This window comes from Streptomyces sp. NPDC002698, from assembly GCF_042888945.1.
In the GTDB taxonomy this organism is placed as follows: domain Bacteria; phylum Actinomycetota; class Actinomycetes; order Streptomycetales; family Streptomycetaceae; genus Streptomyces.
Map to the genome: position 1 here is coordinate 1 of NZ_JBIAQM010000052.1, position 42,874 is coordinate 42,874.

At 67.7% G+C, this 42,874-nt stretch carries 45 protein-coding genes and 2 pseudogenes; 19 read left to right on the forward strand and 28 right to left on the reverse strand.

The window, feature by feature from the left end; all coding sequences use genetic code 11:
• Positions 1–281: 281 nt before the first annotated feature.
• Together ACFYW9_RS37845 and ACFYW9_RS37850 are read right to left on the reverse strand one after the other, a co-directional pair.
• The gene (locus ACFYW9_RS37845) at positions 282–1,574 is read right to left on the reverse strand and encodes an IS256 family transposase (protein ID WP_389159612.1); all 1,293 of its coding nucleotides are present in this window, start codon (positions 1,572–1,574) and stop codon (positions 282–284) included.
• A 1,304-nt stretch (positions 1,575–2,878) separates the two neighbouring features.
• Entirely contained in the window at positions 2,879–3,271 is a 393-nt protein-coding gene (locus tag ACFYW9_RS37850; RefSeq protein ID WP_389159613.1) for a DUF6192 family protein, read from the reverse strand.
• A 223-nt stretch (positions 3,272–3,494) separates the two neighbouring features.
• On the opposite strand from ACFYW9_RS37850, the gene ACFYW9_RS37855 reads away from it, so the two are divergent.
• Positions 3,495–3,929: a hypothetical protein gene (locus ACFYW9_RS37855; RefSeq protein WP_389159614.1), complete on the forward strand. Its 435-nt coding sequence runs from the start codon at positions 3,495–3,497 to the stop codon at positions 3,927–3,929.
• A 585-nt stretch (positions 3,930–4,514) separates the two neighbouring features.
• Complete coding sequence (locus ACFYW9_RS37860) at positions 4,515–4,835, forward strand: MerR family transcriptional regulator (protein WP_389159615.1); 321 nt, start codon at positions 4,515–4,517, stop codon at positions 4,833–4,835.
• 745 nt (positions 4,836–5,580) lie between these two features.
• On the opposite strand, the gene ACFYW9_RS37865 is transcribed toward ACFYW9_RS37860, so the two are convergent.
• Complete coding sequence (locus ACFYW9_RS37865) at positions 5,581–5,751, reverse strand: hydrophobic protein (protein ID WP_067385923.1); 171 nt, start codon at positions 5,749–5,751, stop codon at positions 5,581–5,583.
• A 183-nt stretch (positions 5,752–5,934) separates the two neighbouring features.
• Here ACFYW9_RS37865 and ACFYW9_RS37870 point away from each other — a divergent pair, with 183 nt between their 5' ends.
• The gene (locus tag ACFYW9_RS37870) at positions 5,935–6,111 is read left to right on the forward strand and encodes a CsbD family protein (protein WP_389159616.1); all 177 of its coding nucleotides are present in this window, start codon (positions 5,935–5,937) and stop codon (positions 6,109–6,111) included.
• Between the two features lie 251 nt (positions 6,112–6,362).
• On the opposite strand, the gene ACFYW9_RS37875 is transcribed toward ACFYW9_RS37870, so the two are convergent.
• Entirely contained in the window at positions 6,363–6,803 is a 441-nt protein-coding gene (locus ACFYW9_RS37875) for a DUF2267 domain-containing protein (RefSeq protein WP_389159617.1), read from the reverse strand.
• A gap of 183 nt (positions 6,804–6,986) precedes the next feature.
• Entirely contained in the window at positions 6,987–7,418 is a 432-nt protein-coding gene (locus ACFYW9_RS37880; RefSeq protein ID WP_389159618.1) for an Hsp20/alpha crystallin family protein, read from the reverse strand.
• 143 nt (positions 7,419–7,561) lie between these two features.
• On the opposite strand from ACFYW9_RS37880, the gene ACFYW9_RS37885 reads away from it, so the two are divergent.
• Entirely contained in the window at positions 7,562–8,209 is a 648-nt protein-coding gene (locus ACFYW9_RS37885) for a type III effector protein (protein WP_389159619.1), read from the forward strand.
• Positions 8,210–9,152: 943 nt separating this feature from the next.
• On the opposite strand, the gene ACFYW9_RS37890 is transcribed toward ACFYW9_RS37885, so the two are convergent.
• Complete coding sequence (locus ACFYW9_RS37890; RefSeq protein WP_389159620.1) at positions 9,153–9,455, reverse strand: hypothetical protein; 303 nt, start codon at positions 9,453–9,455, stop codon at positions 9,153–9,155.
• Positions 9,456–9,892: 437 nt separating this feature from the next.
• On the opposite strand from ACFYW9_RS37890, the gene ACFYW9_RS37895 reads away from it, so the two are divergent.
• Complete coding sequence (locus ACFYW9_RS37895) at positions 9,893–10,153, forward strand: DUF6479 family protein (RefSeq protein WP_389159621.1); 261 nt, start codon at positions 9,893–9,895, stop codon at positions 10,151–10,153.
• 310 nt (positions 10,154–10,463) lie between these two features.
• On the opposite strand, the pseudogene ACFYW9_RS37900 reads toward ACFYW9_RS37895, so the two are convergent.
• The 5 genes and pseudogenes from ACFYW9_RS37900 to ppk2 form a co-directional block, all read right to left on the reverse strand.
• Positions 10,464–10,718: pseudogene (locus ACFYW9_RS37900) on the reverse strand (IS630 family transposase); the annotation flags it as partial.
• Complete coding sequence (locus ACFYW9_RS37905) at positions 10,715–11,194, reverse strand: helix-turn-helix domain-containing protein (protein ID WP_389159622.1); 480 nt, start codon at positions 11,192–11,194, stop codon at positions 10,715–10,717. The pseudogene ACFYW9_RS37900 and the gene ACFYW9_RS37905, both read right to left, overlap by 4 nt.
• Positions 11,195–11,467: 273 nt before the next feature.
• Entirely contained in the window at positions 11,468–11,602 is a 135-nt protein-coding gene (locus ACFYW9_RS37910) for a hypothetical protein (protein WP_389159623.1), read from the reverse strand.
• 767 nt (positions 11,603–12,369) lie between these two features.
• On the reverse strand, positions 12,370–13,215 hold the full coding sequence (locus ACFYW9_RS37915) for an RNA polymerase sigma factor SigF (RefSeq protein WP_389159624.1): 846 nt from the start codon (positions 13,213–13,215) through the stop codon (positions 12,370–12,372).
• 301 nt (positions 13,216–13,516) lie between these two features.
• A complete protein-coding gene (gene ppk2, locus ACFYW9_RS37920; protein WP_389159625.1) occupies positions 13,517–14,470 on the reverse strand; it encodes a polyphosphate kinase 2 in 954 nt (317 codons plus the stop codon).
• A gap of 573 nt (positions 14,471–15,043) precedes the next feature.
• On the opposite strand from ppk2, the gene ACFYW9_RS37925 reads away from it, so the two are divergent.
• Complete coding sequence (locus ACFYW9_RS37925) at positions 15,044–15,370, forward strand: hypothetical protein (protein ID WP_389159626.1); 327 nt, start codon at positions 15,044–15,046, stop codon at positions 15,368–15,370.
• 24 nt (positions 15,371–15,394) lie between these two features.
• On the forward strand, positions 15,395–16,222 hold the full coding sequence (locus tag ACFYW9_RS37930) for a restriction endonuclease (protein ID WP_389159627.1): 828 nt from the start codon (positions 15,395–15,397) through the stop codon (positions 16,220–16,222).
• 375 nt (positions 16,223–16,597) lie between these two features.
• On the opposite strand, the gene ACFYW9_RS37935 is transcribed toward ACFYW9_RS37930, so the two are convergent.
• Positions 16,598–16,957 carry a winged helix-turn-helix transcriptional regulator gene (locus tag ACFYW9_RS37935; protein ID WP_389159628.1) on the reverse strand — a complete coding sequence of 120 codons (360 nt, stop codon included), beginning with the start codon at positions 16,955–16,957 and terminating at the stop codon, positions 16,598–16,600.
• Between the two features lie 80 nt (positions 16,958–17,037).
• On the opposite strand from ACFYW9_RS37935, the gene ACFYW9_RS37940 reads away from it, so the two are divergent.
• Complete coding sequence (locus ACFYW9_RS37940) at positions 17,038–17,742, forward strand: SDR family NAD(P)-dependent oxidoreductase (protein WP_389159629.1); 705 nt, start codon at positions 17,038–17,040, stop codon at positions 17,740–17,742.
• 423 nt (positions 17,743–18,165) lie between these two features.
• On the opposite strand, the pseudogene ACFYW9_RS37945 reads toward ACFYW9_RS37940, so the two are convergent.
• The 3 genes and pseudogenes from ACFYW9_RS37945 to ACFYW9_RS37955 form a co-directional block, all read right to left on the reverse strand.
• A pseudogene (locus ACFYW9_RS37945) lies at positions 18,166–18,700 on the reverse strand (transposase).
• Positions 18,697–19,236, reverse strand: a complete 540-nt coding sequence (locus ACFYW9_RS37950) for a winged helix-turn-helix domain-containing protein (RefSeq protein ID WP_389159630.1) — start codon at positions 19,234–19,236, stop codon at positions 18,697–18,699. The pseudogene ACFYW9_RS37945 and the gene ACFYW9_RS37950 overlap by 4 nt, the downstream one beginning before the upstream one ends.
• Before the next feature lie 641 nt (positions 19,237–19,877).
• Positions 19,878–21,431 (reverse strand): polysaccharide lyase family 1 protein, encoded by a 1,554-nt coding sequence (locus ACFYW9_RS37955; RefSeq protein WP_389159631.1) that lies wholly within the window; start codon positions 21,429–21,431, stop codon positions 19,878–19,880.
• A gap of 1,142 nt (positions 21,432–22,573) precedes the next feature.
• Here ACFYW9_RS37955 and ACFYW9_RS37960 point away from each other — a divergent pair.
• Positions 22,574–22,975 (forward strand): hypothetical protein, encoded by a 402-nt coding sequence (locus ACFYW9_RS37960; protein ID WP_389159632.1) that lies wholly within the window; start codon positions 22,574–22,576, stop codon positions 22,973–22,975.
• 546 nt (positions 22,976–23,521) lie between these two features.
• On the opposite strand, the gene ACFYW9_RS37965 is transcribed toward ACFYW9_RS37960, so the two are convergent.
• Complete coding sequence (locus ACFYW9_RS37965) at positions 23,522–24,310, reverse strand: GNAT family N-acetyltransferase (protein WP_389159633.1); 789 nt, start codon at positions 24,308–24,310, stop codon at positions 23,522–23,524.
• Positions 24,311–24,566: 256 nt separating this feature from the next.
• On the opposite strand from ACFYW9_RS37965, the gene ACFYW9_RS37970 reads away from it, so the two are divergent.
• Positions 24,567–24,860 carry a helix-turn-helix domain-containing protein gene (locus ACFYW9_RS37970; RefSeq protein WP_389159634.1) on the forward strand — a complete coding sequence of 98 codons (294 nt, stop codon included), beginning with the start codon at positions 24,567–24,569 and terminating at the stop codon, positions 24,858–24,860.
• A 178-nt stretch (positions 24,861–25,038) separates the two neighbouring features.
• A complete protein-coding gene (locus ACFYW9_RS37975; protein WP_389159635.1) occupies positions 25,039–25,311 on the forward strand; it encodes a hypothetical protein in 273 nt (90 codons plus the stop codon).
• A gap of 98 nt (positions 25,312–25,409) precedes the next feature.
• Here the strand turns inward: ACFYW9_RS37975 and ACFYW9_RS37980 are convergent, their stop codons facing one another.
• Together ACFYW9_RS37980 and ACFYW9_RS37985 are read right to left on the reverse strand one after the other, a co-directional pair.
• Positions 25,410–25,817 carry an Imm49 family immunity protein gene (locus ACFYW9_RS37980; protein ID WP_389159636.1) on the reverse strand — a complete coding sequence of 136 codons (408 nt, stop codon included), beginning with the start codon at positions 25,815–25,817 and terminating at the stop codon, positions 25,410–25,412.
• Between the two features lie 243 nt (positions 25,818–26,060).
• On the reverse strand, positions 26,061–26,507 hold the full coding sequence (locus ACFYW9_RS37985; protein WP_389159654.1) for a DUF6328 family protein: 447 nt from the start codon (positions 26,505–26,507) through the stop codon (positions 26,061–26,063).
• A 287-nt stretch (positions 26,508–26,794) separates the two neighbouring features.
• Here ACFYW9_RS37985 and ACFYW9_RS37990 point away from each other — a divergent pair, with 287 nt between their 5' ends.
• The 3 genes from ACFYW9_RS37990 to ACFYW9_RS38000 all read left to right on the forward strand — a co-directional run bounded on the left by ACFYW9_RS37990 (position 26,795) and on the right by ACFYW9_RS38000 (position 31,683).
• Positions 26,795–28,147, forward strand: coding sequence for an acetyl-CoA carboxylase biotin carboxylase subunit family protein (locus ACFYW9_RS37990; protein WP_389159637.1), 1,353 nt, complete (start codon positions 26,795–26,797; stop codon positions 28,145–28,147).
• A 72-nt stretch (positions 28,148–28,219) separates the two neighbouring features.
• Positions 28,220–30,286, forward strand: coding sequence for a CocE/NonD family hydrolase (locus tag ACFYW9_RS37995; RefSeq protein ID WP_389159638.1), 2,067 nt, complete (start codon positions 28,220–28,222; stop codon positions 30,284–30,286).
• Positions 30,287–31,314: 1,028 nt separating this feature from the next.
• Positions 31,315–31,683, forward strand: a complete 369-nt coding sequence (locus ACFYW9_RS38000; RefSeq protein ID WP_389159639.1) for a VOC family protein — start codon at positions 31,315–31,317, stop codon at positions 31,681–31,683.
• A 47-nt stretch (positions 31,684–31,730) separates the two neighbouring features.
• Here ACFYW9_RS38000 and ACFYW9_RS38005 read toward each other — a convergent pair whose 3' ends face one another.
• The 7 genes from ACFYW9_RS38005 to ACFYW9_RS38035 all read right to left on the reverse strand — a co-directional run bounded on the left by ACFYW9_RS38005 (position 31,731) and on the right by ACFYW9_RS38035 (position 36,760).
• The gene (locus ACFYW9_RS38005) at positions 31,731–32,570 is read right to left on the reverse strand and encodes a transposase family protein (RefSeq protein ID WP_389159640.1); all 840 of its coding nucleotides are present in this window, start codon (positions 32,568–32,570) and stop codon (positions 31,731–31,733) included.
• A 58-nt stretch (positions 32,571–32,628) separates the two neighbouring features.
• The gene (locus tag ACFYW9_RS38010; protein ID WP_389159641.1) at positions 32,629–33,015 is read right to left on the reverse strand and encodes a hypothetical protein; all 387 of its coding nucleotides are present in this window, start codon (positions 33,013–33,015) and stop codon (positions 32,629–32,631) included.
• A gap of 235 nt (positions 33,016–33,250) precedes the next feature.
• Positions 33,251–34,093, reverse strand: coding sequence for an RNA polymerase sigma factor SigF (locus tag ACFYW9_RS38015; protein WP_389159642.1), 843 nt, complete (start codon positions 34,091–34,093; stop codon positions 33,251–33,253).
• 1,315 nt (positions 34,094–35,408) lie between these two features.
• The gene (locus tag ACFYW9_RS38020) at positions 35,409–35,702 is read right to left on the reverse strand and encodes a peptidoglycan-binding protein (RefSeq protein ID WP_389159655.1); all 294 of its coding nucleotides are present in this window, start codon (positions 35,700–35,702) and stop codon (positions 35,409–35,411) included.
• Between the two features lie 24 nt (positions 35,703–35,726).
• On the reverse strand, positions 35,727–36,050 hold the full coding sequence (locus ACFYW9_RS38025) for a DUF6192 family protein (protein WP_389159643.1): 324 nt from the start codon (positions 36,048–36,050) through the stop codon (positions 35,727–35,729).
• On the reverse strand, positions 36,035–36,232 hold the full coding sequence (locus ACFYW9_RS38030) for a hypothetical protein (protein ID WP_389159644.1): 198 nt from the start codon (positions 36,230–36,232) through the stop codon (positions 36,035–36,037). Before ACFYW9_RS38030 ends, ACFYW9_RS38025 begins: the two co-directional genes overlap by 16 nt.
• Positions 36,233–36,454: 222 nt before the next feature.
• Positions 36,455–36,760, reverse strand: coding sequence for an ANTAR domain-containing protein (locus tag ACFYW9_RS38035; RefSeq protein ID WP_389159645.1), 306 nt, complete (start codon positions 36,758–36,760; stop codon positions 36,455–36,457).
• 642 nt (positions 36,761–37,402) lie between these two features.
• Between ACFYW9_RS38035 and ACFYW9_RS38040 the strand changes: the two genes are divergently transcribed.
• From ACFYW9_RS38040 to ACFYW9_RS38060, 5 genes are all read left to right on the forward strand, one after another.
• Positions 37,403–38,113 carry a hypothetical protein gene (locus tag ACFYW9_RS38040; RefSeq protein ID WP_389159646.1) on the forward strand — a complete coding sequence of 237 codons (711 nt, stop codon included), beginning with the start codon at positions 37,403–37,405 and terminating at the stop codon, positions 38,111–38,113.
• A gap of 430 nt (positions 38,114–38,543) precedes the next feature.
• A complete protein-coding gene (locus ACFYW9_RS38045; RefSeq protein ID WP_389159647.1) occupies positions 38,544–39,062 on the forward strand; it encodes a hypothetical protein in 519 nt (172 codons plus the stop codon).
• Between the two features lie 206 nt (positions 39,063–39,268).
• Positions 39,269–39,619, forward strand: a complete 351-nt coding sequence (locus tag ACFYW9_RS38050; protein ID WP_389159648.1) for an STAS domain-containing protein — start codon at positions 39,269–39,271, stop codon at positions 39,617–39,619.
• Positions 39,619–40,551, forward strand: a complete 933-nt coding sequence (locus tag ACFYW9_RS38055) for an anti-sigma factor RsbA family regulatory protein (RefSeq protein WP_389159649.1) — start codon at positions 39,619–39,621, stop codon at positions 40,549–40,551. Before ACFYW9_RS38050 ends, ACFYW9_RS38055 begins: the two co-directional genes overlap by 1 nt.
• Positions 40,552–40,653: 102 nt before the next feature.
• Positions 40,654–40,833 carry a hypothetical protein gene (locus ACFYW9_RS38060; RefSeq protein ID WP_389159650.1) on the forward strand — a complete coding sequence of 60 codons (180 nt, stop codon included), beginning with the start codon at positions 40,654–40,656 and terminating at the stop codon, positions 40,831–40,833.
• Between the two features lie 222 nt (positions 40,834–41,055).
• Here ACFYW9_RS38060 and ACFYW9_RS38065 read toward each other — a convergent pair whose 3' ends face one another.
• From ACFYW9_RS38065 to ACFYW9_RS38075, 3 genes are all read right to left on the reverse strand, one after another.
• Positions 41,056–41,817 (reverse strand): transposase, encoded by a 762-nt coding sequence (locus ACFYW9_RS38065; protein ID WP_389159651.1) that lies wholly within the window; start codon positions 41,815–41,817, stop codon positions 41,056–41,058.
• 159 nt (positions 41,818–41,976) lie between these two features.
• Positions 41,977–42,504, reverse strand: coding sequence for a phosphatase PAP2 family protein (locus tag ACFYW9_RS38070; protein ID WP_389159652.1), 528 nt, complete (start codon positions 42,502–42,504; stop codon positions 41,977–41,979).
• Positions 42,505–42,574: 70 nt separating this feature from the next.
• A partial coding sequence (locus ACFYW9_RS38075) for a YihY/virulence factor BrkB family protein (protein ID WP_389159653.1) occupies positions 42,575–42,874 on the reverse strand: 300 nt, incomplete at its 5' end.

Genomic DNA, 42,874 nt, shown 5'->3' on the forward strand with positions numbered 1-42,874 from the left:
CATCCCGACCGCGAGGCCGGCCGCCCCCAGCTCCCAGTCCACCCGATGCCCCCGTCGTGCCTCAGTCCGTCCCGGTCGCCGTCCGGCGACAGACTGGGTCGCCCCGCACATCGAGGACCGAGGCGAGGACCGTGCCCCATCCGTGCCCGCAGACCGGGATTCGCATCGGCTGAGGCAAGCTCTCCTGAATCGCGCTGACACTGCCGACCCTGTCCGCGTCGCCGGTCTTCTCGATCCCTTCGGGACTGTCAAACGAGTGGTGTAACTGGGGGTAGTTGGGGTTACTGACGGGCTGCGGAGAGGCGGCCGTCGAAGGTGATGTCGAAGGCGTTCAGTGCGGTCTTCCAGCGCATGGTCCAGCGGGCCTGGCCCTTGCCGGTGGGATCGAGCGACATGATCGCCATGTAGACGCACTTCAGGGCGGCCTGCTCGTTCGGGAAGTGTCCGCGGGCCTTGACCGCCCGACGGATGCGGGCGTTGACCGACTCGATCGCGTTCGTCGTGCAGACGATGCGCCGGATCTCGGTGTCGAAGCGCAGGAACGGGGTGAACTCTTCCCAGGCGTTCTCCCACAGTTTCACGATCGCCGGATACTTCCTGCCCCAGACCTCGGCGAACTCCGCGAACCTCTCCAGCGCGGCCTCCTCGGTCGCAGCGGTGTAGACGGGTTTGAGTAGACGCGCGATCTTGTCCCAGTCCTGACGGGCGGCATAGCGGAAGGAATTCCGCAGCAGGTGGACCACGCAGGTCTGCACGATCGTCTGCGGCCAGACCGTCTCCACCGCCTCGGGCAGGCCTTTCAGTCCGTCGCAGACGAGCATGAGGACGTCGCTGACGCCGCGGTTCTTGATCTCGGTGAGGATGTGCATCCAGTGCTTGGCGCCCTCGCCGCCGTCGCCGGCCCACAGCCCCAGGATCTCCCGCCGACCCTCGGCGGTGACCGCCAGAGCCACGTAGACGGGCCGGTTGGCGACCGCACCGTCGCGGATCTTCACGTGGATCGCGTCGATGAAGATCACCGGATAGATCATGTCGAGCGGGCGGTTCTGCCATTCGGCCATGCCCTCGAGGACCTGGTCGGTGATGGTGGAGATGGTCTGGCGGGAGACCTCGGCGCCGTAGACCTCGGCCAGGTGGGCCTGGACCTCGCCGGTGGTCAGGCCCTTCGCGGCCAGTGAGATGACCATCTCGTCGACACCGGTCAGGCGCTTCTGCCGCTTCTTGACGATCCTCGGCTCGAAGGAGCCGTCCCGGTCGCGGGGCACGGTTATCTCCACCGGTCCGACGTCGGTCAGCACCGTCTTGGAGCGTTTGCCGTTGCGGGAGTTGCCGCCGTCCTTGCCTGCCGGATCGTGCTTGCCGTAGCCGAGATGGTCGGTGATCTCGCCCTCCAGGGCGGACTCCAGCAGCCGCTTGGTCAGCTGCTGCAGCAGCCCACCCTCACCGGTCAGCCGCAGCCCCTCGGCCTGGGCCCGGTGCACCAGCTCGTCGATCAACTGGTCATCCACGGCCTTCACCGACACAGCCTTCGAGGGCTCGACGGCTCCGGACTCGGACACGTTCTCACTGGTCATCGACGCATCCTCCATGATCGGGAGTTACACCGAACGTCTTACAGTCCCTCACCAGCCCTTCGTTGCTGTCGGTAGGTGATGTTGCGCCCCGGTCAATGGAGGGGGAGAAGAACGGGCTGAGATAGCCAGGTAGGTGGGCGTCGCCAAAGGTTTCGCGGATTGTCGGCGATCACGGCAGGAAGAAGGGACCGGCCATCGTGCTTCACCGTCCCCAGAGGCATCGGAGCCTGCGGGCCACCATCCTGGCCTGACAGCCGGAGGCCGAAAGTGAGACTCGCTGACCTGGAAACCAGGGAACAGTACGATCTGCGCTCGATGCCGACTCAGAGACATGATCAATTCCGAGCATGGTCACGCATGAGGCCTGAGAGATCATCTGGCGGCCGTAATGGCGCGGAGACCGGCAGGTGCGACTGGCCCGGGGATGATGGGGTAGGCGCTTGTGGCTGGCCGGGGAAGGACCGTGACCTGGGGAGGTCGAACGCGCCCTTCCCCGGTCCTTGTGACCCGGCTGCTGTCGGTCTGGGAAACCTCCACCAAGATCTCCCACGACTGGTCCATCGGGCGGATTCGGGGCCGTTGCCAGTCGCCGATTCAGCCGTTGATCAGGTATGACCGCCCCTTCACCGAGCCATTTCGCCATGTACGAGGCAGCCTTTATCAGGCGTCTGCTGACTGATCCGGAGTGGCATGAGGTGCTGGAGAGCCGACCGGATCTGGCAGATGCCCTCGCGGCCTACAGGTCGTCCATATCGCTTCCATGCGTGGACGAGGAGGCCCAGAATCCCGTGTGAACTCTGGACGCTGCCACCCGCCGGGTTGTCAGGCCGGGAGGTTCTGAGGCGGCCCGGGGGTGCATCGGAGGGGCGTTCGGGGCCGCCAACAGCATCAATGGGGCCTCGAACCCCCGGCGCCGCCAATTCAGCAGGGTCACCCGTGGAGCGGCCGGGAAAGGGCGGTGCGGCCCGGGTCTCCAGAGCCGCAATGACGGGCCCGGGCCAGAGGTGAGGGCTTGGCCCCCATGGCACAAGCTGGGCCCTCGTCCACTGTGCGTCGGCCACGGCGGGCGGGCACGGTCGGCGCGCATGGTGTGAACGACTGGGCCGCAGGTCCGCTACGGCCCGCAGTGATCAAGATGCGTAGAGGCGAGGGTCCTGTTCCTGGTGTCGCCAGCAGGAGCAGGACCTGCGGGGTAGGCGCCAGTTCGTTGGCGCCATCGCACCAACGGAGCGCACGCTGGAGATCAGCGGTGCCCTCGGTGTCGCTCACGTACAGCGTTCCGGCGTGGGCCGGCCGATCCTTCTTCAGGCTGGCCGTGCTCTGCGGGCGCGGGCGTCATCTCGGTAAGCACCGATTTCGGGCTGGCGGGTGGGGCGCGGTGAGTTTCTCATGCGGGGGATGGGCATCTTCGTCTGAATTTCGACGCGGCGCCTGGCATCGTCCAGTATCCAGTGGGTCTTGCCGCCGGGGAGATTGTCGATCGCGGCGAACCGTTCCGCGTCGTCGTCGATGCGGGCCAGCACCTGGTGGACCGGGAACGGCTCCGTTTCCCGGCGCCGGTCGGCCGACCAGCGTGATGCCGTCCATCGGGCCTGTTCGACCGTTGTCACCGGCAGGCCGATGTCCCTGACCAGCCGGGTCAGGGATTGCTCCACCGACCACGCGGAGTACTGGACCGGTCCGCTGCCCGAACCCATCGACTCGATCTCCAGGGCCCTGTCCCCGATAGTGAACTGGTCCTGCGCCAGTCGGCCGGCCGCACTGCGCAGTTCAGCAACGATCTGCTCGTAGCGGAGCTGGCCGCTGGCACCTGCTGCAGAACCTCGCCGTTGCGGTGGAGAAGGCCTGCCACCAGCAACGCGCCTGCCTGCGCAACGCGCCGCTGAGGAGACCGCCCGCATACCCGAGGCACCCCCGCTGATGCAGCTCCCGCTGTACGAGCTGCCGCGAACGCAGATTGTCGAACGGACCCGCCACCGCCACGCCGACGTGCACAAGCTCGTCGCGGCAGGCTGGACCATCAGCGCCATCGCCCGCCGGCTCCACCTCTACCGCAAGACCGTCCGGCGCTTACGCGACACCGACCTCGACCAGCTTCTGGCCTCCGCTTGCGAACGCCGTCCAGCGGGGGTGCTCGAGCCGTTCAAGCCGTACTTGAACGGCCGCTTCACCGAGAGCCTCGGCCAGGTCAGCGGCAGCCAGCTGTTCCTGGAGATCCGCGAACGCGGCTACCGCGGTAGCCGCCAGGTCGTCCGCAAACACCTCGCCGCACTCGGCGCCGGCAACGCCGAACCCGTCCGAGTCGACATCAGCCTGTCTCCGCCCTGTGGTCACCGCACACCAGTCACGAGGTAACGGTCAAGTCGCAGGGCCTCCAGCATGGCGGTATGAGTGGTGGACTTGGGATGCATGGGCGGCCCGGTCCTTGAGGGTGGAGTCGGTACCGGGCCGCCACACCCAACATGCCCCGAGCAGCGTGGCGCTGCCAGGCTGATATGGCACACGGGTGATCAAGAGGCCGCGTGCTCGTACGCCCGATGGCAACGTCTGCCGCGTCGGCAATTTTGACGTAGACGGTAGGTAGCAGAGGCGAGGGTCCTGCTCCTGGTATCGCCGGCGGGAGCAGGACCCTTGAGTTTTTCTGTGTCGATGGCGACGGCTACGGCCCCGATGCAGCGGCCCCAAGGGAAGCGAGTAGCCCGGCCCCGCAGATGGTACGAGGCCGGGCTCAAGCTGAGGGCCCGAGACCGGGCGCGGTTCAGGTCCTCAGTTCACGCGCATCTGAGATGTCTGCGCGCGATGTCTCTTGTAACGATCTTCGCTGCGGACGGACACGGAAGGCGGGCGAAGTATCAGGACCGGCAGATGGTGTAGCAGTTCCTTCGGGGCCCTGGCGCGAACAGTGCCAGGGCCCCTCCACGTGTTCAGCAGAGAGGTGCGATGACAGCAGACGACTCGTTCGACCGGCTCGACGATGATGACTGCCCCGCCTACACAATGGGGCGGGCCGCCGAACTCCTCGGCACCACGCAGAGCTTCCTCCGCGCGATCGGCGAAGCCCGCCTGATCACCCCGCCGCGCTCCGCGGGCGGACACCGCTGCTACTCCCGCTACCAACTGGTCATTGCCTCCCGTGCCCGGGGCACGCCGATCGAGGCCGCCTGCCGCTTCGTCATCCTCGAGGAACAGCTCGAAGAAGCACGTATCAACGCCGAATACTGCTGCGCCTGCCAGCCCGCGGATCCAACGGCCGTGGCCTGAGCCGGCCAGGCCCCTGGAACTTCCCGCGCCGCCGCCCCGACGCGTGCGAAGGGGACCGGCCGGAGACACTCCGGTAGGCATCCAGCGCATAGGCGCGGGCCCTGGCGTCAGATGTTGCGCTGGGGCTGGTGCCGGCTGCCGGACTGCTCGTGGTGGCCGGAGTCTCCGGTGCCCCTTGTTGTCGTCGAACTCGGGTATTCCTTGATCGCGTCCCTGTGAGCCCGACATAGATCTTCCGCTCGAACTGGTCGCCCATGAGCACGGTGTTGGCCGGAGCAGGACGTGCTTGCCGAAGATTCCCACGCCGATGTCAACGACGAGGCAGGAGTGTCGGCGTCGTCCGAGTGCTCCTCGCCACCTTGTATGCGGTCAGGTCGGTGCCTCGGCGGTCGGCTGTGGCCCCAGATATGTCAATTCAGAAAGTACGCCTCCCTCAACGGAAGTCGTCACCTGTCCGTAGCCCGAACCGGAGGCTCTTTAGGCGTCATCAAATTCGGTGACGTTCCTTCAGGAGTGCCAGTGAGCATCTTGAGCTCGCGCGCTGTGGAAAGCACGGATGGCCGGAGGCGCCGTGCTGGAGGGCCATGGTTCTTGGCATCACGGCCGCCTCCGGCCATGACCCCCCGGCTACCCCGAACCAGAGGAATCACCACTCTCATCCTGCTGTCACCGGGACGGGACATGGGTGGGGCCCAACGCCGTGACGTCGGGCCCCACCCATGACTTCTGCCGTTGCTATGGCTGTCTACCAGCGGTACCAGCGGCCGCGCTTGCCGCCGCTTGCTGTCGGGCGGATCACGAAGCCGAGGACCCACACGATCAGCACGATGACGGCGATCCACCACAGTGCCTTCAGTGCGAAACCGGCACCGAAGAGGATCAGGGCGAGCAGAAGAACAAGAAGAATAGGAACCATAGTTATCAACCTCCGGACGATCGTGTGCCCTGCAGTCCGATCTTCATTCCTGCGGGACTTATGTATTTCTTAGGTGGTCCGCGGCCGCGAAAGCGTGGCGGTCATCGCGCTGGTTTGAGAATGCGTTCTGGGGTGACACGGAGGGCGTACGTGAGTTCCGATGTGAGGCAGGGGTGAGTGGTTGTGGCTGCGGACGAGAAGGCTCAGGCCAAGGGTGAGCAGGTCGAGGGCAAGGCCAAGAAGGTCGTCGGCGGTGTGGTCGGCAACGAGTCCCTGAAGGCCCAGGGTCAGGCCAAGGAGTCCCAGGGTGACCTGCGTGCGGCGAAGGAGAAGGCCAAGGACGCCGTCCGGCCCAAGTAGGCGCGTAGCACTCCTGATCCCGGCAGCCTGTTGGCTGCCGGGATTTGTGCTGTCTGTGTGAGCCCGCTCAGGCGACGGATGGCCGGAGGGCTACATCATCGGCCCGCGACGGCAATAGTCCAGGAGGGCATACGGCTGCTGTGGCCAACTGGCCGCGGTCGAACGGCAGAAGCTCTGGCCATCCGGTTGTACCGCGCGGCGTACTGCAGGTAGGTGCGATGCGTTCTGGGTGATGGCGCCGGGCCGGGCGGTCAGGCGGCCCGGACGAGCTGGGCCCGTCCGAACAGCAGGGCATAGCCGTCGGGCAGTTGTCCGATGATCCGGGTGGTCAGGTCGTCTCCGGCCAGGCGTGCGACGACGCCGAGCACCGACCCGGTGTCCCAGCGGGTCGTGGCCAGACTGCCTCCGCTTCGCTCCGCGAGGTCCTTCACAAAGCCCCAGCCCGTCAAATGCCTGTCGGTGGGGATCTGGGAGGTAAGGATGTCGGCTGCCTCCTGAGGGAGGCGAGCGGCCAGTTCCATCCGCTCGGCGCCCGTCAGCTGGCGGCCGAGGCCTGCGATTACCCGGCGTACGACGCCTTCGGCCTGGGTGCGGGTGGGGTAGGCGCCTTCGTAGCGCACCTTCTCCAGCATCTGCTCGAAGGTGGCGGCGGCCGTCTGGGCAGGGGGCACGGGGGGAGAGAGAAGAGTCATGAGGCGCGTCGGCTTTCCTTGCGTGACCGTCGTCTTCCTGCGGTAGACCGACTGTTTCCGCGTGAACCGCGTTCTTCGCGGGGGTCGGTCGTCCGGCCTGGAGTGAGGAGTCGGTGCCGCCGGGCCCAGGCGGGATGGCAGGCAAACCGCCCGGGCCCCGGCCGGTGGGGCACCTTCACCGGATCAGCTGTCGAGTTCCCTGCGGTCACCGGTGCTGTTGACGCTGATCTTGCGGGGCTTGGCCCGCTCGGCGATCGGGATACGGAGCGTCAGGACGCCGGCCTCATAGTCCGCGGAGATGTGCTCGGTGTCGAGGATGTCGGCCAGGACGATCTGGCGGGAGAAGACACCGAGCGGCCGCTCGGACAGTTCCGTCTGGGCGCTCTCCGACCGAGGCAGGGGCCGACGTTCTGCCTTCACAGTGAGCATGTTCCGCTCGACGTCGATGTCCAGGGCGTCGGGATCGATGCCCGGCAGGTCGAAGGCGATGACGTACTGCTCGCCGTCCCGGTAGGCGTCCATCGGCATCGCGGAGGGGCGGGACCACGTTCCCGGGCCCATCAGGTGCTGGGCGAGGCGGTCGAGTTCACGGAACGGGTCGGTGCGCATCAACACGGGATACACCTCCAGATGAGTTCAGCAGTTGCTGTGCGCTTCACCTGACACCGTTGTAGCATGTCATCCGAACGACGACAACTCATCTGTCATCCGAACAACGACGGCTTGGGGTGGCGGGCGTAATCAGCGGAGGAGAGACGATGACTGACGACCCCATCCCGGCACCGGCATCCTTCACGGCAACGGTCACCGCACTTGAGGCCATTGCCCAGGCCATGCGGACGGCGCGAACCGCGGAGGAAACTTCCGCGGACGATCCTGAGCAGGCCATAGCGGCCCTGCTCCTCCTGCGCGAGGTACGCGAGCAACTGGCGGGCTGGGAGCCCGGACTGATCGAGACAGCCCGTGACGCCGGAGCCAGCTGGACTGAATTGGCCCACCCGCTCGGCGTCTCCAGCCGTCAGGCCGCCGAACGTCGTTACCTGCGCGTGCGCCCCGGCGAAGCCGGCGCCACCAAGGAACAGCGTGTGCGGTCCACCCGCGACCAGCGCGCCGCGGACCGCTCCGTAACGGCCTGGGCACAGGACCATGCCGCCGTGCTGCGCCAGCTCGCCGGGGCCATCACCGCCCTGCCGGACCTGCCGGCCACAGCGACGGACGCGATCAGGTCACTCCACACCGCACTCGGTGACAGTGACCCGGCCCAACTCCTGGGTCCTCTCTCCGATACAGGACCTCACCTGCGGTCTGCTCATCCAGATCTCGCAGAGCGCGTCGTCGAGGTGGGCCGTCGCACCCACGAGAGACGCGAGAGCGAACAGCGTCAGCGCTCTTCTGGCGGGCAGTGACGGCCTCGCCATCCACGAAGGCACGCCGTGCCCCGGATGCCCCGGAGCCATTGGACGACCGCCTCCCTTTTCGGCAGGTGATCGATCCCTGGATGTGGCATTGAACCGGCTCACCCCGCCACGTTCCCGCCCCACGAGCGCGTGACCCGTGAGCTGCGTCCTGCGGCGCTCGGCCGCCACTCGCCGCCTTGGACCGCGCAGTCCGGCCACCGCCATCCCGACCCACCCCGTCATATCCCGCGATCAGCCGAGCCCAGTTCACGCAAGCGGGCAGGACCACGCAGCGGTGGCAGACAGCGCGCGCCTGCTCCTTCGCGATGCGGTCGAGCAACGGCCTGTCGGCGGTGCGAAGCGCGCCTGGGACGCCGGATGTGATGGTCGGCTTGGCATCGACCTCATCAGTGACACCCTCCAGCCCTCCTGCGTTCTGGCGGCATCCTGCTCGTGTGCAGCCGCGATGTGTAGCGCCGAGGACACACTGAGACGGCTGCCGGAGGCAGGCCTTGCTGCACAGACCACTCTGAGGGCCCGCGTTCCCCGGGGCCGATTGTGCGCTCGCGGCGCGCCCGGCTGCAGAAGCAGGGCCTTGCTGCTGCGGGTGAGGAGCAGGGAAAGTTGGACCGCGACGTTCACCGCGATGCAGACCGGGACGTTGGCGGTGATGGCCGCCGACAGTGCCGCCCTGGTGGTGGGGATCTTCCTCGGCTTGGCCATCGCCGGGTATCGACCTTGCCCGGCTGCTGGTCGGGCAGGGGCAGCTTGCCGTGAGGCGGCCGCGGTCCCGGCAGCTGTCGCAGCTTTCCGCTCTCCTGGTGAAGGTTTCCCCAGGAGAGCGGGGAGGACCGCGACGGTCCGTAGATCACCCGTTTGCGGACCGCGACCTGAGTGGGAAGCAGGTTGTCAAACTCGTCGGCCACTGCTTCTCGTTCGGTGCTGTGCGGTGTCAGGAGCCGTCGTAGTGATCCCGGCTGCCGGACTTGGCCAGCCCTCGGCTGATCATGTAACCGACGGTGAGGATCACGATGTACAGCCAGGCCCTGTCGGCCCGGAAGTAGTCGGCGTGGCCGTCTTCGGTGCCCACCATCGTAGAGGCGATCAGGACCGCGATCACGGAAGCGATATAGACGAAGAACTCCGTCGTCTTCAGGGCTGACTTGGTCTCGGTCGAAAGGCGGCGGGCCCGCTGGTCGGCGTCGGCGTGGCTACGGTGTCCCGTAGAAGTACCAGCCGGGTTCACAGTGGTCATGACAGGTGTTCCATTCTATTGTGCGAAGCACGTGATGCACTTCACGACCGGGATCGCGTCAAGATCGACGACGTCCCACCGCGGCGAGTACCCCAAATGGGAAGAATGAACGTCACGTAAAGAGGCCTGACTGCCGCGCCATAGCGTCGCCTCGCTCTGGCCGGCCGCGTCGGCGGGGACTCGCACCCGGTGGAAAGACGTACAAATCACCGGCTGATCCCACTGTGGAAGGTGGAGAACTCCTGTGCGGTCGTCGGCGGTGAGCCCTGGTCAGAGGAGGAGCGTCCACCAGGGCGCGCGTCGCCCGACGCCGAGTAAAGAGTCGAGACAAGGTGAGAAGGCCGGCGGCCGGAGGTGGGCGCGCCGAGCGCACGGCGAGTACCTCGACTGGGGAAACCCCGCCGTGTAGAACGCCGCAATGTGGACACTCGCCGGTCATGGCCACTGAACCGCACACTCTCTTGGCGTCCTCCTCTGCCGGGGTCTTGTTGCTGATGGTGGGCGTCCTTCTCGTCGCGATGCTGCTGGCGGCGTTCGTTGTAGGGCACCGGCGCTCCGCCCGGCGCCGAGAATCCGCCTCCGCGCCCTCACAGCACCAGGAGAAGCAGGCGCGCCAGGTGCTCGAAGACCCTCCGCGCCGTGGAGAAGGCTGGAGCACTCCCGAGGAGGACCCTGAGCACGGGCACCCCCATCGCTAGTGCTGGATTCCTCAAACGAGGTACGTATATCGGCGCCGCAAGGAGCGGGTTGGCGGTGCTGTTCTGCCCCAGATCCAGGGACTGGCACGGGAGTTGAGCTGGTGAGTTGCGAGGGTCGTGGCCTGGGCGATGTCGTTGGGGTTGGCGAAGGAGCGGCCGGCGAGGGCGGCTTTGCGGAAGATGCGCCACCAACCTTCCTGGAGGTTGAGCCAGCAGGCGCCGACGGGGATGAAGGCGTGGTGGATGCGGGGTGGTCCTCGAGCCAGGTCTGGGTGGACAGGCTGTTGTGGCTGGACAGGTTGTCGGTGACGATCCAGATCTCCCCGTCCGGGTTGGCGTCCTCGACCTGTTGCAGGAACTGCTGGTAGAAGACGCTGTTGCGGGAGGACGCGGTCATGGTCAGGACTTGGCCGTCGGCGGGTCGCAGGCCGCCGTAGACCCAGGTTTTCTCCGGTCCGCGGCTGTAGTCGAGCTCCGCTTTGATCCGGTGCCCGTCGGGTGACCAGGCGGGTGCGGGCGGGAATGTCCGGGGGATCACCGGTCCCAGCTCGTCGGCGCAGATCACCGTCGCGTCGTCGGGCGGGTGGGTGTAGAGGCCGATGATCCTTGTCTTTTTGGGACGCAGTCCGGGTCCTTCGAGCGCATCCAGGACCGGGTGCGGCGCCAGCGCACGCCCTCGGCGAGGATGCGTCTGACCTGCGAGCGGCCCACCTCGATCTCCTCAGCCCGTGCTGCCACGGCCAGGGAATCCAGCGTCCACTCGGGCGGTCCCGACTCGTCGAAGGCCCACAGTTCCCCGACGGGCTCCCACCGCAGTCGCCCCGGCGGCACGGTCTTGACCAGGGAGATGATCCGGGACCGTTCCTCCCCGGTGATCCGTCGCTTGCGGCCCTGCCCACCCAGATCATCCAAGCCCTGCAAGCCTGAGCGGTTGAAGCGGTGCAGCCGGCAGCGGACCGTCTTCTGGCTGCAGCCCAGCTCCACCGCGATCGCAGGCACCCGCAGCCCCGACCAGCTCAACTCGATCATCCGGGCCCGCATCACCACATCCCGAGGCGCCTTCCGTGCCCGCGACAGCCGGCCAACGACGGCCAGCTCATCCTCGTCACGCTCCGGTCGCGCCCCTAAAACCATCGCCCAGCACCCGCCCCCGAGCACCCACAACTACCCCGCCACCAGGACATATACCCAGCCAAAGAGGAATCCAGCACTAGGGCCAGCTGCGTGGAGCGCGACGGTGAGTCACAGGCCAACTGTGGTCGGCCACCCGTCCTAAAGTGCAGGCGCTGACGGAAGGAAGACGGCGGGCTTCGGTCACTGGTGGGTGAGGCTGGTTTGGATGGTGCCGATGGCCGAGCGGACGAACCCGTACGTGAAGCCGATGACGAGGCCCCCGGCGACGATGGCCACGACGGTCCACCAAATGTCGACGCTGAGAAGTTGAACCATGTGATTCCTACCTGATCATCGATGATGCGGTGGCTGTGTTTTGCGCCCGAGTACCCAGGAAGGGGGCAAGCCAACGGCAGAGAGCGCAGAGGGGGTGACGCCGAGACCTGACAACCCTCACTGGCGGCAAAGGATGACGGCGAAGTCAAAGACGACTGAGCCGTGAGCAAGGACAGCCGTCACGCCGACCCCTCTGACGGGTTCGTACGTCGCGGCGAGGACGGCTGACTGGCAGGGGTGAAACCCCGCGCGTCCATGGTCTACCCCGCCCGTGCCCCTCAGGCTGGCAACACCCCCGTGCATCCCATCGAGGGCGCACAACATCCAGATCGCGATGCTCAGTTCCCACTACATCAACGACCAGGCAAAAGGACCATAAGGGTGCCAGAAACCCGGTGATCAGCGCGGACGCAGGGAGAAGGAGCTGGTCGGCCGCTGCACGAACGCCAGGCATGAGTGGCAGCCCTCGGACGAACCGGAGCTGGTCAAAACGCGTACGTCCCCGCCTGGTCCCGCTCCCGGGATATTGATCACCTGGGGATCGCTCGGCAAGATCATGGATCCAGAGCTTAAACATCGCGGACCTGCGGCAAAACGGGCTTCCGCGCGCTGTCGCTGGAACCAGATCCCAACTGCCCTGACTACGGGCCAGAACCTTGCGTATCGAGCTCAAAGAGGGCGCGCACCGCCCCTCCGACTCCTCGGGAGGTCGAAGGTCGGCGTGGCCTTGGTGAGGAGAGCACCCCGGCCTTGTTATGGGTCGAGGCTCAGTTGGCGGTGAGCATGCCTTCGCGGAGCTTGGCGAGAGTGCGGTTGAGGAGTCGGGAGACGTGCATCTGGGAGACGCCGAGGTGTTCGCCGATCTGGGCCTGGGTGAGTTCGTCGACGAACCGCATGTGGATGATGCGGCGTTCCCGGTCGTCGAGGCCGGCGATCAAGGGGGCCAGTGCGTGGAAGTCCTCGACGAGTTCGAGGGCGCCGTCCTCGTTGCCGATGAAGTCGGCCAGCGCTGCTTCACCGTCCTCGCTGGAGCTGATGGCGGCGTCCAGGGAGGCTGAGTTGTAGCCGTTGGAGGCCAGTCGTGCCTCGTCGACTTCCTGCTCGCTCAGGCACATCAGCTCGGAGAGTTCCTTGACGGTGGGCATGCGGCCGAGCCGGCTGCGGAGCTCCTCGGTTGCTTTGGCGAGCTGGACGCGGGCTTCCTGGAGGCGGCGGGGTACGTGAACGGCCCAGGAGGTATCCCGGAAGAAGCGCTTGATCTCGCCGGTGATGTAGGGGACGGCGAAGGAGGTGAACTCGACTTCGCGGGACAGCTCGAAGCGGTCGATCGCCTTGATGAGTCCGATGGTGCCGACCTGGACGATGTCCTCCATCTCGTCCGCGCCGCGGCTGCGGAAGCGTGCGGCGGCGTAGCGGACGAGGGTGATGTTCATTTCGATAAGGGTGTTGCGCGCGTACTGGTACGCAGGCGTGCCCTCTTCCAGGACGGCGAGCTGGTCGAAGAACAGCCTGGACAGCTGGCGGGCGTCCTTGGGAGCTACCTGCGAAGGGTCGGTGACTTCGGGTAGCACGGTTGTCCGCTGCTGCGTCGTTTCACTCACCGTCACCGTCATGTCAGAACCCCTCCCACCGTGAATCCATCCTCATTGTGCCGACGTGCTGGCCGTCAACGAGACAGCGGCTACCCACGTCCCAGGAATGCATTCCTCAAGATTCGGACGGCTACTGAGCCTTCCGGGGGTGCCCGCGACCGGCTGAGACCGACGACTTCGAGCTGCCGGTGACGCGCCCGCCCCTGCGCGGGGCTGTCGGACAGGCCGACCAGCTGGTCACGGACCGCCCAACTCATTTGCTGCCAGGCAGGGCGCCGCCCCGCGACTCTGCGCTGGGCGTCCCAGGGAATGCGATCTCGGCTCAGCCGGCCTCTGGGTGTTGTCCGGGCCCTTCGGTGTGACGCGCGAGAGGGGTGGGGGAGAGGACCGACTCTTCCTCCCCGGGCTCGAGGAGGGTGTCGGCCGGGCCGACGATGAGCGGGTCCGGCGTTCCGACGGCTTCGGTGTTCTTGCTGGTGTAGTCGATGCGGGCGAGGAGGCTGCGCATGGCCTCGAGGCGGGCCCGGCGCTTGTCGTTGCTTTTCACGACGGTCCAGGGCGCGTGTTCGGTATCGGTGGCGCGGAACATCTCGATCTTCGCGACGGTGTAGTCGTCCCAGTGATCCAGTGAGTCGAGGTCGGTGGGCGAGAGTTTCCATTGCCGCACGGGGTCGACCTGGCGGATCGCGAAGCGGGTGCGCTGCTCGCTTCGCGAGACGGAGAACCAGAACTTCACCAGCACGATGCCCGCTTCGATGAGCATCTTCTCGAAGCGGGGGCACTGCTGGAGAAACAGTTCGTACTCTGCCTTTGTGCAGTAGTTCATCACGCGCTCCACACCCGCCCGGTTGTACCAGGAGCGGTCGAAGAACACGATCTCGCCCGGTGAGGGCAGGTGCACGGTGTAGCGCTGGAAGTACCACTGACCCGCTTCTCGTTCGGTGGGCTTGTCCAGGGCGACGATGCGGGCACTGCGGGGGTTGAGCCGTTCGGTGAACCGGTGGATCGTGCCGCCCTTGCCCGCGGCGTCACGGCCTTCGCAGACGACGATCAGGCGGGCACCCGTGTCCTTCGCCCAGCGCTGCAGCTTGAGCATCTCGATCTGCAGGACCCGCTTTTGCCGCTCGTACTCCTTGCGCCGGATCTTGCGGTCGTAGGGATAGTTCTCCCGCCACGTCGCGATCGACTGGCCGGCCCCGTCCAGCAGCACCGGCTGCTCCGGTCTGCTCTCGTCCACGGTGAGTCCGTCCAGCAACGCCCTTTGATCCTCGTTCACCGCTCCACCTCTTTCACGGCACGTGTGATGCCTGCGCGCCGGAGCGCGGCATATGTCCTCTGCGGGTTCCCGGGAACCCGCAGGTCAGTCCTAGGCCCGTCGTGATTGTGCACATGGAGAGGGTGTAAAAGTTCGACCTGATCAGAGGGGCATGGTCCGGTTTCTGGCTGGTGCCCGTATGACGGCTACTGCTGATCTCCGAGCCCCAGGCATCGTCGAGGAGAGGATCCAGCTCACTACGACAGGTTGGCGCGAGCCATCGAGAGAACGTCAGTTCGAGAGCACGTCAGTTCGGGAGCGTCAGTCCGTCAGGGGCTCTTTGTGACGAACCGATTCAGCCGACCGTTGCCCCTGCGACCGTGCGGTGAAGGCGACCAGAGCGATGATGGGTTTGCCGATTGGTGTCGTTTGCCGTGAGTTGGTTCACGGCCCGCTCGGTGATAGGCGCCCAGCCTGCTCCCTCGGCACTGAACCCGCGGAACAGGACCCGACCGGGCCGCTGTCCCCTCAGAGCCCTATGTACTTCTCGCCGGTCTCTGCCTGGTGCTGCCGGGCCTTCCGCACTGCGGCAAGATGCTGGAGGTCAAGGAGTACGACGACGCGGCCGACCTGAAGCAGGCTGTCGCCGTGGCCAACAAGGTCGTCAACGACGGGGTGAAGTTCGCGATCGGGCATGTCGCCTCGTCCGCGACCTGGCCGGCCGGTCGACTCCCGGGGTCCGCCTGGGACGCGGTGGCTCCGCTCGGCGCCAGCGGGCGCGGAATGCCGGCGCGCGGGTCCACCCCGACGTGCCTGCCGACGGCGGCGAGCCCGCACCTGTCCTCGGGCCGCAAGAGGTGTGCACGACGGAACCCGGTAGAACAGCCGCTGCCTGGGAAGACGCGAATTGATCTTCGTTGACGTCCCAGGGGAGGAAACATCACCATGGCCGTTCCCGCACGCGCCCGGCGTACCGCGCGCCGCTCCCGCCGGTTCGAACTCCGGGCGACGGCCCTCTACTTCGCCCTCCTCGCCGTCATCCTCGCTCTGGTGGGCGCGGCCGCCCGCACCGCGGCCGCGGCCGCAGTGCACCGTCCCGCCTGGGCTGTGGCGCTCGCCCTTGTGGGCGTCGGCGCCGTCATGGCCGGCTTCCGCGGGAAGCGCCGCATATCGGCGGCCAGGATCGCGCGCCGCGCGGCCGTAGCCCTGGATAAAGCCACGCAGACGGCGGTCGAAGCGCTCGACGCGGCGTCACCGGCTCCCGCCGTCGGCTTGGTCCCCGCCGGGGCCGGCGCCTGCGGCGGCCGCCTCGGCACGGATCCCACTGGCCTGCTTCCCGAGACCGTGCCCGAGGCGCCCGCGGACACGGTGGAGATCGCCTACGAGACCCTGGACCCGGATGAGTTCGAACAGGCGGTGGCCGAACTGTGCCGACGCGACGGCTGTCTCGACGTGGACGTCGTGGGCGGGGCCGGGGACCTGGGCGCCGACGTCGTGGCGAGGACGCCCGACGGGCGCTCGGTCGTCATCCAGTGCAAGCGGTACTGCGACGGCAACCGGGTCGGCTCACAGGACCTGCAGCGCTTCGGCGGCACCTGCTTCACCGTTCACGGCGCCGATGTCGCCGTCGTGGTCACCACCAGCGACTTCACCGCCCCCGCGCTCGACTACGCAGAGCAGTGCGGCATCGTGTGCGTCGACGGTCCGCAACTGCGGCGCTGGCAGGAGGATGCGGGACCGCGGCCGTGGGAGGCGCAGCCCTCGGCGGGCTGACTAGTCGTCGGCTCACGAAGAATTTTCAGCCCGGGGTCTGCAGGGCCGACCACGGCGCTGACCTGCACTGCTCATCGCCCGCGAGCGCCTGATGGTCCAGCTTGCCGCTCAGGTCGCCCAGCTCCTGGACCACACCGAACCGTACCCGGGACGGGTACGGACTCCGGGGCCCAACGCTGCACGCAGCAACGGCCGCTAGACCCCATACCTACGAGAACAGCACAGGGCGGCGAACACCGAACCCGAAGGCCGCGCAACCGTCGAGGGGAGAGAACCGGATGACTCAGCCACGCGACATCCCATGGTCCCAAGGCGCAGGCGTGTACCTGCTCTTCTCTTACGCGTCGTACCATCCCGGCCCCGGCCAGGAGTGAGTCAGAGAATCGGCTGGCGTGCTCGGGCCGCCTCGATGTCCGGGACATGCTCTTCGGCCCAGAGTCGTACGGCGCGGAGCGGGATGAGCAGAGAGCGGCCCAGGGGTGTCAGGGCGTACTCGACGCGGGGTGGGTTCTCGTCGTACGCGTGGCGGCTGATCAAACCGTCGGCTTCCAGGGAGCGCAGGGTCTCGGTGAGGACCTTCGGGGTGATGCCCTGGATATGCCCCTTCAGTTCGGTGAAGCGGCGAGGTCCGTCGTCGAGGGCGTTGACGACGAACACCGTCCAGCGGGCGCCGATACGGTGCAGCACCGTGCGGCTCGGGCAGGTCGCCGCCATCACGTTGTACGCCTTGCCCATTGCTGCTCCCAGTTTCGTTGAAGATACCGGTATCGAATCCATACCGTGGTGCTCGATCCTACGAGAGGGAGTCGAGACACATGGAACGGATCTTGGTCATCGGCGGTGCGCGGGCGCTCGGCGCGGCCGTCGCGAGGCGTGCGGCGAAGGATGGGTACGAGGTTGTTGTCGGTGTCCGCGATCTGGCTGCGGCCGACGCGCTGGTGCGCGAGATCGGCGCCACAGCGGTGCGGGTCGATCTGCAGGACGAGTCGACGATCGCGGCCGCGGCGGAGCGGCTGAAGGACGGAATCGACCACATCGTGACGACCGGTTCGGCGCCGCACGATGTTCGCGCGACCGAGCTGGATCGCGACAAGCTGCTGGCCGCGTTCACGGCGAAGGTGGTCGGCCCGATGCTGGTCGCCAAGCACTTCGCGCCGGTCCTGCGGCCGACCGGGTCGATGGTGCTGTTCTCCGGTGTTGTCGGCTGGCGCCCCGGGCCGGGATCACTCGTCAAGGGCGTCACGAACGGTGCGGTCGAGTACGCCGCGCGCCACCTGGCGGCGGATCTGGCGCCGGTACGGGTCAATGCCGTCTCGCCCGGTGTCGTGGACTCGGGCGCATGGGATCGCCTTGGTGACAACAAGACCGCCTTGTTGAGCAAGAGCGCGGACGGGACCTTCGTCGGACGCCACGGCGAGGTCGACGACGTCGTCGACACGGTGATGTGGCTCCTGCGTGCGGGCTTTGTCTCCGGCGAGACGATCCACATCGAGGGCGGCGCCCGCCACAAGTCCGCCTGATCGGCAACGGCGTCCATCAAGCCGTACGAGGCAGCGTTCGCGAGCTCGAACGGATGCTAGCGGGCGGCGTGTAGAGGGTCGGCCGGGGCCCCGGCAACTCAGCCACGCACGCCAGGACTTCAAGCGCCAGAAAGCTCGATGACCTCTCGCAGCGAAGGTTGAGCAGCAACCAGCCCAGACCGGCCGAAGAACGCATCGTGAATGGGGGCAGTACGCCATCCTGAGTGCTATGCAAAGCATCGAGACGGTTCAGCGTCGGCTTGCGGCTCGGGAAGCGTCGCTGGCCAAAGCCCGGGAGCGGCTGGCACGCAGCGCGCCAGGGACCCCGGCCCACCGACGTGCTGGTTTGGACGTTGAACAGTTGGAGCGCGCGGTGCGCGGCCGGCGGGCGCACCTGGCTGAGCTCACTGCGGCGGCAGGCGGCTACTGAGGTTGTGGCCGTGGTGTCGTCAAGGTGAGGCGGGTTTCAGTGAGGCATCCGTCGATGAGGTTGCTGCGGTACTGGATCTGGCGGAGACCGTGCCGGAGCGTGTGCATCAGGTGGTCGGGGTCGGTGAAGGCGGTGTTTGCCTGGCTGCTGCGTCGCAGTAGTGACCAGATGCCCTCGACGGGGTTGAGGTCGGGTGCGTAGGCCGGCAGGAAGTAGCAGCTGATCCAGTCGTGGGTGTCGATGAACTGCCGCATTCGGCGGTCCTTGTGGACATTGAGGTTGTCCCAGACGAGCACGATGGGTGCGCCGAGTTGCTGGTGGGCGTCGATGAGGAGATCGCGGTAGTCGGTCCAGGTGAGGCTGCGTCTGCCGCCCCGTTTGTGATCGACGTGTCGTTTGGGCCGGTAGATCAGGCGTGCGCGTTGACCCTGCTTGTAGCAGGCGAGCGCGGCGCTGGGAGCGTCCGCGCACCCGGATGACGGGTGTGTGTCCGCGCCTGGCCCAGGTTCGGGCGGTGGGCGGCGTCATCGAGAAGCCGGCCTCGTCTTCGAAGCAGAGCCAGGCCCCGAGCGCCGCCACGGTGCTTCCACCTGGGGCCAGGTCTCCTTCACCCAGCCGGTGACGGCGTCCTCGTTGCGCTCCAGCGCGCGGCGGGCCGGGACCTGGTGACTGAAGCCGTGCCGGTGCAGCATCTGCGCGATCGCCGACAGCGTCAGGCTCTTATGGAACCGGCGCCCGATCAGCGTCTTGATCCGCGACAGCGTCCAGGTCTGGTCCGGCCAGCCGTGCGCTACCGGCCCCTTGGCCAGCTCCTGTTCGAGCACGGCGAACAGTGCCTCGCTCAGCTTGGGCAGTGAGACCGGTCCGGCGGACCGCAGCCCCTTTGCGCCGGCATCGTTCCAGGCCCGGCGCCAGCGCTGCACCGAGCGCACACTCACCCGTAAGTCCTTGGCGACCTCGACATTGGAGGCCCCGGCAGCGAATCGCTCCGCGGCCTCCATCCGGATGCGCTCGCGAAACGCCTGCCGTTCAGGCGTCAGCCCACCACCTTGCGGATATCTCACACAACCGGCATACCGCGACGATCACACATCGTCAGCCCCCGGCGACAACACGCCTCAAAGGTCAGTAACGGAGCGCAAGGACACGCACAACGCGCTGCGACAGGTTCACTCGATCACCGAGCGGCTCCCCAGACCGACGTACCGCGTTCCTGCGGGGAAACTCCGCACTCCCTCGCGGGACTCTCGCTGTGCCAAGCCACGTTTCAGTGGGTCAGCGAAATACGTTGGTTGACCAGAAAGGGGGAAGCGATGGCCGGCCCGGGTCCCGGAGGCCCCGGTAGGTCAGCGTCGCCGATGGCCATCAGCGATGTCTGGAGAAGCGGTCCTGAAGCGTGCCGGGCGGGCGCTGTCACGGTCCAGGTGAGCCGGGCCGCGCTGGCCGCGAACGCGAAGGAGGTTGTGTTGTTCACGAACGCGGCGCATCCCACGAGCAACGCGCTGTACCGGCGCATCGGTTTTGGCCCGGTCACTGACTTCGCCGCGTACGACTTCGGGCAGGCCGCTGCGGAAATCAGGTCAGGATCGTGCCGGGCACACCCTTGTCCGCTGGAGGACAGCCCGCTCGCCGCCCACGCGAAGGGGGTACTGTCTTGGTCCTGCCGGGAGTTCGTCTCCCGGCAGGACCGTGACGGCGGGTGCCGCTACTGGGCGTACGTCTCGAACTCGGCCACCTTCGGAGTGCCCGTTGAACCGGTGATCTCAAATGTGATCTTGCTTAGCGAGGTCTGCGAGAAGGAGATGACTCCGGAGCCGCTTCCGGAGGCCAGGACGGCGCCGGTGTCGGCGTTGAGGACGCGCCACGACCCGATGGCGCCTGCGGAGCCCGAAGCCTCCCGGATGTTGACCTTGGACACCGTGGTGGCGGAACCCCACTTGATCGAGATGGATCCGGTCGACGAGGCCGGTGACCAGTACGTGCTCAGGTCGCCGTCACGCACGTTGCCGTAGCTCGTGCCGGTGGCCTTGCTGGAACCGTCGGAACCGGCACCGATGCTGAGGTTGGTCCCGCTCGGCTGAGTCGGAGTCGAGGTCGGCGTGGGGGTCGGTGTCGTCGACGTGGGAGTCGGGGCCGCGGTCGGCGTCTGGGCGGCGCAGTTGCCGTTCGACACCTGCAATCCGGTTCCGGCTCCCGCTGTCCGGCTCACGACGTCCGGCACGCACGAAGCGGCGTCGAGGCTGTACGAGTAGGGGATGCTGACCGTGGTGTTGGACTGCGGGTTCGGGCCGGCGGGGTTGTTGTCGGTACCGGGGCTGGACCAGGTCACGTTGTCGAAGACGTTTCCGCTGACCTGCCAGTACCCGGCCGCGTCGGTGTAGAAGGTGCCGAGGACGTCCTTGGAGTCTTCGAAGTAGTTGTTGTCCACCTTGGCGCGCGCACCGGCACGAGAGTTGATGCCGGACTCGTTGAGACTCACGTAGTGGTTGTTGTAGATGTGAGCCGTTCCACCACGCAGCAAGGGTGCGCGGGAGTCGATGTTCTCGTAGTAGTTGTGGTGGAAGGTCACGAAGCCGTTCGAGAGGTCGCTCTCACTGGATCCGATGAGACCGCCACGGCCCGAATTGCGCAGGACGCTGTACGAGAGCGTCACGTACTGCGTGTTGTCCTTCATGTCGAAGAGACCGTCGAACCCCTCGGACTCGCCGCCGGACGCCTCCAGGGTGGTGTGATCGACCCAGACATTGCGGACGTCGGTCTCCATGCCGATGGCGTCCCCGCCGTTCGACGTGGGCGAGCCCGACTTCTTCACGTTCCGGACAGTCACGTTCTGGATGATGATGTTGCTGGATTCACGTATGTGGATGCCCAGTTGGTCGAAGACGGCTCCGTTTCCGACGCCTACGATCGTCACGTTGCTGATCTGCTTCAGCTCGATCACGCCGGCAGTCGTGTTGCAACTGCTGCCGGACACCTTGGCAGTGTTGGCGTGGTTGATGGTTCCCTCGACCTCGATGGTGATCGGCGTGGTGCTGCTGGCCCGGCCGCACAGCGCCGCGTGGATCGCGGTCCCTGTGGTGGCCCGCACCGTCTGCCCGCCCGTGCCGCCGGTGGTCCCACCGTTCTGCGTGGCGTAGCCGGTGGCGCTGCCGGTCGCCGCCAACGCCTCGTCGGGCACCGACAACACCACACCGACCGCGGCCGCGAGGGCCATCGCGGCCGAGGCCGCGGAGAGTCGCAGTGCGACTGATCGTCTCATTCTCATCTCCTGATTGGTCATGCGTTGTTCGAGTACGGGGAGCTGCTGGTGTGTGCGCGTGCTGCCCACCGAGGTCGTCGGCGTTGGGCCCGGCGTACGAGTGGCGTAGGCAGGGGGTGCTCCGGTCCGGGATCTCCCGCGCCGGCATTCGGCGGCCCGGGCATGAAGCCTGGGTCGCCCTGGGCGCGATCTCCGCCACGCCCCGCTCTCGACCCGTCGGCGTACTGCCCGACATCCGGTGGACCGGAGGGGATCAGCCGCCGTCACCGGTCGCGGTCGCCCTGTACGGCGGGCGGATGGCGCGATGTGTGTGCGTCATTGCGTGCACCCTTCGTTTCGCGGCACGCGGACATCGCGAGATGTCCTGTACCGGACCACCGGCGGTTCGTGCGCACGTCGCGGCGGCCTCCGCAACGGTCGGCTCTCTGAAATCGATCTACATCTGTGAAGAAAGCGCTTTCCGTCGGCAGACGATAGGGGGCCCTTCGTTGGCTGGCAAGAGTCTTGGCATGAACCTCCTTGCTTCGTAGTGAGGTTGCTGATTTCGGGGTGCCTGGATGGGTGCGATGCGAACGGCGCAAGCGCCCCGGCACGCCCCTCGTGATGGTGAAGGGCTTACTTGCAGTCGTCGCGGTGTGAACGTTTCTTCGTGAGGGCATCGCTGCGCGGCGGAGCCGTCTCCCGGGTGCGTCGCCGCAGACTGGTTCGCATCGCAGATGCAGACGCTGCTCGGCTCATGGACGGCTGCCACGGTTGGCGGCGAAGTCCGGTGGGCAGTGCCTGAACCCGGGCACGCGCGGCCCTCACAACCTGAGCAGCCGCGCACCCACCGAGCTGCGCCAGGCCGACGCTACTACTTTGCCCCTGTGGCGGCGCGAGGAACTCCTTGGCATACCGGTCCTGGTGTTTCTGGCTGCTGACGGTGAACGAACCCGGGGGACTTTTAGCAGGGTGTTTGCTTGCTCGGTGAGACGCGGATGCTGGTCCAGTCGGGGTCGCCGAGGGCGTCTCGGCGCCCTTCGTAGTCGCCGTAGAGCTCGTGACACGATCATGCGATCCAGTCCCAGTAGTCGTGTCGTGGTGGAGCGTGGGAGCGTGGCCCTGGATCGTGGGCGATGACCTGTGTGGGGAGGCGGGGCTGGATGAGCGTGGTGTGGGCGGCGACGTCGCCGGAATCGGGACTGTTCCATCCGGTTGAGAGACGTTCAGAGGTGAAGGATCTGTCGGACCGCTTCAACGACCTGCGCTCCCGTGGGCGGGGGTACGTCGAGGTTCGGTCGCCGAACAGGAAGTTCCCGGTGCTGATCCTGGCCTTCCGGGATGATCACGCGGTCGTCCATCTGATGAGTGACACCGAGCGGATGTCCCTGCTCGCAGGAGACGGCACCATGCCCTCGGGTGCCGAGGCCGAAGTCCCGATCATGGACGACCTCGCCGCGTTCACGGGCGACTTTGTCCTGGATATCGGTCGGGCGTGGGACCTGGTGCACGACTTCACCCAGACGCGGGCGGTCGGCTCTATGGGTGAGTGGTGTGAATTGTAGCTACAAGTGGCTCTGTTCACGAGAACGGGTTCTGGCTCACTTCCGTGCAGTATGTGGCCGGAGTGTCCGTGCACACGGGAGTGCCCGAGGCTTCCGAGTCGACAGCCGACGCAGGCTGACCATCAGGGATCGGAGTCTGGCCGCAGTGGCAGTCGGCCTGCCCGGGGTGCTTTGCGCGTTACGGTCCGGCCGCCTGGACGAGGGACGCCCTCTCGAGCTCGTCCGATGGAGGCCAGCCAGCAGTTCGTCGTCAGCCAGCAGACGTCGCACCCATGCCGCGTCGGCAACGAATGCCGCACGGCACAGGGCCCGTTCTGGGTGGTCTTTCTCAGGGCCGCTGACCGCCAGGTCCCACGCGTTGTCGGCGTCTGTCGGTGCAGCCAGGTCGGCGGCTACGAGCACGAGCCCGAACAACTCGTTCCAGACGTATCGACGTTCAACCTTCCTCCGTTCTTCTCACGACCGATGCCAAATCCCGCCGTGACGGCGACAGTCAAGCGCAGTACGCACGTTTCGAGCACGCCAAGACCGGGGGTTCGAACCCGGCTATTTCGGCCACGTCCGCTGATAATGCGTCGAGGTGGTGATCTCGTGGAAGCCGCACCGGCGCAGGATGGGCGCGCTGGCCGAGGACGCGTCGACGTGCAGCAACCGGAAGCCCCGGGCAACGGCCTCTCGTGCCCGAGCGGCGATCATGGCGCGGTAGAGCCCACGTCCTCGCCACTCCGGCAGCGTTGCACCGCCGAGCAGCGCGACGAAATCGGTGCCCGGCTCGTACACCGCAAAGGCGGCACAGGCCAGCCGCTCACCGGCCTCCGCGACCAGGATGGTGATCTGACCGGGATCCGCCGACACCCGGGCGCTGAGGTCGGTCGCGACCCAGGAGCAGTCGACTCCAAACACCTCGGTCTGAAGGTCGGCGAAGCGGCGCAGATCCTCAGCCTCGTTGACCTGCCGCAGCACGACGCCGCGGGGCAGGACCGGCTCGGCGGCCACCTCTTCGGCGAGGGCGAGTAGCACTGTCGCCGCCTCCTGCGGGACGAAACCAGCCGCGACCAGTCGCTCGGGAAGATCCGTGGGCAGGTCGTGAGCCCGAAGCTTCCACTCGACGCCCTGGTCACGGGCCTGGAAGAAGTCCCGCTGGCGCACGATCAGGCGGTCGAGCTCAGCACCGGTTACTCCGACGTCACGCGGCGCCCGGATTCGTCCCACGTGCCCACCGACGATCCGCAGGACCTGACCGTCGTACTCGTAGGTCATGCCGGACGGGACGGCGCCGGCCGGCATGCGCATCTGCGCGTCGTAAGCGGCCAGCAGAGCGGCGGTATCAACCATGGTCACACGATGCCAGACGAGCGCTACCACGGCTGCCGTCGACCACTCTCGACGAGATAGAACTCCCGCAACCGCGGAGACAGTCATACAGCAACAAGCATTCGGATAGTTCCAATAACCGACGTCACCATTTTGCCCGCCGAACGGATCGAGTGGCACTGGCAGCAGTCCAACATCCGTGTCACCGGACGCCTCCTGGGGCCCGCCCCGCCCGCCGGTACCACATGGGCCCACAACGCGAGGGGGCGGTGACGGGATGCGGTGGCAACTGAGGCTGAGGGAAGCCGAACGCGGCGTGTTCAAAGCCGTCGAGATGCGCCGACTGCCGGCGGCGGCCGGACTGACAATCAGCGCGGGCAAGATGTCGGTCCTGTGGTCCACCGGCGTGGCACCAGTGTCGATTCGGCTGGACGACCTCGAAATCATCTGCCGGGTGCTGGGCTGCGACGCGGCGGGCCTCCTCGTCCTGGACCCCGCACCCGAGGAACCCACACCCCGGACCCCACCGCCTCTGCCAGCCGCCGAGACCATCGGCGAGGCCTGGGCATGAACAACAGCCCATCGGCAGCCCGGCCCTCACTGCCGCCGGTGTGACAGCCGTGGACCCCGCCCCGCCACACACCCAGCCGACCCTGTCGGCGACAGGACATCAACAGCCGGACAACGCACGGGAGTTCGTGCGCAGCCGCGGCCGCCCCCGATTGTGCCCCGGCCGCGGGGTGCGGCCGGTGGCCTTCACCGTCCCGCGCATGGACGTCTGCTTCGTCTGCCTGCCCGGCGGACCGCACACCCCGCCACCGTGCACGGTCTGCGGCCACAGCGGCTTCTTCTTCCACCAGGGCCTGTGCACCGGCTGCCACCCCTACTCACCCGACCGCCGGGATGCGTGTCCGGACTGCTATGCCTGGGGGACCAGCGCGGCCTCGCGGTGGCGGTGCTGGGGCTGCCTGGACTGGCACCGCAAGTTCCCCAGCCAGGGCCCGGGCGGCCCGTGCACGTAGTGCAGGCGCACCGTCGCCCTCAACCGGGACCAGGCATGCCGGATGTGCTGGCTGCAGCGGGCCCGGCTGAGGCGCGCGACAGGAAACCCCCACGCCTCCTACGAACAGGCCCTCGGCTGCAGCCGTCCTTCGCCAACACCCGCCCCCAGGAACGCCGCCCCACCCCCGCTCGCGGTCGTGGCGGGTCTGGGCCGGAGCCGGTGGGTGAGGGCGCAGAGCCTGCGGCGGAGCCTGTCGCCGCTCTGCCGGCAGCCGTGCGCAAGACAGGCGAGGGCGGTCAGCGTGACGGCCCCCGCCGGAAGCAGGCTCCGGGCAGCCGGGTCGGCGCCGACGCTCTCGCGGCGCGCCACGAGTCGTTCCTCAAGGGCCTGCTCGAACGCGGCCCGGTCGTCGTTGAGGAGAACGCGCAACAGCCGCTGGTCCCCAGTCAGTGTCCCGGCCGCGCGGCATGTCGCCGCAGCGCATTTCGTGCCACCGGCCGAAAGCCCGACCCCACACGTCCTCAAGGGCCTGCTCGATCCGTTCTTCCGCGGCTGCGTGACGCGTTACTTCTTTGATCGTCATGCCAGCCATCCTGACAGTGCCACCGACAGCGCAGTCCCACTCTGCGTGCCGACCACTGTCCATCCGAGAACCCGGCTCCAACGACTTGGATTTGCCTAACCCGGCCTATCCGGGAGCTCAACGCTCCGCCCGGGATCGCCACAGTTCGCCTGCGCCGACCCCGGGCAGCCCGTGCTGAGGACCCGTCATTCCTTCTTCTCGACGTCCTCCCCCGACTTGCTCATCCGGAGCGCCAGCGGGATGACGAGCCACCACAGGCTGTAGAGCGCGGCCACCCCGGCGACGATCCAGGGCACGTACCCGTCGTCGTGCGTGGCGGTGCGCAGCACCAGCAGGAGCGAGGACACCATCGTGAGCAGCAGCAGGGACAGCCCGAGCAAGGTCATGCGGGAGGCCCAGACGACCGCTTGCGGCTTGACCTGCGCGCCGGAGACGATCCGGTGGAACGCCACAGGTCCGATCAACGCCCCGGTGGCGGTGGCTCCGAGGACGATCGTGACCATGTAGAGCGTCTGGTCCTGGTCCGAGAGCTGCCGGTAGGTCGGCGTGAACACCACGGTCAGCAGGAAGCCGAACAGGATCTGCACGCCGGTCTGCGCGACCCGGATCTCCTGGAGCAGATCGCCCCACATCCGGTCGGCACGCTCCTGGGCTGACTCGTCCCGTCCGTCGCCCGGTCTGTCGTCCTGCTTCTGGCTCACGCCGTTCCCCTCTCCCGGTGGTGTCCAGGCCGCCGCACGCGTGCGGACCGCACCCCCTGATGTACGTACACGTGGCCCTTCGAGTACCCCGCCCACGCGCCCTCTCACCAGCCGGTTCCCCCGTGCGTCCGACGAGCCGCGTTCCGGGGCCGTCCGGTCCGGAGACCCGGGACGGGCGACGGAGGTCTTCCCGTTTCCGTCGCATGGGGGAGATCTCCATGGGTACCCCGGGTTCTTCACCAACTGCCTGCCGAGAGGACGACGTGCCGAAGAAGAACATTTTTGTGATCGGTCTGGACGAGGCCAACCTGCCCACACTGACCGAGGTTCCGAACGCCCGGGAGCTGGCGTTCCACCCCCTGCTGACCATCGAGGAGCTGCAGGGCGGCGAGGTGTCCGTGGCCGAACTGCTGGAGAAGGCACAGGGCCTGCTGGACGCGTTCGACGGGACGATCGACGCGATCGTCGGCTATTGGGACTTCCCCGTCAGCACCCTGGTGCCGATGCTGAGCGAGCGGTACGGCACACGCAGCACCAGCCTGGAGTCGGTGGTCAAGTGCGAGCACAAGTACTGGAGCAGGCTCGAACAGGAGAAGGTGACCGACCGGCATCCGCGCTTCGGCCGGGTCGACCTGACCGCCGAGAAGCCGTCGCCGCCGGAGGGCATGAGCTTCCCGATGTGGCTGAAGCCGGCGCTGTCCTATTCGTCGGAACTCGCCTTCGGTGTCGACGACATCACCGAGTTCCGTGAGGCGGTGGCGGACATCCAGGGTGGCATCTCCCGGGTCGGCCGCCCCTTCGAGTACATCCTCGACCAGCTCGCACTGCCGCCAGAGATGGACGGCGTCGGCGGCGAGGTGTGCCTGGCCGAGGAGGAGATGTCCGGCATCCAGGTCGCCGTCGAGGGCTACGTCGACCACGGCGAGGTCACCGTCTACGGCGCGCTGGACTCGATCAACTATCCCGACTCCTCGTGCTTTCTGCGTCACCAGTACCCGTCCACGCTCCCCGGGCCCGCGATCAAGGAGCTGCACGACGTCACCCGACGGGTGATGGAGCAGATCGGCATGGAGGCGGCGACGTTCAGCGTCGAGTACTTCTACGACCCGCACACCGGGCGGATCAGCCTGCTGGAGATCAACCCGCGTCACTCGCAGTCGCACGCCGAGCTCTTCCAGTACGTGGACGGCGTGCCCAACCACCACGCCATGGTCAGCCTCGCCCTCGGCCGTGACCCCCGGATGCCGCACCGGGCGGGCCGCTACGCCATGGCGGCGAAGTGGTACCACCGCTGGTTCGCCGACGGTGTCGTGCACAACGTGCCGACCCTCGACGACCTGCGCCGCATCGAGCGGGAGATACCGGGTACGCGCATCGACATCGTGCCCTCCGAGGGCTCACGCCTGTCGGAGCTGCCCGGTCAGGACAGCTACAGCTATGAGCTGGCCCACATCTTCACCGGTGGCGACACCGAGGAGGAGCTCCGGGAGAAGTACGACCGGTGCGTGGCCGCTCTGGGGCTGACGTTCGACGAGACGACGCCGGGCGGCCGTGACGAGAAGAACGGCTGAGCCGTCGGCCGCGGCCACCACGACCGGCCCGAACGGACCCGGGCACGGCGAGGAAAGGAGCAACACCAGCACATGCGTTTCGTGACCCAACTGCCGTACGCGACCAAGGAAGAGGAGCACGTCGCCATCCCCATGTCCGACGGCGTGGAGCTGTCGGCGAGGATCTGGCGTCCCACCTCCTCGGACAGCGAACCGGTGCCGGCGGTGCTCGAGTACATCCCGTACCGCAAGCGCGATCTCAGCGCCGTGCGCGACTCGATCCACCACCCGTACATCGCGGGGCACGGCTACGCCTGTGTCCGCGTGGACATCCGCGGCACGGGCGAGTCGGAGGGGGTACTGACGGACGAGTACCTGGAGCAGGAGCAGAGCGACGCTGAGGAGGTGCTCGCCTGGCTGGCCGCTCAGCCGTGGTGCGACGGCAGCACCGGCATGATGGGCATCTCGTGGGGCGCCTTCGCAGCCCTCCAGGTCGCGGCACGGCAACCCCCGAGCCTGCGCGGCATCGTCATCGCCTCGTTCACCGACGACCGGCACGCGGACGACATGCACTACATGGGCGGCGCCCTGCTCTCCGACAACCTGGCCGAGGCGGGCACCATGTTCGCGTACGGCACCTGCCCGCCCGATCCGGCGATCGTCGGGGGCCGGTGGCGGACGATGTGGCACGAGCGGATGGAGCACACGCGCCCGTGGGTGCTGGAATGGCTCCGCCACCAGCGCCGTGACGACTACTGGCGGCACGCGTCGGTCTGCGAGGACTACACGGCGGTCCGCTGCCCCGTCCTCGCCTCCAGCGGATGGGCCGACGGCTACTCGAACGCCGTGACCCGTCTGCTGGGCAACCTGGACGTGCCGCGCAAGGGGCTGATCGGCCCGTGGTCCCACAAGTTCCCCCACCTGGGCGAGCCCGGACCGGCCATCGGCTACCTCCAGGAGGTCGTCCGCTGGTGGGACCACTGGCTCAAGGGCGTGGACAACGGCGTGATGGACGGCCCCATGCTGCGCACGTGGATGCAGGACAGCGTGCCGCCGTCCACATCGTACGAGGAACGGCCCGGCCGCTGGGTCGGTGAACCCACCTGGCCGTCCCCGCACATCCAGGAGGTTACGCACCCGCTCGCACCCCATCGCATCGGGCCGCCCGTCGAGAACGGCGCGCCCCTCGCGGACATCGGCACGGACCGGCCCGAGGCCGCCGAGCCCGAGCCCGTGACCGTGCAGTCCCCCCTCTCGGTGGGCCAGTTCGCGGGCAAGTGGGCCTCCTACAACGCCCCGCCGGACCTGCCCTACGACCAGCGTGAGGAGGACGGCGGGTCCCTCGTCTTCGACAGTGACCCGCTGACCGAGCGCCTGGAGATCCTCGGATCTCCGACCGTCGAACTCGATCTCACGATCAGTGAGCCGGTCGGCATGGTGGCGGCGCGGCTGTCCGACGTGAGCCCCGACGGAAGCGGCACCCGCGTCTCCTACGGCATCCTCAACCTCACCCGGCTCGGCGGCACGGACACGCCCGAGCCCGTCGAACCCGGGCGCCGCTACCGGGCGAAGGTCCAGCTCAACGGCGTCGGCCAGGCGTTCCCGCCCGGTCACCGGATCCGGCTGTCCCTGTCGACGTCGTACTGGCCCATGGCCTGGCCGCCGCCGAAGCCGACCCTGCTCAGCGTGTACGCGCACGCCAGTACCCTGAGTCTCCCGGTGCGGCCGACGGACGAACCCGACGAGATGCCGGCCAGTCCGTTCGGCGAGCCCGAGGGGGCGCCGCCCATCACGTCGGCCCAGCTCTCTCCGCGTGAGGAACGCTGGGAGGTCAAGCGCGATCTCGTCGGCTACAACGCGGAGTTGGAGATCGTGAAGGACCGGGGCATGGTCCGAATCGACGACATCGCCCTCGACGTCGGCCTGCGTGCCGAGGAGCGCTACCGGTCCGTCGCCGAGGACTTCACCTCGGTCAGCGGCGAGTCCGCGTGGACCATGCGGTTCCACCGGGACGACTGGGACGTCCGCGTGGAGACCCGCACCCGACTCAGCTCGGACGAGGACGAGTTCTTCGTCGACGCGACCCTGGACGGCTACGAGGGTGACCGGCGCGTCTTCTCCCGGACGTGGAACGAGCGGGTGCCGCGGGATCTGCTCTAGCTCCCGCGGGTCCGGTGCCCGCTGAGCCAACGCCCTTGCCCGGGGCGGCTGTTCGGCCGCCCCGGGCATCGCCGTGCCCGCTCAGCCTCAGGCGTGGCCGTTCGGATGCAGGACGACCGGCCCGCCGGGTCCGGCCGAGAGTGATGTGCGGGCTCCAGCGTCGGGGTTCGTGGAAGGGGTTGAGGGTGTCGGGTGGACTGTCCGAGGCGACCGCCTCCCACACCCGGCGGTGCAAACTCGCCAGCCCGGAGTCGAGGCCCAACGCCCAGCCCAGCACCGAGGTGGGCCGTTCGAAGCGGACCACACCGGTAAACCGCACCGGTCACGGCAGAGCGGCAGCCACCTCGGCGAGTTCCCAGCGAATCGGAGCAGTCAACTCCCCGCAGGCGGCCAAGGCGAGGTGGGGACTATTGGTCGGAGATTGGTGGCGCGCCTGAGAAGGCAGCCCCGCATCCGCCAGCCGCCGCCAAGCCTCCCGGACAACCAATCCGCCGCCTCATCCAGCAAAGCCTCGACCGTGCGCACCGCCGCAGCCTACCGACGATCCCCGAACTACCCCGCAGGCGCGGGGACGACACGTTCGGCACCGTCCTTCCGAGTCCTGAGGAATATACGGAGGCGGAAGACGCCCTCCGTCAGCTCCAGGACGTCCTTGCGCGCATCATTGCCGACCCGGATTCCAGCAGTGCTGGTTGCGGGGCCTCGCCGGCGGCGCCTGGTGCGTGAAGCTGGTGGAGGGCGAGAAGGGCCCGCAGGCGGAGAACGTCGTTCGCTGTTGACCAGAACCGAGGCAGACAAGCGGGCCCTGGTGTTGTGCCGGGGCCCGCTTGTGTGACCACAGTGTTCAGTGAAGCTTCGCCATCTTGAAGTGGCTGGTCAGCGGGGTGGCGTGACCTCGTTTCGGGGTGCTCGTGCTGGTCGTGGGCGGCAGTCTGTGTTGTAGATCGTCCGGCGGGGTGGTTTTGCCGATGAGTTCACCGTCCTCGAACGGTCTACCCAGCGACACGACCGTTCTCGACAGGAGTGCCATGTCCACCATCCAGCCAGTGATCGTGACTGCCGACCAGGACGTTCTGCTCGGCTTCTATACGAAATTGTTCGGCGCTGAGGAGATCTTCCGGGTACCGGCGGAAGGCCCGGCCTTCTACCTCGGCCTGCGCATCGGCGACACCGACCTCGGGCTGGTGGCCAAGGCGAACCCGGGGACCGGGGCGGCGTCGCGGATCCTGCTCAGCATCGGTGTCGACGACGTCGACGAGACGCTCGGCCGGGTGGAGGCGCTGGGCGGCTCGGTCAGCAGCGGCCCCAACGACATGCCGTGGGGACAGCGCGTCGCCCACATTAAGGACCCCGACGGCAATCCGGTGAACCTCACTCAGCCGATCCCGGCCCGGTGACGCTGTTCCGGGGGCATGTGCTGATCGTGGGCTACCTGCGGTAGAGATCAATTGTCGGTAGTGGCTTCGATGTTCGTCAGGACGAGCAGAGCGCGAAACAGGTGGGTGGCGCGGGCGGGGTCAGTACGGAGCTTGGTGAGGATCCGCCAGTTCTTCAGGTGGGCAAAGCCGCGTTCGACGGGGACGCGTCCGGCGGCCAGGACCCGGTTGGCCTCCTTCTCGGCGGATGCGAGCCTGCGGGCGCGGGTGGCCTTGAAGCCGGTGACGACCACGGGATCGTCCCCGTCGTCGTCCAGGCCGAGGAAGCCCAGGTCGGCCAGGGCGCCGAGGCCGGCAGCACGCAGGTAGGCCAGGATGCGGTCGCGGCGGGCGGCGGTGATGTCGTGGGTGCGGCCGGGCCGGGCGGCCGATATCCACACCAGACGGCCCCGCTCGTCGGTCATCGCGATCACGTGCAGGCCGTGGCGGTGGTGCTTGCCGGAGTAATTCGGGCGGTTCGCCTCTCCGGTACGGCGCTGGGTGGGGATGAGGGCGCCGTCGATCAGGACGACCTCGCCGCCCCGCCGGGCGATCTTCTTCAGGGCGCGGTCCAGGCGAGGGGCCTTCGCGGCCAGCAGGTGGATCAGCTCGTCGCGCCAGCGCCGGATGGTGGTGGCGGAGATGTCGTTGCCGCCGGCCATGTCGGCCAGGCGCTGATCGTGCCGCAGCACAGCCAAGACGATCACCGCGATCCTCCCGGGCGGCAGCGCCCGCCACCTCGACCGTATCGCTTTGAGATGGCGTCGCAGCAGGTCGGTGAGGTAGTGCAGGGTGTGCGTGGACAGCGGCAGGCGGCACTGGTAGACCAGGGACACGGTGTCTCCGGCGTGCTCTTTGGTTTTCGTCACACAATTCCAACAGTCGCCGGGGGCAACTTGGTTACGCTCCGATCGCCGCGCGGACCGGTCACGGGCGGGTGGTGAACTTCCCGTCGGGTCGTTTGTGCAGCCAGCCGCGGTTGGCCAGCTTCGTGGGTTTCCCGCGCAACGGCTCCAGCTTGCCCCGTACCCCGGTGTCCAAGCCCAGCACCTCGCCGATCTGCCGGGTGGCGACCGGGCCGGCGGCCTGCCGCACGGCGGTCAGGGTGCGCTGGTACTCCCCCGGCAGTGCGGACTCAGCCACCCCCGGCCCACGGTCCGGGACCAGCCGTACCGCCCGACCTGCCACCTGGACCACCGGCGACCCGGCCTCCGTGCGCTCGTCGGCGAGTTGCTCGCTCATCCGCTGCCACACCCGCTCGGCCACGGCCAGCTCATCGCGCTCAGCTCGTACCTCCGACAACTGCTTGACCAACTGCTCTTCGAGTCCGTCCAGCTCCGCACGCCGCGGCGATCCGCTCCAACACCTCGGGATCCATCATGGGCCGGAGCGTAGGAGCGGCACCCGCGACGACGGACGGGAATCCACAAACCCACTCCCGCCAGACGATCTACACCCCAGACTGCCGCCCACGACCAGCACGAGCACCCCGAAACGAGGTCACGCCACTCCGCTGACCAGCCACTTCAAGATGGCGGAGCTTCATTGCTTACTGGGTGGTGAGCATGCCTTGGCGGAGTTTGGTGAGGGTGCGGCCCAGGAGGCGGGAGACGTGCATCTGGGAGATGCCGAGGTGTTCGCCGATCTGGGCTTGGGTGCATTCGTCGACGAACCGCATGTGGATGATGCGCCGCTCGCGTTCGTCCAGAGCGGCGATCATGGGGGCGAGGGCGTGGAAGTCTTCGACGAGTTCGAGGGCGGGGTCGTCGGTGCCGATGTAGTCCGCGAGGGCGGTCTCGCCCTCGTCGCCGGTGCTGATGGCCGCGTCCAGGGAGGAGGAGACGTAGCCGTTGGCGGCGATGCGGGCCTCGTTGACTTCTTCCTCGGTCAGCGACATCAGCTGGGAGAGCTCTGTGACCGTTGGGTTTCGTCCGAGGCGGGTGCGGAGTTCCTCGGTGGCCTTGGCGAGCTGGACGCGGGCTTCCTGCAGGCGGCGCGGGACGTGGACGGCCCAGGTGGTGTCGCGGAAGAAGCGCTTGATCTCACCGGTGATGTAGGGGATGGCGAAGGAGGTGAACTCGACTTCGCGGGTGAGGTCGAAGCGGTCGATGGCCTTGATGAGGCCGATCGTGCCGACCTGGATGACGTCCTCCAGCTCGCCTGAGCCCCGGTTGCGGAAGCGGGATGCCGCGTACTGGACGAGGGAGATGTTCATCTCGATGAGGGTGTTGCGCGCGTACTGATGCTCGGGGGTGCCCTCTTCGAGAACGGCGAGGCGGTCCAGGAAGAGCCGGTTCAACTGCCGGGCATTCTTGGGGGAGACCCGCGACGGGTCGGCGATCTCCGGCATCTGTTCTGTCGCCGGCGCGCTCTTCTCGGTCACCATCGTCATATCGGGCCCCTCCCACTGTGTACGTCGCTGCCCTGTGTGCTGTGTACCGGTCAAAGCCCGGCAGGGGCGCCTCTACCCGGCATGCCTGGTCGCATGCCAGCCCGACCGTGCCGAAAGCGCCGAAAGACCGAGAGCCGTACAGGGGTGGACATCTGAACCAGAACTCAGTGCGCATCCATGCTCCTCGGACCCGCCTGCCCCCTTCACAACGACTCCCAAGCGGCGCCTGCCTGAGGCGATGTGGGGCAAACGGATGAGGTGAGCTGACGCAAGGAGGCGCTCCCATGAGCGAGGGCGGCAAGGCTCGTGCGACAGATCGTCCAGTCCCCAGAGACAGGCCCGATCAGCAGGCTGCGAAGAACGATCCGCTTGACATCGAGACAATGGTGCGCCACGCCCGACAGGCCGCGCAGACGTCGCGGGCGGCCGCGAGCCCGTTGATGACTGCCTGATCAAGGCGCGCATCCGGGCTGGCGGTGCTCCGGTAGGTAAGGCGGGGCATTGCGTCTGCCGTTCGCCCAAAGCGACGTGGGTTTGTGGGGGCACAAGGCTCGACTGGTCTGACGGCGAGTGATCGCTGGGGGCGTTCTTCTTGGCGGCTTCCACCGGGGCGCCGAGTTCTGTGAGGCGGCTGCGTCCCATCACCTTGCGGAGCTCGGGGACCCCCTCCTTCCTTGACGTGAAGGAAGGTCCACTGTCCGTCTTGCCGTGCCGGCATGCGCATCTACGAGTACCCGACGCTGTGCGAGACGCTCTTCGGGCGTCGCCTGTGCGGCAGATAGCCAGGCTGCCGGAGGGGAAGTGATGCGGCGGTCCGGGCCTCAGGGGGGCTCAGCGACCCGGACCGCCGTACTCCCAATCTGGTCCCGAATTCCGGCTGCCGCCATCCCGGCAGGGCCACCCGTGGGAGCGGGCCTGCAGGAGTGGTGCGGCCCGGGTCTGCAGAGCCGCAATTACGGGCCCGGGCCGCGTGTGAGGGCCTGCACCCCTGGTGAAAGCAGGCCCTCGGCTGAATGCGCGTCGGCCACGGCGGGCGGGCACGGCCGGCGCGCATGGTGTGAACGACGGGGCCCGCGGGTTCGATACGGCCCTGGTGATCAAGAAGAGGGAGGTGTGCCGAGGGGCCGAGCATCGCGGCAGGCCCTCTGTTCTTGTAACTGTCGTCTTCATGCCCAGCCAACCGGGAACGAGCGCTACGCCGACACCCACGGCCCTGTCAGCAGACCGCCCCAGCACAGCAGGTGGCCCGGTCCCGCAGATGGCACGGGGCCGGGCTCAAGCTGTGAGGCCCCAAGACCGGGCGCGGGTCAGGTCCTCAGCTCACGCGCATCCGAGGGGTGAAGCCGGAAATGCCGCGCGTGATGTCTCTTGTAACGATCTTCATCGTGGACGGACACGTCCACCTCTGAGGGCCGTATACGCCGTCCACAGGGATCCCAACCTGGGCTTGGAAGTCCCGGGTAGCCTGCGCCGTGGCCGGTCCGTACTTGCCGTCAATGTCCAGTCCGTTGGCACCAGCGCACCAACGGAGCGTACTTTGGAGATTAGCGGTGCCACCGGTGTCGCTGACGTACAGCGTTCCGGTGCGGGCCGGCCGATCCTTCTTCAGACCGGCTGTGCCCTGCGGATGTGGTCATCGGCTCGGTAAGCACCGGTTCTGGGCTGGCGGGTGGGGCGCGGTGACCTTCTCCTGCGGGGGGATGGGCATCTTCGTCTGGGATCCGACCCGGCGCCTGGCGTCGCCCAGAGTCCAGTGGGTGTTGCCGCCGGGGAGATCGTCGATCGCGGCGAACCGTTCCGCGTCGTCGTCGATGCGGGCCAGCACCTGGTGGACCGTGAACGACTCCGTCTTCCGGCGCCGGTCGGCCGGCCAGCGTGATGCCGTCCCTCGGGCCTCTTCGACCGTTGCCACCGGCAGGCCGATGTCTCTGGCCAGCCGGGTCAGGGACTGCTCCACCGACCACGCGGCGCTCGCAGTCGGCCTGCCGACCCGGTCCCCGTCGGCTCGATCTCCAGGGCCCGGTCCCCGATCGTGAACTGCGCCTGCGTCAGTCGACCGGCCGCACTGCGCAACTCAGCAACGATCTGCTCGTAGCGGAGCTGGCTGACGGCTCCGACGTTCTCGAACTCCTCGGACATGGTCACTACCCAAGCGCGGTTTGGGACAAGGCACTTCGGCCGTGAATGGAGCGGACTTTGCGTCCGTCGCCAAGAGTCACACCAGTAGTCCTGGGATCGCAACAAACGATTGCAAATGACCGGTATTGCGTTGAGTTGGGATCGCGATGCGTTCGATGAACGCTCCCTGTGACCAGCCTGCGAACGGTCTCTTCCGGCGTCCCGCGGGCTGAGGGGCACGGCTCATGCCTCGCTGTGCGGGGGCTGTGGGTTCTGCGCGAGCTGCCGTTCCAGCTCTGTGCGGACGTCGGTGCACAGTTTCCCGGTGCGGGCCCATTCGATGATCAGTTCTGACACGTGACGGAGCTTGATGTTCGTCCGCTGGGAGATCTCCCGGAGCACGTTCCATCCCTGCTCTGGCGTCAGCTGGCCTACTGCGAGGACGACTCCGATGGCCTGGTCGACCACGGCGTGCGAGCGCATCGCCTCGTGCAGCTGGGCATTCTCACCCTGCAGCTCCTCCACGAGTCCTGCTGCGCGTTCCTCCACGTGTTCCTCCAGTGAATCCTGAGCAGCTGGATCCGATTCGAAGGCATGGAATCCGCCCCCACCCTTCGCAGTCGCTCCTGACTGGTCACCGGCTCTGGCATTTCTCTGCCCCGACCGCGCCGGAACCACCCCCGCACAGGACCGTTCAGAGACCTAGATCACCACGTTGGACCAGGGGGGACGACCGGAATCGGCCGGGAACCAGGTGCGCCGGCCCCCAGGCCGCGTGGTCGGCCGGCGTCCGTCGTGTGGGACGGGCACGGGATGAGATGCGAGCTTGCGCAGGTGCGTCCGTCTCCCGAACAGAGCTGCTGCGTCGGCGGTGGTAGGCAGAGCGGCGCAGAGGTGCGGATCGCGCAGTGGCGAACGTCATGAATTCCTCTTCGTACCGGCGCTTCATCCGAGATCCTGTTCGTCATCCACACTCTGAAGACGCTGTGGCAAAAGGATTACGTCCCACCCCGAGAAGGAGAGACCTGGTCGCCTCAAGCGATCCCTGCCGGCCTTGCCGAACTCTTTTCCGCTAGCCGGGCGACGGTTTACCGCGTCCTCGAACGCACTTGCCCACACTGACCGCGTACATCCTTCGCCAGGACCCGGGTCAAGATCTGCACCGTCCGCCCACGTGCCATGGAGAGTCCCGTGAGAAGCCCGTACGGCTCCGCCTTCAACCCGTTCGCCACCACCTTCGGGTCATGCTCGGAATGCCTCAACAGCCATCCGCTGTGGCCGGGGCGGAAACACCACGTGGACTGGGATGCCTCGGAATCGATCGAGCGTGACCCCGATGCGATCCGGAGTGCCCTTGAGGTCCTGGCGGCAGCCGCGGATGGATCACCTGCATGCAATGAACCGGTCCTGCGCACTCTGGTTACCTCGACCTATGAGGCTATGGCTCAGATGCGCATGGGGGGATGGGCGCAGCGTCAGTATCGCAAGCGGCGTCAGAGCGGGCAGGACCCGATGCTTGCTCAGGAGACAGTGCTGTATGTCTTCCTGACGATGACGTTGATGTGGTCTTCGATCTACGCTGCGACATCCGGGCAGGGCGTGGACAAAGTGCTTGAGTTGGTCACGGATCGCGCAAATGCTGCTGCGACGTCCCTACCTCAAGAGCAGCGACAGGCAGCTGAATCTCTGCTGGTGGCTGCGGTGCAACAGGCGCCAGAGCACGGAGAAGAACTTGGAGGACTCTTCTCGGCGTTGCGGCTCAGCTGCCGAATGCTTGAGAAGCTGTCCCTGCGCCTTCGAGGCAACAAGATCGACAATCAGGTCGGCATCCTGCTCGCCGCGGGAAACTATGCCCTCTGCGCCGGGGTGTTGGTGGCCAGATTGGACACCAAGTATACGTAATCAGTCCGGTTCGCTCTGGTGTGGTCGTTACTGCCGGCGGCGGCGTGCACGGCGTGCTCGAGTACACCCTCGAGGGGCGTGCGGGGGCCTGGTCCGCGTCTCCGTCGCCACGCCGGGATGACGGCGGCATAGCCTGGGCCCGGTTCGTCCGCGGCAGCAACTCAAAGACAGGCAGCCCGGCCCCGCCAGAGTGCGACGAGGGGCCGGGCTACGTGTGAGGGCACGAGACGGGGCAGAGGCTGCGTGAGCGGGCCCGTTCCCCGTCGACCTGGACGCCGAATCGCCGCACGTCCTGGTCTGCACCGCCGGTGGCGGCGGCACCACGACCCTCCTGCGCACCCTCGCCGCCCAGCTCCTGCACCGCGGCGCCCACACCCTGGTCCTCGACATCAAGCGGGTCTCCCACCGGTGGGCGAAGGGCCTGCCGACGGTGACGTACCGCGCCGACATCCACGACGCCCTGGTCGGCCTCGCGGTCGAACTTCGGCGCCATATCGACCACGCCGACCAGCACGGCGACACCGACGACCTGCCACGCCTGACGGTGGTGTTCGAGGGAGCCGACCACACCCTGCGGAAACTGGCCCGCCCCTGGGACACGGTGCGCCAGGAGGACGACCCGAAGACCTCCCCGGCCGTCGACGCCCTCAACGAGCTCCTCTTCGCCGGCCGCCAGGCCCGCATCCACGTCCTCTTCGACGGCCACCCCACCGCCGACACCCTCGGCCCGGGAGGGCACGAACAGTTCCACACCGTGGTCCTGGGGCGAGTTCCCACCAGAACCTGGAACCGGCACTCCCCGCAGACCGGCCCCGCCCCGAAGGGCACCACGCATCCCGGGCGCGTCCACGTCGTGCTGGGCGTCACCGCCTACCAGACGCAGGTGCTGTTCCTGACCGACACCGAAGCGGCCGAGTGGGTCGCCGCCACGACGGCCGGAGAGAACTGACCCCAAGTCGGACACACCGTGGGCCCGGGGAGGTCAGTCATCCTCGGGGCCCGGCATATGGAGTCGCCTTGTCCAACGACAGCGCGGCCCCGGCGTTACAGAACCAGGCGTGTCTGCCGCCTGGATACACTGCCCAGTCGGGAGGAGCTTTTCCTCTGTCTGTGCCGGGACGGTCGGCAGGCGGCTTGATGTGAAGGAGTCCGAGCGTGGATGCCCCACATGTGGTGGGTGGGCCCGCCCCGGTGCCCGGGAGGGCCGCGTTGGAGGTGAGCCCGTTGCCCGGTCGTTCCGGGATACGTGCCCGCGGTGAGATCAGCGTCCTCACTCGCCCGTCTTGGGAGCAAGCCCTGTCCGAGCTGGCCCAGCGGCACACGGGCGTGTCATATGTGGAGCTGTCGGATGTGGCGTTCGTCGACGTGGCGGGGGTAACCGCGCTGGCGGTCACCGCCATGAACCTGCCCGACGGGAGGGTTGTGGTCGAGAGTCCCCCGCCGCAGTTGCCGCGGGTTTTGGCGATATTCTGGCCGGGCCTGGACCGGATCGAGGTGGCTCTGTGATGAGCACGGTGACCACCCACGAGGCGTTCGTGCACCCTGCCCTTTTCTACCGCAACGAGCAGGAGTACACGCGGCAGACGGTGGCCTTCCTGCGCGAGGGCCTGACCAACGGCGAGCCGATGGCCGTGGCGGTGCCCGGCCCCAATCTGGAGCTGATCAAGGCAGGTCTGGGCGGGGACGCCGAGGGCATCCTGTTCCTGGACATGACCGAGGCCGGCCGCAACCCGGGGCGGATCATCCCCAAGGTGCTGCGCGGATTCGCCGATGCCCACCCGAAGGGGCGTGTGCGGATCATCGGCGAGCCGATCTGGGCCGGGCGCAGCGCGGTGGAGTACCCGGCGTGCGCGCAGCACGAGGCGCTGATCAACGCCGCGTTCGAGGGCCGGGCGGTGACGATCCTGTGCCCCTACGACGAGGTGCGGCTGGAGCCGGAGGTGATCGCTGATGCGAAGGTCACCCACCCGACCGTCATCAGCGGGGATGGACGTGAGTCGGTCAGCGACGTCTATGACTGGCAGGCGGTCGTCGATCGGTACAACCAAGTGCTTGCGCCTGCACCGGACGCCGCGGCCTTCTCCTACGGTGGTGAGGACCTTCCGGCGGTCCGCCAGTTCGCTCTCGCTCAGGCGATGCGGCTGGGCCTGGCCGGAGAGCGGCTGATGGATGTGGAGCTGGCGGTCGCGGAGCTGACGACCAACAGCGTGGTCCACGGCGGAGGCCGCGGGACACTCGCGGTCTGGGCCGAGCAGGGGCAGCTGGTGTGTGAGGTCCGCGATGCGGGCCGGCTGACCGATCCGCTGGCCGGCCGCCGCCCGCCGGAGCGCGGCCAGCTGGGCGGTCGGGGTCTGATGCTGGTCCACTACGTGGCCGACCTGGTGCGGCTGCACACCGGCGACGACGGCACGACCGTGCGCTTCTACCTCAGCTTGTGACAGCGCGCGTGGGCGGCCGCCTGTCCGGGTGGCCGCCCGCCCCGCTTCTGCTTTCACGCCGCAAAAGGGAACGAGCAGTTCTCCACCGTGATCCTGGGCCGGGTGACCACCCGCACCTGGAACCAGCTCGCCCCGCACATCGCCTCCACCCCGAAAGGCAACACCCACCCCGGCCGCGTTCACGTCATACAGGGCTGGAACACCCACCACACGCAGGTGCTGCTCCTGACCGACGTCGAAGCCGCCGCGTGGGTCGCCGCCACGGCGGCCGGTGAGAACTGACCCCGGCCCGGACACGCCACGGGCCCCGGGGAATCAGGCATGACATCTCCGGGGCCCGGCTTTATGGAGTCACGCTGTTCAACGACGCCGCGACATCCGCGTCACGCACGCGCCACCCGGTCTCCGGTGGGAGCGCTCAGCTTTCCTCGCCCTGTGACGGCTCTAAAGGGTGTTGCACAAGGCTCTTCTCGGGCAGGTCGGGATGGTGTCTGACCTGGTGTTTCACCTGGTGAGGGCGAGGTTGTGCATGGTGGCGACGGCTTGGACGGCGTGGTGGAGGCCGTCTCCTTTCTGCCGGCAGTCGCGGAGGATCTTCCAGTTCTTCATGCGGGCGAAGGTGTGCTCGACGCGGGCCCTGACGCGTCGGTGTTCGGCGTTGTCTTCCTCCTGCCCGCGCAGGAGGGGCCGTCCGGCCCGTTTGCGGTGCGGGACGATCAGCCCGGTGCCCAGGTAGGCGCCGTCCGCGAGCACCGTCGTCCCGGCCGCCGCGGTCGGCAGGTCCGACTCGCGCCAGACGTGGGCGTCGGCCTTGTTGCCCGGCGCGGGCCGGGCCGAGGCGATGACCAGGCGGGTGTCGGCGTCGATGATGACCTGCACGTTTGCCGAGAACCGGTAGTTGCGGCTCGAGGCGCCGATCTTCCGGTCACGGACCGGGATCAGGGTGCCGTCCACGATCCACAGGCGTTCGGTGTCCGTCATCGGTCGTGGTGCCGGCTCCAGGGCAAGCAGCGGGCCAAGCCGCTGGACGGCCCGGCAGACGGTTGCCGAGGAGATGCCGAACAGCGGGGCGAGCTGGCGCATCGTGAGGTTGGTGCGGTAGTAGACGGCCGCCAGGAGCACCCGGTCCGCCAGCGACAGGCACCAGGGCCGGCCGCCACCCGGACCGTTCCCGCCCCGCTCCCGAACCACCTTCACGAACCGGTCCATCCGCAGCCCGGTGAACGTCTCCACCCACAACGGATCAGCCCTCAACACCCCACCCATACAGGAGAAATACCCTGATCATGACCTTGTGCGACACCCTTTAGTGCTCATCGGGGAGTCCAGGCTGTCCGGTGACTGCGCGAGTACCCCGAACCGTGGAGTTCAGGAGAAAACGATCTGGCGCGAACAGGGATGCACTGCGGGGTCGGTGCGGGGCCGCTACAGGCAATGCCGCAGCAGACGCGGGACATGCAACGTGAGCCAGGCGCTGCCGAGGCCGATCAGGGCACCGGCGGCGACATCGGTGGGGTAGTGGGCGCCCGACTGCACTCGCTCGACGGCCAGCAGAGTGGCGGGCACTGCGCAGAGGGCGCCCGCCAGCGGCCACGCGGGGGTGACGGCGGCTGTGAAGGCCACGGCGGCCGCGGTGTGGCCCGAGGGGAAGGAGGAGGAGTCGGGCCGGTCCTCGACCTCATCGTGCTCGATCCACTCTTTGGGCGGACGGGGCCGGTCGACCAGCTGCTTGCCCACCCCGTTGGACACCAGTTGCGCGACGGCGAGCGCGGCAAGCCCCGAGACTGCGGACCTGCGCCCGCGCCATCCGCCGAACACCGTCATGGCCGCCGCGGCGCCGCACCACAGCTTGCTGCTCTCCGCCGTCTCCTCCACCGCCGACAGCAGCCGGCCGATGGCGGGTGGAACGCGGGCGGCAGCCCGCTGTGTCAGATGCCGATCCGCTTCACTCAACCCCGCTATCAATCTCATGAGGTGCGGATTTCCCGGACGATCCAATACATACCCACCCGGCACCCGGCGGTCATTCTTCGCCTTCGCCCAGGCGGCGCAGGTCGTCCTCGTCCCATTTCCGGGTGTCGCGGGGCTGGGTGTAGGGCTCGGCATCGGGCGGGAGCCCGCCGGCGATGGCCCGCTGGCGCACCGCCTCGGCGTCGAACTCCAGGCCGAGGAGGATGGCCAGGTTGCTGATCCACAGCCACACCAGGAAGACGACGACTCCGGCCATCGTGCCGTAGGTCTTGTTGTACGAGGCGAAGTTGGCCACGTAGAACGCGAATCCGGCGGAGGCGATCATCCAGATCACCAGGGCCAGGAAACTGCC

Coding starts and splice junctions, on each gene's coding strand:
- ACFYW9_RS37845 (WP_389159612.1), bottom strand. CDS start 1,574: ATGACCAGTGAGAACGTGTCCGAGTCCGGAGCCGTCGAGCCCTCGAAG.
- ACFYW9_RS37850 (WP_389159613.1), bottom strand. CDS start 3,271: ATGGGTTCGGGCAGCGGACCGGTCCAGTACTCCGCGTGGTCGGTGGAG.
- ACFYW9_RS37855 (WP_389159614.1), top strand. CDS start 3,495: ATGCAGCTCCCGCTGTACGAGCTGCCGCGAACGCAGATTGTCGAACGG.
- ACFYW9_RS37860 (WP_389159615.1), top strand. CDS start 4,515: ATGACAGCAGACGACTCGTTCGACCGGCTCGACGATGATGACTGCCCC.
- ACFYW9_RS37865 (WP_067385923.1), bottom strand. CDS start 5,751: ATGGTTCCTATTCTTCTTGTTCTTCTGCTCGCCCTGATCCTCTTCGGT.
- ACFYW9_RS37875 (WP_389159617.1), bottom strand. CDS start 6,803: ATGACTCTTCTCTCTCCCCCCGTGCCCCCTGCCCAGACGGCCGCCGCC.
- ACFYW9_RS37885 (WP_389159619.1), top strand. CDS start 7,562: ATGACTGACGACCCCATCCCGGCACCGGCATCCTTCACGGCAACGGTC.
- ACFYW9_RS37890 (WP_389159620.1), bottom strand. CDS start 9,455: ATGACCACTGTGAACCCGGCTGGTACTTCTACGGGACACCGTAGCCAC.
- ACFYW9_RS37895 (WP_389159621.1), top strand. CDS start 9,893: ATGGCCACTGAACCGCACACTCTCTTGGCGTCCTCCTCTGCCGGGGTC.
- ACFYW9_RS37905 (WP_389159622.1), bottom strand. CDS start 11,194: ATGCGGGCCCGGATGATCGAGTTGAGCTGGTCGGGGCTGCGGGTGCCT.
- ACFYW9_RS37910 (WP_389159623.1), bottom strand. CDS start 11,602: ATGGTTCAACTTCTCAGCGTCGACATTTGGTGGACCGTCGTGGCCATC.
- ACFYW9_RS37915 (WP_389159624.1), bottom strand. CDS start 13,215: ATGACGGTGACGGTGAGTGAAACGACGCAGCAGCGGACAACCGTGCTA.
- ACFYW9_RS37925 (WP_389159626.1), top strand. CDS start 15,044: ATGCTGGAGGTCAAGGAGTACGACGACGCGGCCGACCTGAAGCAGGCT.
- ACFYW9_RS37930 (WP_389159627.1), top strand. CDS start 15,395: ATGGCCGTTCCCGCACGCGCCCGGCGTACCGCGCGCCGCTCCCGCCGG.
- ACFYW9_RS37935 (WP_389159628.1), bottom strand. CDS start 16,957: ATGGGCAAGGCGTACAACGTGATGGCGGCGACCTGCCCGAGCCGCACG.
- ACFYW9_RS37940 (WP_389159629.1), top strand. CDS start 17,038: ATGGAACGGATCTTGGTCATCGGCGGTGCGCGGGCGCTCGGCGCGGCC.
- ACFYW9_RS37955 (WP_389159631.1), bottom strand. CDS start 21,431: ATGAGACGATCAGTCGCACTGCGACTCTCCGCGGCCTCGGCCGCGATG.
- ACFYW9_RS37960 (WP_389159632.1), top strand. CDS start 22,574: ATGAGCGTGGTGTGGGCGGCGACGTCGCCGGAATCGGGACTGTTCCAT.
- ACFYW9_RS37965 (WP_389159633.1), bottom strand. CDS start 24,310: ATGGTTGATACCGCCGCTCTGCTGGCCGCTTACGACGCGCAGATGCGC.
- ACFYW9_RS37970 (WP_389159634.1), top strand. CDS start 24,567: ATGCGGTGGCAACTGAGGCTGAGGGAAGCCGAACGCGGCGTGTTCAAA.
- ACFYW9_RS37985 (WP_389159654.1), bottom strand. CDS start 26,507: ATGTGGGGCGATCTGCTCCAGGAGATCCGGGTCGCGCAGACCGGCGTG.
- ACFYW9_RS37990 (WP_389159637.1), top strand. CDS start 26,795: ATGGGTACCCCGGGTTCTTCACCAACTGCCTGCCGAGAGGACGACGTG.
- ACFYW9_RS37995 (WP_389159638.1), top strand. CDS start 28,220: ATGCGTTTCGTGACCCAACTGCCGTACGCGACCAAGGAAGAGGAGCAC.
- ACFYW9_RS38000 (WP_389159639.1), top strand. CDS start 31,315: ATGTCCACCATCCAGCCAGTGATCGTGACTGCCGACCAGGACGTTCTG.
- ACFYW9_RS38015 (WP_389159642.1), bottom strand. CDS start 34,093: ATGACGATGGTGACCGAGAAGAGCGCGCCGGCGACAGAACAGATGCCG.
- ACFYW9_RS38030 (WP_389159644.1), bottom strand. CDS start 36,232: ATGTCCGAGGAGTTCGAGAACGTCGGAGCCGTCAGCCAGCTCCGCTAC.
- ACFYW9_RS38055 (WP_389159649.1), top strand. CDS start 39,619: ATGAGCACGGTGACCACCCACGAGGCGTTCGTGCACCCTGCCCTTTTC.
- ACFYW9_RS38065 (WP_389159651.1), bottom strand. CDS start 41,817: ATGGGTGGGGTGTTGAGGGCTGATCCGTTGTGGGTGGAGACGTTCACC.